Below are 56,548 nucleotides of genomic sequence, written 5' to 3' on the forward strand. Positions count from 1 at the left end.
GCACCGAAGTTCTCGAAGCCTAACCCGGTCACTCCTCCGTCTGCCGCAACCGCACCGCGTTCACGGTAGGGTCCTCCCCGGGGTCGTCCCCGTGCGGATCGGCCTTCGGGTCGAGGCGCAGGGCCTCGCATTCCGACCGCTTCGCTCGGCGGGGGCCGTCGCTCCACTGCTCCAATCCTCCCGGTGGCTGGATGGGCTTTCTGAGTATCGTCCGTACCTTTATGTCCTGTGGCGTGGTTGTTTTGAAGTGGAGGCAGTAAGGATGAGCAACCCCGAAGACACACAGAATGAGGAGGACGAATCGGCAACCGTTCGCGTCACCTATCGGCCGGTTACCCAAGATCTCGCCGACCAGTCGATGTCGTTCGGCGACCCGGAAACGCTGACACTCTCCGACCTGGAGCACGTCGAAGCCGGAGAGCACACTGGAGAACACGTTCGCGGCGTAGCCGACGACGGACGCGACGTTGTTGTGTTCACCGGGACAGGCCGCGTCCGAGCCCGCGAGAGCGACGAAGGCGCGTTCGACCAGTATCTCGGGAAGGTCGAGGACTCCGTGGAGGCGTGGCTATGAGCAGCGCACGTGACGACGTCGGGTACGTCCCCGTCGCCGTTCCCGGCTTCGTCTCTCCCGGACTAGTCGATACACTCCGGTCGGGAGTCGAGGGCACTGTAGGAGAGGGCGGTCGCATCCAGCTGGACGACCATGACCACACCCTCTGCCTCTCGGACACCGACGAGGTCGAGCCCGGAACCCGCGTGTACGTCCGGTACTTCGACCGGCGGCGCGCGACCTACTGCCGACCAAGCGAGGAACGTGAACGCGAGCAGCGCCGGAAGGAGCGCCGTCGAGAACTGAAGCAGAAAGCGCGAGAGCGCGTGAAGGACTGGCGGCGACGGCGGGCCGAGGCATTCTGGGAGGACTACGACCTCCCCTTCGAGTACGACATCGCCCAGAAGGGACAGCGGTCGCAACTCCAGCGCGGAAGCACGGGAACAGGGACGACCTCGCAGACCGTGAACCACCTCTACGTCCTCGAGTCCTTCGAGCAGGGACGGCTCAAGCGGAAGGCGAACCGCTACCTCTGTGATAATCAGGCCGAGTTCCGGTTCACGGAGGTACGAGGAACGGACTCGGACGGCGAATCGTTCGTCCCGCGAGTGACGTGCAAGACGTGCCTCAGCCGGATGGAGAGGTTCCAGACCAATGAGTGACTACACCCTTGGGGACTTCGGCGTCACGGGCCACGTCCCGCCCGAGAACCGCTGTATCGCGTTCGACGCTAACGGCGACCAGTGTCCGAACTTTACTCGCGACGACTACTGCGGCAGCTGCGAGCCCGAGAACGCCGAGTTCACAACCGAGGACTTCACGACTACGTTCGATGAAGCCCGACACGGGGTGGTTCGCGATCTTCTCCGGGACGACTACGAGTTTCCGGCGAAGGACGCGGTCGGCTTCTCGATGTGCTGTGCGGCCGCTATCGACGCCGCGTACGTGCTGGAGGGGCGTCTCACGAAATTGAATACCGAGCCGGAGTCGGAGTCGTTGTCTCTCGTGGGAGTGGAGTACACGCAAGACGAGCTCTTGGAGCTCCACGAGCAGTTCCGGTCGAACGTGACGTCCGCGACCGTTCGCGAGAAGTGGGAGGGCGCGTGCAAGCTCGTGGAGCGGGGTCGACGATGTGCGCAAATTCGAAAGACAGCGACCGCTTGTGGGTGGCACACCCGTCGAGGTGAGGACGAGGTCTTGGTGTCGGTGGACGACGCACTCAGCGTGATCGGACCGGAATTGGTAGCCGAGGTGTGACCGTCGAGTCGGCCGCCGAAGCAGTCGGTGTAGGGGCGGAACGGCCTGATGACGATACGAAGACGGCCCATGCCGTGTGAAGCTCTGTAAATTTCATTTTGAATGAATGAATTTCAAATGTGCTGTTTTGTGGGCCTCTATACCGAATAAATGGGGTTGAATATTATTTCAATACACCTGAAAGTTTAAAGTGGCGTGGTCAGAACATACGAATAGACATGACCGGCGCGAAAGACCCCTCGGAAGAATCCGACCGTCCGAGTGAACAGGGGGCCTCCGTTCTCACGGTCTCGGAACGGCTCCTCCCCGGTGACGAGGATGGTTCCTGGACCGATTACGGAGTGGACGAAATTGAAAACCGACCGTACCCCGCGCCCGAAGACTGGGGCGTCGCGACGGTCGATGCAATCGAAATCGTCTGGCAACGGCCAGCACTCCCCAACCGATTCGAGATTCCTCACGAGGTTGAGGAAGAAGCAGTCCTCCGGATCGAAGACAACGGAACCGAGGTCGCGCTGGACGTGAACCACGACGCGATTTTCGTCATGGAAGACCCCGGTGAGGACGAACTCTGGGACGCAGTCGCGGAGGCTCTCATCAAAACGGCTCGCAACCAACCATATTTCGAGATTGCCGACGTCGAGACTGGGCGGGGACTGTTCAGCGAGGATTCGAGCTCTCGAACACTCGACGACTTCGGTGGAGGAGAACCGTGACGACCAGCTGTCCGAGATGCAAGAAGCACGACAGCGAGAGTGATCGTGAATGACCCCGACGCGCCGCCTCGAACCATCGTGGGCGTCCACTTCCAACCGGTGGATTGTTGCGCTGGAGTCTATTGAAGAGTGGTTCAAATCCGATGTCTACGAGGCCCCCGACAACACGTCGTGGATCGAAGCAACAACCGACGTCCTCGCGAATGCGCCGTTCGACGAGTCGAACCGTTCAGATTACGTCTTTCTCTTCCCGAAGGGCGACCTCCCCGTCACGGCTGCTATTCAGGGCGTCTCCCTCCGCGAAGCACCCTACCCAGACCCCAAAGATAGAGTGCTCCTCATTCATCCCGACGCGATTATGGAGCGCGACGGCTCGCACAGTCCGACGACGGTCGTGATTCGGGGACTCCAACTCTCGTCAGGTAGCCTCAGCGACCACACGTTCCATCGAGGAAGTCTGAATGTCTAACTCGAACTCGAAACGGACAGATGACTGGTTTAGACCGAACCGGCGACGTGTCCGATCGGCAGATCGAGATGCTAACGAGGGCCTCGTCTGCCCCAGCTGCGGAGCAGTTCTTGAGAACCGTGACCATCGAGAACTTCCAGTCGATGCGCTGGCCGACCCCGTTGTCGCCAAGCAGGTCTACGGCGAGACCGTGACCACGCTCGGGTGGTGGTGCGATGAGTGCGATATTGTCGTCCCTGAGTCGGGCGAACGGCCGGAGTTGGGATTCGAGCCTGAGACGTGGCGGGCGGTGAGCGTCAAGTACGACGCCGGTGACGCCTCACTGTGGGTTCCCGTCCGTCGCGACGACTTCGAGACGCCACCCGAGGCTGCGGAACCGGAGGCCAGCAACCAAAACGGCGAGGCGGCGACGGTGTGTCACCTTGAGGAAGACTACGACGTATATATCGGGAGGGGAGCGGGCGAGGAGGAAACCATTATCACGGTTCCGATAGAGGAGCGGGGTTGGTTGGGAAACCCGTTCGTGTTTGAGGAGGACGGCGGGACGTGGCCACGTGACGAGGGAGTCGCGATGTTCATGCACGTCCTGTTTCAGCGGATGGACGACGACCCCGAGCTCGTCAACGCGCTCGGCCACCTGAAGGGGAAGCGGCTCGCGTGTCACTGTCGGCGGAGCGATGAAGCGAACCCGAAGTGTCACGGTGACGTTCTCGCCGCGGTCATCGACCGGATATCGCCGAAATCCGGTGAATAGCCTGATGAGTAGGTATATGCCGAGGGCGAAGTTAGTAAAAAGTGGAAGGAGGTAGCAAATATGAGCGAGAACCCATCTGACCCAGACACCGGTCAAGACGAGAACGAACAGAAGGAGGCGCATCGCGTCGGCACGATCAACCGCTGGGACGCGCCCAACGCGTCCTGGGCCGCTGAGTACGATTGGACACGATATCGTGGCCCACCAACCTACCCCGTTCCTGGTGGCTGGGTACTCGGTATCGTCGAGGGCGACGGGACCGGCTGGCGGTACTACGGCAAGGACGGCATCGGCGAGTCGAACGACCCCGAAACCTCTGCCGAACCGACCGCAGAAGCAGGTCTGCTCTTCGACGTAGCGAACCCGGACGAAACGTCCCAACGAGAGGAGCCAGATATGGAGTGGCGGTTCACGCTGGATGGTAAAGTCGTCTTCCGGCGGGTTGAACCCGACCGAGACGACGCCTACGGCGCTATCGCGAAGGCACTCTCGGCATACCACGAGGGGACACCGCCGTCGGAGATCTCGGAGACGCCGTCGAGTGGACGGAAGCCCGCGGACATCCACGAACAGGAGAAACTCGAACGAAAGCAGGAGGAGAACCAGTCCCTCGATAGGTGGTCGAAGTGAGCGAGCAGTCTACCGACAACGCGGAGCGTGCCGAGTATGATGAGGTGGCCGACGCGTTGTTCGAGACTCTCGCTGCCCTTGAGGACATCCGCGAACGACTCGATGGTGGCGCGAAACGGAGCGGCGTGCCACCAGAGCAGGTCATCAACGAGGTGTGGGACGCATACGACCTCGGAGACGCAGACGAAATCTTCTCGCGAACCGGCCACGAGCGCGTTAGCGCGAGTTCGCCCGAAGATTGGGCGTTCGACGAGCGTGTCCCTCACGGTAGAGTTCCGGACGCACCCGGGGGTGTCGACCGATGAGCCAGTCGCCTACCCGGGCGACGGGTCGTGACGTCGTCGAGTCGGTCGCGACGGTTCGCGTCGACGATCACGAGGTACGCTCGAACCTGACGATTCACGTTGAACACCCTGCGCACGACGGCGGGACGCGGTGTTTCTTCCGGTCGCGAGAGAGCGCCCCAGCCGCGATTCGTTCCCACCTCCGTCGACTTTCAGACGAGATCGTTCGCGTGGAGGTCATCGACGAGGCCGACCTCGGTCTGAGCGAGCGCGAGCTCATACCGGAGTCCTGGAGGCACGCAGAGGACGATCCCGAGGTGGTCGTCTGTGCCTGAACCGCCGCGCGGAATCGACCGAGAGACGCTGGAGCGAGCCATCGAGACGTGGGGAGAGGAGGCCCAGCTCAATCTCGCCGGTGAGGAATGCTCCGAACTGGACGTTGCACTACACCGCCTCATACGTGGCCGCGCCGACGAGAAGGACGTCATCGAGGAGATCGCGGACGTGATGGTGATGATGGAGCAGTTGACCCTTATCTTCGAGGAGGACGCCATTGAGGCGCAGGTCGAGAAGAAGATGTACCGGCTGAAACAGCGTATCGCCAAGGCGAACGGCGAGACCTTGAACGTCTCTGCGACAGCTGAAGAAATCGCAGAATGGGAGGAGAAACACGACGAGCCCCATCCAGCGTTCGAGGTCGAGTATCGTCCGGAGCGGAAGTCCTTCCCGGAGTCTGAAGGACAGGACGGCGTTGAGTAAGGCGACCGGACTCTCTATTTCTTCTGCGGCCGCAACCGCGACCGTACCGCACCACATTCACGATGGGTCCTCCCCTGGGGTCGTCCCCTGCGGATCGGCCTACGGGTCGGCCCGCGAGGGGCCGCTTCCGTCCGCTCCGCTTGGAGGTGTCCGGCGCTCCGCTGTTCCGCTCCTTGCGGTGGCCGTTTGGTCTGGTGATGGGGGTGTACGTATCTTTATATTCTAAGGCGAGGTTATTCAAAAGTGGAGGCAATAAGGATGAGTGAACCCATGTACGGCGGTGACGGAATCGAGACCGAACGCGACGACGGCAGTACCCTGGTAGAAACGTCGTCCAGTATCCGAGACGACTCGCACCTCGTCGGCCCAGCTGACCGACCGCTCTACGAACTCCTCGTGGAGATCCTCTCGGACGCCCGTGTCCCCGACCTCGTGCCCGCACGACTCGCGACCGAGTGCCGCGACCTCGTCGACGCCCGCAACACTGCTCTCGACATTGAGCGCGGCCACTGCACCGTCGCGAACGTCAGCTACGGCCTCTCGTACTGCTACGAGATCCGCGACGCCATCGACGACTACCGCGACCGCGACCCCCTCACGCTCGTCGCGGTGGGCTGTTCTGGCTCGAAGCACGACGTCGACGAACCTGTCCCGGCAGCCGACCTCTACAAGCACGCCTACTGGTCGTGCAAGCGCGACTACGGCGAGACCGTCGGCGACGACTGGATGATCATCTCCGCGAAGCACGCCGTCCTCGCTCCCGACGAGCGCATCGACTACTACGAATGCACGCCCGACCACTTGGAGGGCATCCCGGTCGATTCCGACCTGCGCCTTCCGAGTGGTGACCCGGTCATGACGCTCCTCGACCAGTGGGCGCTCCGCGTCTACAACGGACTCCAGACGTGGCTCACCGCAACCGCAGGCGGCGTCGACCCCCGCGACGCGGAACTGGAGATCCTGCTCGGGACGAAGTACCGGAACCCACTGGGGGAACGCGGCGTCTTTAATGCGCTTCGCGCAGCCGGTTCTCTCTCGATTTCGTTCCCCTTCCAGGAAGTCGAGCAGGCACGCGGCGGGAACGGGAACCAAATGGGCTGGATGACCGACGAGGTCGAGGCCGCGACAGGGACGAAGGCGTAACGAGCGCGCTCACCCCATACGTTCCTTTATACTCTCTGCGTTCTTAGAAAGAAGAGGAGGCAGTACGCATGAAAGACGATACCGACAGTACGGACGAGGTGGAGAAGTCGTGACCCGCGTCGACCGTCCCGACTATCTCCGTGAGACACCCCGGTTCGACCGCAGCGGCGTCGGGATGCGATGGACGAACCGCTGGCGACTCCAGATCGTTGACCTCTTCTGCGGACGCGGTGGGGTCGGCTACGCCATCGCGAACTGTCCAGCTCCCATCGACCCGTGGATGCACGCCGGGTTCGACGTCGAGGACTACAGCGAGACGTACCCCGGCAAGTTCGCACAGCGCGATCTCCTACACGACCCCTCACTAGATGATCTCGCCCGCGCTGTCGACGTTCCCATCGTCCCGAGTGGTCGGTCCATCCTCGTCGACGCCGGTGTCGTCGACGACCCCTACGGACTCCCCGACCTCCACGGCCTCACCGCAGACGTTGTCTGGGCGTCCTTCCCTTGCACCGCCTACTCCAGCTTGAGCGCGACCTACTACGGCTCACGAGACGCCGCCCTCGAAGCGAACCCCCGTATTACCGACGAGTTCCGCAAACTCCTCCTGAACATCGCCCCTCACTACGTGATCGAGAACGTACCGGGGGCGACCCGCGTCGGCGATCTGGACGCGAACGTTCGCGTGAACGGCCTCGCGTTCGACGGCCTGAACTTCGACTTAGAGCGGCACTTCGAGACGACGTTTCCCTGTCCAGACGCCTATCTGGATGGCGAGCCTGAGGTCACGATCGACACGCGAGACGACCAGTCGATAGCGGCACTCGCCGACGCGAAAGGCGTGCCGAGGACGTGGGGGAAGCAGGGCGTTCGGAGCGCAATCCCGTGGCAGTACGTCTACTGGGTCCTCCATCACTGCCCCGCGTTTCCAGGTCCGGCCCCGAAGCGCACCGAACAGATGCTCGTCCCGCAGATGCAGAACGCGTTGGGTGTTGACGAGCGGATCTGTAGTCGGTGAGTTGAGCGCGCCGTTCTACTGATACGTCCTTTTAATACATTGGAGTGGTTACTATATAGAGGAGGCAGTACGAAATGAGCAAGGCCGACGAAATCCAGCCGCTTCCGGAGAAAGCACTACACCTAGTCGACGACACCTACGCGATCCAGATTCAGCCACCCCGAAGCGACGGACATTACTGTCGATGGGAGGCCAACGGCGCGGCGGTCGTCTGTGGAAACGATGGCTCCGGCAAGCCGACGAGCCGAGACGACCTTATCGACCAGCTCCGAACGCTACTCGAGGACTGGAAAGACGCCCACCAGAGCGGAACTTCAAGCCGGGATGCGCCGCCGACGCCGTCGAACACGACGGTCTACGCTCACGAGGACTACCGCGAGGACTTCACGTTCCGCGAAATCTTCGGAGATGCCACCCTCGCGCAATTCGGCATCGAGAACAACTCCACGTTCGAGGACACGTCATGGGCGGAAACGAAGCCGGAGTATGACGAGTGGGTCGCTCCGCTCTACGACGTGCCGGGTGAGCGCGTACTGGTTCTCATGCACTACGACCGGGGCCACAGGACGTGGTGGGTGCGGGCGACCGAGGACTGGACGCTCGAACGGGTCGCGTACGAGGACGTTGGCCACAACTGGAGCGAACCCGAACAGCAGGACATCACGAAGCTCGTCAGGCAGTTGGGCGGCTACGGCCTCATCTACACGGAACCGCGCGAGGTCGAGTTCCGCGGCGTCAAGGACACGCCCTTCGACGAGGACTACAATCACGAGTACCTCGACAACCATCCCGAGGAAGTCGCTGGATGGCAGTTCACGACTGACGCGCCCATGCGGAGCGACTCGTGGATCACGCCGGACGGCCGAGCCGTCGTGCAGGTCTACGGGGGCGGCGGACAGGACGCACGCGTTGAAGTCGTCGACCCACGGCTCTCACTTGACCTCTCGTCGGCGCAGAAAGTCGTTCCCGACGATTCTCCTGAACCCCGCGCCGACAGCGACCTCACCCGCGATGAGGCTCGCGATACCGCAGTTGAGTGGATGAACGCACACCCAGCAGACGAGTTTGAGCATCCTCTCGCGGAAGTCGGCGACGTCTGGGACGCATTCGAGATCCCCGACGGGTACAGCGCCAGGAAGATTCGCGAGCGGAAGGGCACGATCTCTCTCAAGCTCACCGAGGAGGACCCCGACGGCGTCGAGAAGCGGTTCTTCCGCGTCGAGGGAGAGTTCGACTCCAACGGGTACAGCATCGTTCGGAAAACGCGCCCACATCGAGGGGGAACGCGGCCAGCTTCGTTCGAGGAATGCGAGTACGACCTACCCGAGGACGCGACACTCGTTGACGCGCTGGTGCGTCTCCAGCAGATTATCATCGAACGGGAAACCGCAGCGATCGGTGTCGGCGATTTCGATTCGTTCTTCGCGGAGGAGGTTGCGTAGGTAGGACGGGCGATTTCATCGGGAACCGTGCAGAGAAGGGGTTGAACAGTCTGTTCTTGGCGTTTGGTGTGAACCTTTATGCCAAGAGAGCGGTTATTGTTGAGTGGAGGCAGTACGATGAGCGAACAACACCCACGAGAGACTGAAGAAGAGCCGAGTCGTACAGATTGGGTAGCAACCGCCGAAGAACGGTGGCCGAGCGCCAACGCTGTCGGCGTCGTCGGTGGCGACGTTCACGAACCGGATGGCCGCTCGGAAGCAGCGGAGAAAGACACAGAACCATGCCCGTAATGCTGGACAGTGATCGAGAAGTCGCAGTTCACTTCGACCAGCTCGAAGCGAGCGACACTTACCGAGAGTACGTGACCCGGATTCGGAAGAACCCCGACCGCTACGGAAACCGCCAGAAGGCGCTCTCCGACTACGAGGTCCCCGCATGAGCAACGACGACTGGAACCCCGGCCCGAAGTACCAAGCGTATCTGCGGAAGATACAGGACATCCTCACCGACGAGAAACGGACGGTGCGTGACGTTTACTACGCGCTCGAAGCGCGTGGGTTCGAGGAGGAGCTTCGGCACGAATCCTATCAGGCAGCTCTCCGACGCCACGAAAACGATCCCGAGAACCACGCCCACCCCGACGCGCTCCCAGCATCGGAGTGGCAGTGGAAGTTCGAGTACCGATACGTCAAGAGAGCCGTCAAGAAGGGCCGACGGGCCGGATACATTGACCCTGCGCTCATCATCGACGCATCCCGTCGGGCGGAGACAACCGTCGACAACGGCCACTCGTCCGCCGAGAGTTTCGTTGACGCGCACATCCGCGGAGTCTGGCAAGCGTACTACGAGAACTTCTGGAACGAGCAGAACGCCTATCTCGAAATCTGGTTGGAGAAGCAGTCTCTCGCGTCCATCTTCCGCCCGATCGCCGACGAGTACAACATCAGACTCGAAGCGACTCGCGGCGACTGGTCAGACAGCAAGGTCTACGAGGCGACACAGCGCCTCGCGTCGAAACTCGAGGAAGGGAAAGACGTGACCATCCTCTACTTCGGCGACTTCAACCCGAGCGGATTCCACGCTCCAGTGAGCGTCCAAGAGACGATGCGGCACTACGGGATCAGTCTCGGCTTCCGAGACCCCGACCGCCAGCGCTCATCGTACTACTTCGATATCTGGCCGCCAGGAGACGGCGAACGCGCAGAGTTCGAGGGGATCGACGGGACGCTCCTGTTCGACAGGTGCGGAATCAGCCTCGAACACATCAAGAAGTTCGACCTGCCACAGAACCCGAATCCGTCGAGCACGGACAAAGACCGGAAACTCCGAAAGCGGTTCCAGAACCACATCTCCGAAGGTCGCGACGTGAACGTCGAGTTGAACGCCTTGAAAGAGTACCAGCGCGAGTACCTGGAGTCGCTTGTTCGAGAGAGCATCGAGGAACACATCGACGAGGACGCCCGCCAGCGTGTCGAGGAACGCATCGAAGAAGAGCAGGCGAAGATCCGGAAAGCCATCCACATCGACGATGACGTCCTCGGAGGGAAGGCATGACCGTCGCGACCGCGGACAGCACCGACCTCACGTACAGCCGATACCGTACAAACGGTGTGTACAGTACGCACGGTATGAGACGTGAGAACGGTACGCGGCGTATAGAGGTGGCCGCATGAAGCTCGTGAACACCTACGGCGACGACGACTACGAACGGGACAGCTGGGCCATCGTCGACGAGAACGGCGACGTTCTCGAAGACTGGATGAACCAGCCGACACTGGAGACGATTCGTGAGGGGAGCCGGAAGCACGGCGTCCCACTCGAACGAGTCGACCTCTGGGATAGCGACCTCCACTGCTTCGGCCACGGCGGATGCGGCGAGCCGATCAGCGGACGCTTTGGGGCCGGTCCCGAAGGCCAGCCACTCTGTTGGGACTGCGTCGAGGACCTTGCTGAAGATGGGCTCACGCTCACTGACCCGACAAAGACCATCGTCTCGGACTCCGCGCTCCACGAGAAGAGCCTCTGCGACTACGTGCTGAACGTCGCGACCGGCTGTGGCTACGGATGTCGCTTCTGCTACGTGCCGTCGACGCCGAACATCTGGGCGCGCAGCGGGATGCTCGAAGAGCGCGCCGGCGTCGAGGAACCACAGGCCGAGTGGGGGTCGTATCTCCTCTACCGCTACGACGCCCCGGAACGCCTCCGGCACGTCGCGTCGGCCCGTTCACCGTCCGGATGGGACGACTGGGAACGGACCCGTACGGGGCGTGGAATCGTCGGCATCAGTTTTCACACCGACTGCTACCAGGACAAGGCGACCGCGCAGATCACGCGCGAGTGCATAATCGAACTCGTCACCCACGGGCAGAAGGTTCGGATTCTCACTCGGTCGCCGTCCGTCGTCCGTGATATCGACGTGTTTCAGGCCGCCGACGGAGACGTCATCGTCGGGTCGAGCATCCCGACCTTGGACGACGGCGAGAACGCGGCCATCGAGCCGAACTCGCCGCCGCCGGACGCACGTCTTCGGGCGCTTCGCGAGCTCTCGGACGCCGGCGTTCCAACCTACGTCTCGATGTCGCCCACGTACCCGACGCAAGACCGTGAAGACCTCCGTACGCTCTTGGAGACCTTCGCGGAACTGGAGACGCTCCAGTGCGTCTACCACGAGCCGATCAACCCGCGCGGGCAGAACATGGACCTTCTCGTCGAGGCCGCTGAGGAGGCGGGGGAGCGGGACCTCGCCGCAGCGCTGGACAGTATCCGTGAGACTGAAGCGTGGGCGAAGTACGCCATTCGGCAACTGGAGTGGGTTCGTGATGCTGCCGACGACGTGGGCGTCCCGGTGTGCCTCTGGCCAGACAAGAAACTCATGAGCACGCTCAGTGGCGGGTACGCAGAGTTTGCGCGGCGTGAGTTCGAGCGCCCCACGCCGGAGTCCTTCGCGGGAGGTGTCGAGTACAGTCAGGCGTCGACGACGCTCTTCGATTTCGAAAGGTAGCCGAACCGCCCGATTAGAAGCGGCCGTGGTCCGTCCAGAAAGACTCAATTCGCTGCTGGAGTGAGGCGACGTCGACGACGTCGTAGCGGTCGCGCTCAAAGTCACTGAGGTACTGCCGAACCGACCCATTGTTCGCATACCGTTCGTCGACGAGGACGCGAACACCTACGTCCTCTTCCCCACGAATCACCCGTCCAAGAGCTTGTCGCGTCTTCCGTACTGCCGGGACGAACATCGAGTACGCGAACCCGAGACTCCCGTACTCTAACTCGTAGGCGAACTGGAGTGCCCGTACGCGCGGCGAGCCGACATTCGGAATCGGAACGCCGGCGACCACCACGCCGTGTAGGCGGTCGCCTTTATAATCCACACCCTCGGTCAACGTTCCACGGATGGACGTGACGAGGATCTTCCCGTCGCCCTCGAAGAATTCCTCTTTCAGCCGCTCAGTCTCGTCGTTGCTCGAACTGGAGTCGCACAGCACCTCTTTGTCGAACTGGGAGGTACGTTCGAGGATATCGGCCGCCCATTCCGCCTCCACGTAACTCGGCATGCAGACGAGGATGTTACCAGGTGTCCGGGCGACCGAGAGAATCGCCCGCGCGTACTGCTTCCGAACCTCCGTCCACTCGTCGGGATCTCCACGGTTCGTCGAAGTGAATTTCGGCGCGTCGATGATGTAGGACGCTTGGTTCTCGTCGGGGAACTTCTTAATGAAGGTGTCCGTGACGACAAGTCGGTCGTGCTGGTGTTCGAGGTAGTCGAGACCAACGACGTCCTTGTAGACGTTGAACGGTTTGAGGGTCGCACTCATCAGGAGGCCGCCACCAAACTTCGACAGTTGTGTGGCAATCAGACCGCCCGGTAGGCAATTGTGGAGTTCGAGGGAGACTCGCCAGTGCTTCTGAAACCCGTTCATGTTTTGGTTCCATCGACGTTCGAGCGTCACCTCGCGGAAGTGCTGTTCGTGGTCGCGTTCACGCCACTGGTCGAGGAGACGAGCCACCTTCGGAAATGAGAGTTCGCCGGGGACGTCGTCGAGGTCGCTTTTGGTTAGGCACTCCTGGACTGCGCCGGCGACCGCTGCGAAGGAGAGGTCAAAGGTGGGGGCGAGCCCGGAGTCTTCGATCTTTTCGGTAAGTCGGTCGGTCTCGGCTACCTCCGGGTCGCGTAGTGGTGCTTCCAGCTGGGACGGCATACTGTCTCCTCGTGACTCCCACTTCGGATACTCCCGGTTCAGGAAGTCTTTGGCGTGCTCTTCGGCCGACTTCTTAACGAACTTGAGAAGTTCGGCGACCTGCACGAGGAGCGAACCGGGAATGCCGTGTTTCCCGAGTACCTTGTTTACGAGTTCGGATTGTGGACGACCCCCGATCCGAACGGGGAAGTCGCCCCCGTGGCCGGTCGCTGCCGCAATTTGGAGGAGTTCGCGCATTGCCTGATAGAAGTCGTACATCGTGACTTCGTGGCTTAGGACGCCGCGAACGCGAGGTTCGAGCATATGTGCCTCGTCACAACAAAGCAGCGTTGTCCCGTCGATTAGGTCGTTCGTTAAGCGAAGAGTATTGAAATCAAATGCATGATAGTAATTTCCGATGATGAAGTCAGCATCGTCAAGGAGTCGAGACATAGCCGTGTGCGGGCAGACACCGTGTTCGATGGAGAGCCGGACGAGCTCGTCAGTGTCGATCACGTAGTCTTCAGCGTCTGAGAAGTCGAACGGGACGTATCCCTCTTGCTCGCGGGATTTCGCGTAGAATGGACAGACATCCTTCCCGTACTCAACAGGATGTTCAGCCGGGTACGGAGCTTCCGTGCCGTCCACCTCGAGTGCTCGCGAAGACAAGCCGAGACCCTGTTGTTCTAGCTCCCGTTCGGCACTCTGCGCGACATTGAAGAAGGAGTCGTTCCGACCGGCTTTCGAGGTGTTTCGTCGGAGAGAGTTGCATTTCCGGTTCGTGTTAGCGCCCTCAAAGTCGTTCTCGCCAGCGAGAGTGTACGGACAGATGTTGGATTTTCCCAGGAGGACGACCGTCTTGAATGGTTCGACGTCGTCAGGGAGGTTGCGGTTGATGATGCGAGCGTCTGAGACAAACTGCTTGACCTGCTGGATGACGCTCGTGAGAACCATCGCTTGCTGGTGGATGGTGTTGTGATTGCGAATCGTATCGCCAGCGACAGTTAGACCCGTCATCGTCTTTCCGGTTCCACAGCCGCTTTCGACGACGTAGAATCCGCGTTCCCGGATTACGTCGCGCGCAGTCTTGATCGCTCGTTCTTGATGGGCGTAGGGACTGGGGTGTCCGAATATATTCTGCCAAGATGTAGAGTTGAGTTTCGGGTTAGACCCCATTCAAGGTTTCACCCCAATAGCAAGCCATATCTGGCGATAGTTCTGGTCATAGGTATTACTTTTGGTGATTGAAATTTAGGAGTTGAACAGAGGTTGAATCCGCAGACACGTCTGGGAGGCATTAATTCATCGATAAAATCATTTATTCGTCAAATCTTTCTGTCGAAATGCGAGAATAGTATTATGAGTCTACACATGGTTCCGCCGGTATGACCTCCTGTTCAATGCACGTACGCCGCAAAAATCGCGAGGTACAAGTCCAGAGAGATTGTAGAAAACGACTATTCATAATCTCTAATGAGTGATCCCGATCTCCCTACCTCTATTATTCGGCAAGCGCCTTCCGGAGAATATCCAATTACAATCCCTCGCAAGCGCGTTGAAGACCTCGGAATCACCGACAAGCAGAAGCTCGGGCTCCGCCCGGATTGCGACGAGACTGGAATGGCGCTGGACTTCATTTTAGAACCGGACGATGGTGCGAACGTCGTCACTGTCAAGATGCAAGGCCCTCGCGGCCGCCAAGCCATAATTCGACCTCCGCGGAAACTCTGTGCTATCCTCGCATTGAACGGGGCAACTGCTGCATGGGCCATCGACGGAGATAGGCTTCGAGCGAAACTCAATATCGAACCAACGCTGAACGTTGGCTACCTCGGGGCGTTCGTCGAGGCCATCGAGACAAGCATCTTCCAGCGAACAGCGGGGAACTACACCGCGAACTTGCCCGCAGAGAAGGTGCGGCCCCTCAGGCTTTCAAAAGGAGATCTACTCCGCGTTAAGTTCGAGTGCCTGCGTTCGAACGATATCTTCATCCTAGAGACGAAGGACGTCGACCCGGACGCTCCGAACACCTACACTCTTCAAATGAGCGGCCCGCAGAACAACCAGCCACGCTTTACCGTAACGCGCTCGCTCGGGGACGGGCTTCAGCTCGCACAGAAGCGAGTAGGGTGGGTCGTGAACCGAGAGAACGCGCGTCTCGTCGGTCGCGTCACCCAGTAACCGATACCAACGCTTTTCTAGCTCGACATTCTTGTTTCTGAGTGGAGGCAGTACAAATGTGCGAGACGCAGGGAGCCACATCCCCTAGCCCGATCAGCGACAGCATCGACTTCACAGACCTACTCCGCATCGCAGAGACCGGAATCCATCCCGACAAGTGCGATCCGATCGATGGCGAAACCGCGAACGACGCCTACGAGCGCTACCTCGAGACTGGCATCAAGAACCCCTTCCACGCAGAGACTATCGACGAACGACTCCAGAACGGCTACGGATCGGGGGTGGAGTGAATGTCGTGCGCGACCTCGACTGAATCCCCGTCGAGCGCGTATTCGCTTCGTGAACGTGCTCGAACTGGTGACACCGGATGCGCCTGCCCGAACTGCAACTCGAACATCGCGAGCACCCACGGCGTGCACCAGCTCCCAACGACAACCATCGAGGACGCGACTGTCCAGGACGCCGTCGACGCCCTGACGGTCCTCGTGAACGGCTGGGTCTGTCACGACTGCGATATCCTCGTACCCCGCGACATGGAAGCCTCGAACAGCTGTTGGGCACGCATGACCAACGCAGACCAGGAGTTCGTCGGTATCCGCATCCGTCGAGCCAACGAAACCATCGTCGCGCCACTCCACGTTGAATATCTCCCGGCGACGGTCGTCGACGCGCTCGGAGAGTACTGTCCGGAGTGCGGTCGAGAGTACGGAGGCTGTGTCTCGAAGGCCCGTTGTCCGTGTCGGCCCTGCCGAGGCGGTCGCGACTACTGGTCCTGGACGAAGACGGACGACGATCAGCCGCGTCGCCAACCGAAGACGACGCCGCTCCAGTTTTACTTCGGGTCAGCCGACGAGACAGGGAGGAGGCTTTAGGGGTGGACGTCCAAGCGCTCGGCATGACTGACGACCCGCTCAGTGGAACGTCTGACGAGATGGAGCGGATGGAGGCAGGGTATCCTGAAGTCGACGAGCCGACCGGACGGACGCTCGCCGGCGAGAGCGGATTTCGTGACCAGCTCTATCGCGAACTCGAACGTCTCGCCGATGACGGCTACGACGTGGAGCCGTATCTCTCCGATCAGCGGCGCGTTGACGAACTCCTCCGGGAGCACGACCTCGCAGAGGAACACGACAACATCGACATCGTCGTTGAGCTCATCATCGAAAACGTCGAACAGTAACAGTAGTTAGCAGCACGAAATGCAGAGCATAAGTTGGTCGCATAACTCGATTCCCTTCTGACTAACACACGATGGACAACAGAAGCGCTGATGTGTGTTAGCGTTCTTTCGGGGACACCGGCGTGATGTACTGATAGCCCCACGAATTGTTGTCCTCTCGCCACTGCCAGTAATAGTAGCCGCGGCCGTCAATCTCCTTGATAACGACGTAGGCCCCGCCGGGGACATCCTCGTACTCTTCGGGATTGGTGGCGACCGCCCGTTCTTCGAGGGCCTTCTTGTTCTTCCGACTCTTCCGACGGCGTTCTTCGTTTTCGCGTGCGCGCGTGGACTGCTTCTCCTTGATCAGGGTCTCTGCGTAGTCGACGATCTCCTTCAACGTCTCCGGCGACTGCTTGCCGAGGCCCTCGTAGATGTACTTCGGGATTCGTTCATAGGCCATCTCTGACTAACACACATTCACCAACACAATAGTCGTTGTGTGTTAGCGAGGCGGCGCGGAAAACGTAGCGACAATTTCTACCGCGCCAACAGCAGATACCGTGAGAGCCGTGCGTGCCTTGTGTACCGTGCGTACTGTATAGACCGTGAGTACCGTTCGAGAAATGTTGAAGCAGCCGGGCTACGGGAGATCGTCGACGTCGTCCGGGTCGTGGCCGCGCGATTCGAGGATGAGACGGGTTACTTCGCGAGGGTTCTGGTGAGCCAGCCGTACCATCGCGTCGTGCGCTTCGCGCTTCTCGAAGTCGTCGTACCCGAGCGCCAGGAGATCGTTCTCCACGGCGTTACAGAGGACGGTGATGAACCGTGAGTTCGAGTTGTGAGGGTAGATCGACGTCTTGTCGCTCTCTGAGGATGTGAACCACGGGCCGTCTTCGGGCTCGTCGACGACCGCTCCCTCGTCCTCGTCAGGTTGCTCCGGTGGCTCCTCGTCGCTCTTGGACCCACCTTTCACCTCGTCCAGCTGGTTGCGAAGGTTGCTGCTGTCCATAGTTATGCACGCTCCGCGACGATCTCCGCCAGCGTGTCGAAGTGTTCGATCTGGTCGCACGAGGGGTCGAAGTGGGCAACGGGCATGTTCTCGTCAAACGAGTCCGAGAGCGCGTCCCGCTCTCGAATCCCGGGGAGAGGGATATCGCCGCGACCCTTGGAGTCGATCTGTTCCCACTGTTCTTCGGTGATGCGCGCGTAGGCCGGGACGTAGTCCGACCAGTTCTTGTTCAGATCCTCAAGGAGCCGACGGTCGGGCTTGTGGGGACGGATGGACTCACTCAGCATGTTCGGCGTGATCGCGAGGATATCCGCAGCGCCGTCAGTTGCGTCGATGATCGGAAGAATTTGGGTCTCCATGATGCGTTCGAGGCCGCTCACGCTCCCCTGTCCGGGGATTACCGGGAGGATGAAACTCTGGGCGGCAACGAGCGCGTTGTCCGCAACCTTCGAGGGGTCTCCGGGAGCGTCGAGGACGACGTAGTCGTAGCCGTCTTCACGAAGGGGCTCGATAACCTCTTTCTTGAGGATGACGTCGGCGTTCATCTGGTTCTTCATTCGGTCGTTGATGGTTGACATCTCCGACGAGCTGGCGATGACACCGAAGCCGAACTCGGTCTCGATGACGAGCTCCGAGGGATGCTTGTCCCGGAAGATGACGTCCTCAAGGTCGCCGTTGTTCTTGTACGCGTCTCCGAATCCGAGGAACTCTGTCCCGTGGCCGTTCTTGTCGATGTCAATGTAGACCGTGTCGCCGTGGTTCTCCTGGAGGCGATCTGTGAGGTTGATTGCGATTGTCGATTTACCCATTCCGCCTTTGAGGATACAGACGGCCACGACACCGTTCTGCGAAGTTTGTGCTTTCATGGAATCACCGTGTTTTCCCATACCGTGCGTACCGTGTGTACAGTAGATACCGTACCAGCAGTTTACACCGCACAGGGGATGTGAAATACTTCGATGCTGGAGACACTATAAACTATACGGTAAGAACGGTTTGAGAATCACTCACCGTCTATACGGTATAGACCGTATGTACAGTATTAAAGATAGGAGGATTCTCGCGGTATATCGGCCGATAGGAAGAGAATTCCGACCATAAGAATAGTCTATGCAGTACATACTGTCCATACGGTGTGAACTGTGTACACCGCATGCACGGCCGTTGCAGTCCTCGCAGTATTCACCGCATATGCCGTCCAAACGGTGCCCATCGCACGCGGTTCCGAAGGCCGTACCGTACGGACAGTACGTACAGCTAACACAGTCTGTACAGTAAACGCAGTGCAATCGGACGGGATTTACGGGCCGCAACGACCAGTTCGCCGCAACCGTACCGCACCGCAGTCACGATGGGTCCTCCCGTGGGTCGTCCCCTGCGGGACAGCCTACGGGTCGAGGCGCAGGGCCTCGCTTCCGTCCGCTCCGCTTGGAGGTGTCCTGCGCTCCGCTCTTCTGTCCCTTGAGGTGTTTGTGAGGCAAAGAGAGAAAGGCCGATATTCAGCCATATTGGGTGTTTCAATTCCGTTGTTTTCGCCGCCTATAACCACTCTATAGTGTCGAATCCATAATTGAATGTTCGATAGTATTAATATGCGGTAGCACGTACCAAAAGGTGGAAGAAAGGTGTTTCCAACATGACCAAGTTCCAGTTCCAATTCGGCGATTCCAGCCAGCGAGGTGCGTTATGAGCGCGCTCGTCAAAGCGATCAGCGAGATGTTCGATCCGGAGTTCACCCGGTACAACGGGCAGCAGCTCTACCCGACGAAGAAGTCCATCGACCGCCTTACCGAGAAATACGGAACCGCCGGTAAGGAAGACCACCGAACCGTCCGGTACTACCTCGTGGAGGTCGAACTCGGCGTTCTAGAGGACATTCGTGCCGACCCGTCCGTATTCCCGGCCGCACGTATGACGTACATGACAACGGGCGGGCGTCTGAATCGATGTATCACTCGTGCGGAACCTGAAGAAGACGGCCAGTTGGATCCAGTTGGTGAACTCTGGCCCACAGCTATTCGGCCGTGGATAGAGGGCTGGTCGGCAGACGAAGACGAGTGGCAGAGATACGCGCCGGTTCTCCAGCGAGCCCACGGGATTCAGTTCGACAACTCGAACAATGACGACAACGACGACAACGACATTGAGGGTGGGATCGAAATGGAGATCGGAGACGTAACCCGAACCCCGGTAGAAGCGTAGCGCGGCTGACCATCAATTCTATTCAGCAAGCACAGACACAGATGCTATTTCAGGAAGATCACATCGAGCAGATCCGGAGCGGCGAGAAGACAGCGACGCGGCGGGATTGGTCGCGGAAGTCCGCCAAAGAAGGCGGCGTTTACATGGCGACGACGAGCCTGTTCACGTCCCACGACGAGTGCGATTGCTACATTCGAGCGACCTCGGTCGAACAGCAGACGCTTGGTGATATGACCGAAGAGGATGCGCAGAAGGAGGGCGGGTACACACTCGCCGAGTTCCGCGAGACCTGGGAGGCGATTAACGGCGAGGGCAGCTGGAATCCGGGGGCGGAAGTGTGGATCGTCGAGTTCGAGTACGTCGGAGAAGATCAGCCCGACCAGTAACGTTCACTCACTTTGAAACAAATATTGGTTTGTGTTAATAATCACCCTACGTGGACGGATTTTGAAGAAAGAAAATGTTTTAACGTAGTGTAATAACGGAGTAGATGGGCGAGAAGGGAATTGGAGCGTGTGACAGGCTTCGACGGGGTCGATCCCGACCCAAGACGCCCCCACCGTGCTTGCCGGGCTCGACACCGACTGGGCCTCACCAACCAACAGTCAGAGGCACAAGAAAGAACCCGACCCGCCCTATTTCACTTCTAACGTCGTATCTGTGGCGAATAGTTAAGTTACGGTTTCTCATACTTCAATTCGGTAAGGTAATTGATGGCGACTGAAAACCACGGCGGCGACGACCGAGCGTACATCACGGTCCACGAGGTCGCCCGCATGAATCCGAACGAGGAACCGAAGCTCTCCCGAGAGCTAATGCAATCACGAACCCAAGCGTCCAGCGAGACCGGCTACATGATGCGATTCGGGGATGAACGCCACAGTCGGCTCACCCCCTTCGACGTCGTCCAACTGCCTGGGAAGAGTTATCCCGTCCCACGAGCGGCGCTCGAATCACTCCCGTCCTACGTTCGCGCCCAGCTCGATCAAGACGGGGCCGTCCAGGTCATCGCAGAATACGACTCCGAGGACGGCGTGTTCAAGAACATCTCCTTGGACTGGGACGACCGATCATTCATCGAGCGCACGGTCGAACTGATGGCGTTGAGTGACGACGTGTCGTTCCTGAAAGCCGCCGACTACGTTGTCGTTGTCGAGGAGGAGCGGTACTCGAAACAGGACTGGGGAACGGTCCGGGGTGACGTGAGTGAGGGAGCCATCGCGAACAGCATCCGGGCTGTTGAGCAGGCGTTGGAGGCGAGCTCCGAGAGTCTCGGAGAACGCCATCGACCCGACGAACCCAACGTCCAGAAAGGGGGACAGGGCGGAACACCGATCCCCAGGAACAGTAGTGAGACGTAGCGAGCCGTCGGCCTTCACACCGTGTTTCCGATGTAGCTCGTCCGCTACAACCCCACCATTTCCGCTGCAATTCTCCGCGTAGAACCCGTTACGGCGTCGGATGCTGATGTTAGGCTTTATACTCCCAAGAGTGGTTAGTATTACTTGGAGGCATACAGGATGAGCAAGACCGAAGCCACCACCGACGACGAACAGACCACGACCGAGCTCACATTCACCGTTCGCGGCAGCGACCTTCCCACCGACCGGGACGACCCACTCGTCGAGGACCTCACCGCCGAGATCGCGGCGCTCGTCGAGAACCAGACCACGGTCGCGACCGAGGACGTGGACGTGAACGCGCACGCCGGCCCCTTCTACGTTCGCGTCCGAGACAGCTGCCCGATGTGCGGTAGCGCAGTCGAAATGACCGACACCGCCGCCCACACGGACGGGTTCGCGAGCGCGTCTTCATCATGCACTGACGACGAGTGCCGCTGGCACGGGAACGCACAGTTCGCACTTATCGACTTCGCGGGCTACGATGGTGAGGGGGATGTAGTCGAGGCCGTCAACAACGGACAGAAGCGCCCGCTAAAGAGGTCCTACTGAACGGTTCCCACGACTTTTCGACGTGTTTTCACCGCCGAAATCGGAACCCTGAAACGCACGTTTAAGGCGTTTACAAGCGTCCTATCGCCCGTTCTCGTGTCCGTACCTTTATACTGATACACGCTCTTATTTCTGAGTGGAGGCAGTAAGGATGAGCAAAGCACAAGCTTCCAACAACGAACAGACCAACGACCAGCTAACTCTCACCGACGACCAGACGTGGGAGTACGACACGACGGGGAACCTCCCCGAAGACATCGTACGCGAGTTCGAGATCCCCGAGAACGCCAACCTCTACACGCTCTTCATGGACATCGACGAACTCCGCGAAGCGATGAAGACCCCGGTTGAGGAGGCCATCGACCTGATCGAGACCACGGACGGCCGTCCGCCCGCGTTCGAGGGCCGCGTCTGCCAAGATCTCCTAGACCTCGTACACCGCCACCTCTACGGCGTCATCAACGAGTCTCGAATCGCCATTCACGACGACGGGTGGCTTATTCGCGTCGTGGACTCTGCGAACGTAATGATGTACCACATCTGGATCGATGCCGGCGACTTCGAGCACTACACGTGCAAGCGACCCGGCGTCATCGGCGTGAGCTGGAAAGATGGCGTCTCCGACGCACTCGCCGACTTCCGGAAGGGAACTACCATCGACGTCGCTGTGCGGAACGAACTCCCGGGTTCGCCAGCTAACCCGCCCGAAGTCGAGTGGACCGACGGCTTCCAGCTCCTGGACGTCTCTCTGAAAACGCTGGAACGCTCAGTCGAGAAAACAATCGAAGCACTGGAACGGCGGGACACGACGCTCGTGTTCGACGACGGCATTGAGGCGTCGGTTGGACTCATCGAACCCGGTCACGTCCGCACCACGCCCGACCTCCCGGAGATCGACCAAACCTCCCGTGTCGAACTTCCCGGTGTAGATCTTAACGAAATCTGCAAACGTGCAGACCGGAACGCGGCACACCTCTCGGTCGAGGCCGATGAGGCGAACCTGACGTTCACGGCCGATGGAGGCCGAACTACAGTGTCGAAGACCTACGCGGGCGTCGAGGACCTCTTCGAGTACGACCCGGACGACACGAACGACCGGCTACAGTTCGAGGCCGACACGAATGACGGCGACCACTCGATTTACAGCGGCGACTACTTCGCGAACTTCTGGAAGAAGGTACGGAAAACGTCGCTCCGGGAAACGTACACGATGCGGTTCGGCGACGAGCTTCCCGTGACCGTGCAGCGAGATCTTGGTGAAAGTGGAACCATCCAAGTGATGCTGGCTCCACGAATCCAGTCGGACTGAGCCTCACCCCCCGGGGTCGTCCGGAACTTTTGATCACGGAGACGAGGAATGTCGAAAGAGACCGTGACGACACCCACCCCCGGGGGCGTCCGGAATTATTTTGCGAATAAGAGAGGGTGTCCGAGATGGAAGAGGACACCCACCCCCCCGGGGGCGTCCGGAATTATTCTGTGAAGGAAGGGGAGGGGTCGAGTGGACTCGACCCCTCAATGAATCCCGGTAACGCTGGGATTCAGGCGGTTGCAGCATTGACTCTGATGATAGACTCTCTACCCACTACCTAGCTAACTAGTTCTAGTAAGTATAGTATTATATGTTACGGTTAGTTGGAGTTAGTTTCCTGTTTCTACCGCTCTACCTTATGTTTTCACTTCATTGATCCGCTTTATTCTATCGCTTTATAACTAAACGTGTGTTCTCAGTGATTCCTTCGAGACTCTTTTTGGCGATAGTTCCGGACGTACCCGGGGGGGAGGGGTATATAATGAAAGGGAGTTCCGGACGTAACGGACGTAACGGACGCAGGGGGTTTTATATAGTGCGGGTCGTGTGGGATTGAATATGGAAACGCGGTATGGGAACCCGTCCCCCATCTTCGAAGATGAACGCTACCTCTTGGAGGACTATACTCCCGAAACACTCCCCGAACGCACTGAACAACTGGATGAATTATACAACGCCCTCGAGCCCGCCTCTCGCGGGATTGGCGCTCAGAACGTCTTTCTGTATGGGAAAGCAGGGCAGGGAAAGTCGGCGACTGCAAAGGTCGAACTGGGTCAGCTCCAGCACTACGCGGAACATGAGGCCAACGATCTGGACTTAACAGTCGTTGAACTCTCCTGTGAAGACCTTGCGGGCTCCTACCAAGTCACCTGCCGAATCGTCAAGGAACTCACGGGCGAACATCCGAACGGCCACCCCACGGACGTCGTCTTCGAGAAACTGTGGGACGCCCTAAACGAAGTCGGTGGATCAATCATCCTAGTTCTCGACGAGATTGACAACATCGGGACGAACGACCAACTCCTCTACGCACTCCCCCGCGCTCGCGATAAAGAGTACGTCAACGACAACGTCTTTCCGAGCATTCTCGGTATCTCTAACGACCTCCAGTGGCGCGACCACCTCTCACCCAAGGTGAAGGACAGCCTCTACGACGAGTCCGTGTTTTTCCCACCCTACGACGCCAACCAACTTCGAAAAATTCTGTCTCGCCGCGCGGTGAAGGCGTTTAACGACACAGAAGCCATCACCGAGACCGTCGACGACGAGGAGGTCGTGGTTGGTGTTGAGAGCGACGTACTCACGGAAGACGTCATCCCTCTCGCAGCTGCGTTCGCTGCACAGGATACCGGCTCTGCGCGACAAGCGATTCGCTACCTCCGGAAAGCAGGTCGGCTTGCATCGAGTGCTGGAGACGAAGCCGTCACCGAAGAGCATCTTCGCGAGGCTCAGAACCAAGCCGAGCGAGAACGTGTTGTTGAGGGGATGGAGGCACTAACGACACAGGGCCACCTTACATTAGCCGCGGTGACTGCCCTCGAGTTTGCTGGCGAAGCACCCGCAACGACTCGTGAGGTCTATCAAGTTTACCGGCAGATCGCCGAGGACATCGACGCCGATCCATTAGTCATGCGTCGGATGCGAGAACACCTCCAAGAACTGGATATGCTCGGCATCATTCAACTCGACTCGAAAGCAGCGGGATCACCAGGCGGACCGACGTACCACGCACAACTCCGCGTTGATAAGGAGACAGCGAGAGAGGTACTCAGCAGGCAGAGCCGTGTTGCAGACGCGGGCGACCTTGATACCTACGTGAGTCCCCGTCAGCAGAAGCTCTAAGCGAAACTCCGAGAAGACACAGACGCTCACATCCAGAAGAATTGGAACTAATTCCGGACGCCCCCGGGGGGTCAACAGTGAATATCACGCTCTCAATCCTACTCTCCACAATATTCGTTCGACCTCTACTCTCTTGGTGTTTTGAGGATTTTTCCGGACGCCCCCGGGGGTGGCCCTTCTGGAGAAAACCGTGAACTCGGTTTGTCCTATCCGAGACCTCTGCTTTGGTGATCTGAGGGCTCTTTGGGACGTGCTCCGAGAGTTGGACACGTTCGAAGGGTGAACTTCAAACAAAGTTCAAATTTATTCTATTCAGTAGAATTGAAGACTTTTCCGGACGACCCCGGGGGCCAACGGATGAATATTGGCATTAGAAGGCTGTAATTTGATGTATAGAGAAGGTAGCGACAGTTTGGAGTGTTGGGGATTTTTCCGGACGTACCCGGGGGGTGAGGCCGCCTTAGAATCGTTCAATCCCTCATATCTCGATCTTGAACCGGATTTTAGGCGTTGGGGGGCTTTTCCGGACGTTTCCGGTGGTTGATGACGGCCAACTCTTTTATACTATCTGTAAGTTACTTTCGAGTGGAAGCAAAACTGGATGACCACGGCCTCATCTGGAATACTCCCTACCAGGAAACACCGGACACCGTGTGAGTCCTCTCCGCGACTCGAATATACAGCATGACCCAGGAAATCGAAATCAGATCCGATATCGAACCAGCACGCCCGTTGGAGTGGGACCTCCGCGGCGGTCGTCTGTTCATTAGGACGACCGACGGCGAGCTCGAAAACGTGTTCGTCGACAAGAGCCAGCGCGTAACGAAAGAACAGGCCCGTGAGATTCTTCGAGAGGAGTTTGGATACGACCCGGAAGCCATCATCACACCGGAACTCTTTGAGGAACTTCCCACTAACCTTGAGAGCAACGACGACTACGAGTCGTTCGTCGAATCTCTCGTCGACGCCCTCCACAGCGTCGACGTGATCGAAGCGAAGCACACCACTATCGGAGGTGACGGTCGCGTCTGGACGTCTACGGACAACATCGGCCGAAAGGGACTCGTCCTCGTCGTCCTCACGAACATCGACGAGGAACGCAACCGTCCGCGCAGCGACAACGTTCTCAGCCAGCTCACCTCGACGATACCCGATGCCGTCAAGAATGTTCACACTCAACTCGAAGCTGGAGACACCGCTGCCTTTGACGCACTCGGCGACCTCGTTCGAGCAATCGGGGATGCGGATTCGCACGCGCTCCTCGCCATTCGCGCACCGCAGGCGGGTGCAGGTATCCCGACTGGATCGCACTACTACGAGGGCATCGACGCCGAGTTCATCTATATCCCGGAATCCCTGTTTGACGAGCCGTTGGATGAACCACAGGCGATTAGTCCGATACGAGATGCCCTTTTTCGAGAACGTGTTGGCGATGAGAACGGTGTGCGAGTGAAGCCCCGCGTTCCAGTTGAACTCCTGGATGCCGCAAGCAACCTTGCGGGCTCCCTCAACGAACATCTCCAAGACGTTGCACCGAAGGTCTCGCAGAACATGCTCATCCAGCTCGCAATTTGCGTCGTCATGGACGCCCCCAACGCCGTCCGACTTGACTCTGATGTTGACAAGGCACTCCAAGAGGCGACCGACGAATCGTTGACGTTAACGACTGCGTACGTCCCTGACGACCTCTACGGTCGGTTCTACAACTACGTTGAGGACGCTGGGCTTCGAGAACCCGAGTTGATACGTCTCGGTCTCGCTGCGGTCGTGCGTGTGCTGGCAGACGAACTCGGGGCTGAAACGTGGGAACCGACCAAGGACGCCCCTGCGGACGTCAACGCGGTACGGGTCGCTATTGAGAACACGGGGATGCTTCACGATCTCGAAGCGTAGACGAGACCACTCTTCGTGCGGTGTATTGAGAAGGGCGAGCGCCAACTTCATCAGATGGGCTATGACGCGAACCAAGAGCTTCTCGAGGAAAATGATGTATGAATGTGGCTTCCGGGAGTTCCGCGTTCTGATTGGAGGCAGTACACGGATGAGCGAGTTCTAAGAACTCGTCCCGGAAGCCGTGTTGGAATATGGCCGGGTGAACACTTAAACTCTCGGCATCGCTGTAATGGGGGCACTTGATTCTGCGAGGGGGTGGAGTGAAGATCTGTCTTGTAGGTAATAGTTCTCACATGAGTGAGAATCTATACAGTACTATTCGCGGTCAGACAATAGGAGCCGTGCTCTATGAGGTAATCAACACAAGAACACAAAACGAACTCTTCGTCAACCGGTACACCTCTGATCAACGACGTCACCCCAGAACGCTCTGGAGGTCTTGGGAACGAGAACTAATCGTGTTCACTGCGACGTCGGCGACCTCAGCAACATCTTTTTGAGTAATCGGTTGGTCGACGAACTTCGCCGCAACATAGACAGCTGCGCCCGCAACGCCAGTCGGGGCGCAGCCGGAGAGAAGGTCTTCGTTTCTGGCCGTGTTGATAATCTCCCGGGCAGTTCGCTCAATTTCTACGTCGACGGCGAGCTCGGAGCAGAACCGGGGGAGGTAGTCGCGGGGGTCGGTTAGAGGGAGTTCGAGGCCGAGTTCCGTAGCAAGGTGTCGGTAGCCACGGCCGATTTTCACCCGCGGGACACGGGCAACGGTGACGAAGTCGTCCAAACTCCGCGGAACATCCTCTTGTCGGCAGGCGAGGTACGTCGCGGCGGTTGCTATGGTCTCGATGGACCAACCGACGATAAGGTCTTCGTCGAACGCACGCCGGTAGATTACGCTGGCGGTCTCACGAGTCACGTCAGGGAGACCGAGTGAGGACGCGATTCGGTTAATCTCGTTGAGGGCGGTCGAGAGACTCCGTTCTTTTGTGGTGTTCTCTCGGATTCGCGCTTGCCACTGTTGGAGCCGCTTCCCGAACGACTCGTAGCTTTGCAGCTGTTTCGTTTCTTGGTAGTGTCGACCGTGCCACTCGATGTAGGTTGTTAGCCCTCGCTCTGTGAGTGTTGGATCGGTCGGCGTCGTCGGGTCATTCGTACTGCTGGATGCGTCTTGTTGAGGACGTTCGTCAAGGACGAGACCACAGTTGTCGCAGAGAAGTTCTGAGCCGGTGTAGATGATGTCACCACTACACTCCGGGCAGCCTTCGATAGAGTGTGGGTCCTCCGAGACGCGACTCATCGTTGCCTGTATTTTCAGAGGAATGTAATTAATCCTTCTTTTGGAAAGAGTGGTTTCGGAATATTGCGGAATATATGTATTTAGGGGCGTCTGAAGTCGTTATAGGATTCTTTTCGTATGCTCTAAAACAGTTTAGAGTATTGGAACAAAACTTTATACTCGCTTGTGAGTTAGTAAGAAGTGGAGGCAATAGACGCTCAGAAATGTCCACTTTCACCATATTTCCCGACCCGAAGGAGACGATCAAAGCCGCTCTGGAGGTGGGTGTCGAGAGTACCCCGCAAATCGTCGCCCAACTCCAAGCGTCCGATGACTCGGAGAAGACGCTCGAAGACTGGATCGAGATGGTTGAGGCGGTCAAAAACGACTATTCGACAACAATGATTCCCGAGGCGTCTCACCAGACTGACGGTGACGAAGAGGAGACTGACGACCAGAATATCTCAGAACGAGAGAACGAGGCTCCCGTGACGAACGCGGAACTTCGAGAAGCCTTGAAAGCCGCAGATGTGACGGGTGAAAAAGCCGGAGAACTCCCAACATAGGCTGGCTTTGTTCCGATTAGATCTACGAAGGATAGACTGCTATTAGAATATTGGATAGATAAAAACGCAAGACAGCAGTTCTCCATTACAGTTAAGTTCACTGATTCGGAAAGAAGCAGTATGTCACAAAAGGTGGCACTCACCCTACTGGTGGCAGTCCTCGTCGCGCTCGCTGGCTGCGGCGGGAGCGCCAACCAGACGACAACGGCAGTACCTAACGACACGACGTCGAACCTTGGAAGTGGGATGTCGACGTCGACCGAAACACCCACGACCACAAAGACGCTCTCGAGTATCACCCTCCCGAAGGGGGTTACTCAAGATTCCGTCGAGGAAACAACACTTTTGAAGACCCATACGCAGACGCTCGGCAATACAACGTTCACCGAGAAAATCCGGGTCGGTATCGCGACGGCGGTCAACCTGGATGACCCGAAAGTCATGGCGTCTACACACACGGCCTACGCGAACCCGAGTTCCGGCGAGGCGTACGTCATGCAACAGGCCGATAACGGCCCGGGAAAATCGATGTACTCGGACGGTTCGACAGCTTACATCAAGACTACCAACGAGGGAGGTTCGCAGTACGCGGTTTCGTCACGTCGACTCTCCGCTAACGAGATCGTCGCTCCCTTCATGGTCGAATCGTATCTGAATGCAGCCGGGTTCACCCCGCAGGAAGTCGTGACCAAGGACGGCCAGACGTTTATTAAGCTCAGCGTCACTGGCGTCGAGAAGCCGGGACTTCTCCGTGACGAGATGAAAGCCCAATCGGTTGGGAACGCGACAGGGACCGCACTCGTTGACACGACTGGACGGATTCACAATCTTAACCTTTCGATTCAGTACGTTCCCAAGCAGGCCGATGTTACGAACGAGATTCGTGTCTCGATGAACCTCGAGAACGTCGGTTCGACGAGCGTCGAGAAGCCGTCGTGGGTCTCGCAGGCGAAGGAGAAGGCTCTCGCAACGGATATTTCGTTGGTAGACCAGCAGTATGTCGAAGTCACTCCCACGAACGGACAGATCAAGGGGGGAACGTCCTTCTTTGTCTTCCTGAAGGGTCATGGGGACTCTAAGGTGACTGTTTCGCAGGAGGTTGCGAGTGGAGAGAGTGTCTTCCTCTATGCGCAGGGCGGTGAGATTAAGCTCTCTACCACGAAGCCCAGTAACGCACAGAAGACCGACGGATACTCGCTAGTGGCGGTCGGACCGAACGGTAACGAGCTGTTCCGGTCGAGCGCGTAATCGGTCGTTCTGACTCTGTTTCTTCTCCGGAGGTCGCGACGACGAGAGGTATCCGTAGATTTATACTTGATGAGTGGTTATTGTAGAGTGGAGGCAGTACATATGAGCGAAAGTATGCGAGCGCAGACGCGCACCGCCATCACGACGAGCACGAAGATCCAGACCAATACTCCACAGTCCACGTCAACTCGAGAGACGGTCTGCCCCGAGTGCAACGGCGACCTAATTGCAGACGAGGCCCACGGTGAGACCAGCTGTGCAGAGTGTGGTCTCATCATCCGGGAAAACGAGATCGACCACGGCCCCGAGTGGCGATCGTACAGCGACGACGACATCAACCGGAAGCGGACGGGCGCAGCCCGGACGCACCTCCGTCACGACCACGGGCTCTCTACCGAAATTGGCTTCGGGAAAGACGGTGCAGGCCGCACGCTCTCGGGCCGCCAACGCTCAAAGATGCGACGGCTCCGGAAGTGGAACCACCGGTTCCAGAACGACAGCAGCGACCGCACGCTCCGACACGCCATCGGAGAGATCCGTCGGATGGGTTCAGCGCTCGGACTCCCGAAGACTGTCCAGGAGACCGCAGCGGTGACGTTCCGCCGCGCACACGGGGATGGCTTGCTCCCGGGCCGGTCGGTTGAGGCCGTCGCGAGCGCCTCGCTCTACGTTGGCGTGCGGATGGCCCAGCTCCCAAACACGCTTACCGGCGTCGCCGGCGTCAGTCGCGTCGACGAAGACCGGATCATCTCGGCGTACAAGTACATCCAGCGTGAACTTAGTCTGGAGGTTCCCCCGGCGAGCCCTCAGCAGTTCGTATCTTCGATTGGAAGTGAGGTCGGTGCAGCGAGCGCCACCGAACAGACTGCCCTCAAGGTTCTTCATCTGGCTGCGGACTCGTGCTACATGTCGGGAAAGAACCCTGAATGTCTTGCTGCGGCGGCGATCTACGCGGGAAGCCTTCTCGAAGACGACAACGTCACGCAAGCGGCGCTCGCGAATACTGCGGACGTCACGCCCGTCACGATCCGGAACCGCTACCAGGATCTCATTGACCTCTACCAGGGCTCGGAATAACGTGCGGCAGTTGCGGTCGACCTCGACGACTATTCTTCCGGTTCGTATCTATGTTACAGTTCTGTAGAACGCTCTCATTAGCGAAATGAAATAATAGCTGGAGTTTAGATTTCTGAAATTAAAAAAATGGCATACGAAACGGGGATTTGGGATGATAGGTCGACACCTCACCAACGCAGTAGACCTGTACATTTAATTGAGTCCTCGTGATATACACCCGTATGGCTGAACAGACAGAAGGTGACTCCCCCACAGAATTCAGAGTGGACTTCTCGAAATTCGACGTACCTAAAGACCTCTCTGGCTTCCAGCGTGACCTTCTCTGTGTTCTTCGAACTTTGGACACGCCGATTGGATTGGAGGTAGATAATGCGATGAAATCGCTGTATCGCAAAGAAATCAACCACGGCCGTCTCTATCCGAATTTAGACGAACTCGCAGACAAAGGCCTAATTGATAAACTTCAGAAAGACAAGCGGACGAACGAGTACGTCATCACCCGACGCGGAGAATACGTTCTAGACGAGTACCGACGATTCGTCGATGGAACCGTTACTGAAGAAATCGATGCTGAGCAGGGTCTGGAAGATATTGACTACACGGACTACGACGTACCCAAAGACCTCATTGAGTTCCAGCGTGACCTGATCTGTATTCTTAACTCGATGGATCGCCCGGCGGGGAAAGATGTCAAAACAGCGATGGAGGACCTCTATCGCGAGGAGATTAACCACGGCCGTCTCTATCCGAATTTAGACGAACTCGCAGACAAAGGCCTGATTGACAAGCGCCAGAAGGACAAGCGGACGAACGAGTACGTCGTCACCCGACGTGGTTCGTACGTGTTGGCCGAGCTCCGTCGGTTCGTCGACACTACGATTCCGCTGAACTGACGCTGGATTCTTTTGAGTGTCGAAACCGCTTGAGAGCGGTTGCTATGTCACCCCTCGTCAGTAGCATTCTGCCATTTTGAAGGGTTTGGATGACTCGAACGACTTTCCCGAAATCGACCGATATTAGCTACATTTGAGCCTATTTCTGGCATAGCCAAACGTTTAAGGAGATTTGATACAAACGAATTCCTTAGCGAACTGGATAATAATTCTATGGCGACCTCAACAAACACCGAATCAGCGCTCACTCGGCCAGAGGACTTCGACCCGGGCGAGTTCTTCCGTCACGACGGTGAGCAGGCACTCGTTGGTCCGGAGGACCTTGAACGAATCATCCCCAAAGACGAAAAACCGTTCCTTGATGAGATTGAACGCTACTGGCTGAACAAGCCGTACTCGTTCGCGGTCGTGTACCACTCTCGTCGTGAGAACGAACTGGTCTACTACGCGATTGAACCATACCTCGATGAAGACGAGTCCAAACTCCTCCAACTGCTTGACGAGCAGGTCCGCATCGAGATTGAGTACGACGCAATCAGCGTGGACACGCCACTCGAAAAGCGAATCGAGCTCATACAGGATCAAGCCCGTGAACTCCTCCGGCGCTGGAAACTCATCAGTCGCGTCGACCTTGATCCGGAGGAAGCCTCTTGGAAAGACCAGCTCGTCTACCGTGCTGCGTCGTTCCTGGAGAATCACGCAGAGAAGCGGCGCGAAGATCGAGAGGGGACGGAGTCAGACAACGAGACCGTCCGAACCGCGCCCGTCATCCGCGACGAAGAGGGTGAGCGTACCACACTCACCCCTGCACAGATTGACAAGCTCACGTACTACCTCGTCCGGAACTTCGTCGGGTTCCAGCGCATCGACCCACTCAAACACGACGTTGCCATCGAGGACATTACCTGCAACGGCCCGGACGAGGAAATCTTCGTCGACCACCAGAGCTACGAGACAATCCGGGTCGCGAACATCCAGTTCTCGAAGGACGAACTGGACGGCTACGTGAAGCGGCTCGCAAACTCCTCTGGGAAGGGTATTTCACGACGCCAGCCGTCCGTGGACACAACTCTTCGAGACGGTTCCCGTGCCCAGCTAACTCTCTCCGAGGAGATCTCTACGAAGGGATCAAATTTCACCATCAGGCAGTTCCTTGACATCCCGTTCACCCCCATCGACCTCGTAAACTGGGGGACTTATTCACTGGATCAGATGGTCTATATCTGGTTCGCCATTGAGCACGGACGTTCGGTCATATTTGCGGGCGGCACGGCGTCCGGGAAGACCACGACGCTGAACGCGGCAAACCTGTTCGCCCCCTCGAACGCGAAGTTCGTCACCATCGAGGACACGCCAGAGTTGGAGCTCCCCCAGAAAAACTGGACAGCCAGCATCACTCGGCAGGCAGTCACGCAGGAGGGGATGGACGCTATTGAGGAATACGATCTACTCGAAAACGCACTCCGGCAGCGCCCGACCTACATCATCATGGGGGAGGTTCGTGGTGAGGAAGGCCAGACCCTTTTCCAAGCGATGGGTTCCGGTCACACCAGCTACACGACCTTCCACGCGACCAACCCAGACCAGCTCATCAAGCGGTTCTCCTCCGAGAAGATTGGCGTCCCGAAGTCCTACCTAGACATGCTGGACCTCGTCGTCATGCAGAAGGAGACCCGTGTAAACGGTAACAAAGTCCGGCGGTCGCCCGAAATCACGGAATTTGGGGACTACGACGACGAACGCGACGCCATCGACATGGAGACGCTCTACAAGTGGGAGCCGACAACGGACGAATACCAGCAAGTTGCCGAGAGTGACGTTCTTGAGGATATCCGCATTCAGCTCGGGTGGTCGGAAGACCGCCTGATCCGTGAGATTCAGAAGCGGAAGTCCGTCCTCGCGTACCTCATCAAGCACAACTACAATACCTATGGGCAGGTGGCTGGGACGATTCAGGCGTTCATGCGAGACGAGGAGGCCATCCTCACGCTCATGGCGAACGAGGAGTTGGGCGACTACCTCCAGAATTTCCAGAACTCGTCGACGCTCGAAATCGACGTCGACCCCGAACGCGAGGCACTTGTCCCACGCCCCGATCCGTCCGACAAATCGCTCAGGCAGTCTGAATCTGCTCTCAGTGAGGCGGCCCCACTGCTCGAAGAGTACGAAGGCCGGGATATCGGAGCGTCCTTCACGATGTTCGAGGACGTTGAGAACGTCGAGACGGACGAGGAGTCGCCGGAACCGGATGCCGTGGAAGAGCTGCCGGAACTGGAGGCCGCTGACGAAGGGCCGCTGGGACTGGATGCTGCGGAGGAGCCACTAGAACTGGAGGCCGCTGACGCCGACTCCCTACACGACGTGGGAGAGGACAGCGAAGTCTCCGTATTAGAACCCGCCGAGGACGGCGAGGAAGCCGACCCTGCGCTGGAATCGGAAACCGACGACGAACCCGTCACGGTGGGAACCGAGAATGATGAGGTGGACGCCGAAGACACGATGGAAAATATTGAGGAAACGGAATACCCCGAGCGCTGTGTCGCACTTACGCAAACCGGTCGCCGCTGCAAGAACAGCGCGGAAGAGGACGCCCACTTCTGCTACCTCCCGGCGCACAACGTTGACGACGTTGACGAGACTGCCGAGGGGTGGGACCTCTCTGAAAGTGGCGAATCGGACGAGTCGGAAAACAACGATGAACCAGACGCTGAATCCCTCGCCGACGAGGATGCCGAGGACGGGGCTGACGAAGCCCACGCGGACGAGGACAGCGATGATGCTGCGGAGGGGATCATCGAGGACGGCGAAGAAGTCGATGAGGGGCCAGCCCCAGTCGCGACCAATGACGAGGAAGAGAACACGGAACCCGTCGAGATTGACGGCGAGGAACACGGTGAGTTGGAGACGGTCTCCAACGATGACTCGGACGAAGCGGCCGCCGCCGTCGACGAGAATGACGGTGAAGAACCGGAAGCTGACAAAGACGATGAGGAAGACGGATTGTTCGAGGTTGACGACGAGGAATTGAACGAGCTCTTCGCAGACGGGAGTGGCCGAGGTGAAGACGAGTGAGCTACCAGTTCGAGTCGTTCGCCGACCGGGATGAAGACGGGGTTGGAGAGTCCACGGACAGGTCCGCATTCCGAACGGGGATCGTCTCTCTCGCAGAGTTCTTCTATCCGCTCTACCGCTTTGTCTTCGCAAACCAGAAGGACTTCGTGGACAAGTTCGACCAGAAGATGCGCGAGGCGAACATCGACACCACGACCGAGGTTTACCTCAGTGGTGCGTTCGCTGTCGGGTCGATTATCGGGACGGTCTTCGCTATTGCAATGCTCGCTGTCGCGTACTCCGTCATCGTCGCCGGAGGTATGACCCTCCCTACGGTCCGGTACGACTGGTTCCCGCCCGCCATCCGCAACGTCATCATGATGGTTCCCCCGTCGGTTATTGGGGCTCTCTCGATGCTGAAGGTCCCGGCCGTTCTTCTATTCGCCGGGGCGATGGGTGCACTTCTCGGACTCGCCTTCGGTGGAGGGACTGGGGTTCTCATCCCGTACCTCCGAGCCCGCGACCGCGACCGCCAAATCGGACTCGTCTTCCCGGACGCGGTTGGAATGATGTACTCTCTCGCGGAGGGGGGAAGTGACCAACTCACTGTTTTCGAGAAAGTTGCGAATTCCGAGGACGCCTACGGAGAACTCTCGGTCGAGTTCCAGCGAATCGTTCGCGAGACCGAACTCTATCAGGAGGACTACGAGACTGCGATGCGGCGCGTTGCTCAGGACACTCCGAACGAAGAACTCGAGAAGTTTCTCACTGATATGCTCGGCATTCTGAACTCAGGGGGGAGCTTCAAGCAATACCTCTTGGAGGCAAAGGAGCGCCAAAAGCGTGAACGGAAACGGAAGCAGGAAAGCCGTCTCCGGATGCTCGAAGCACTCGGTCAGACCTACATCACGCTCCAGATCGCGCCGATGCTCGGCGTCATCATGCTCGTCGTTATGGCGATGGTTGGATCACCTCACATCGGTCTCCTCATCGCCATCGTCTACTTTGGCATCCCGACACTGAACGGCATGTACGGACTGCTCATTGCCGGGATAAAAATCGACGAGCCCGGCGACGGCTACATGGAAATCAACGGGGAGGTTCCGAACACTGCCACGAATCAGCTCTCTGTCGGCCCTGCGGCGAACTATCGGGGTGGCGGCGACCTCTTCGATCAGATTTGGCGGAATCAAGCGAAACACCGTATCAAAGAAATCCTCCGTGACCCGTTCGCGTTCTTCCGTGAGGAGCCGGACTATACGCTCTTGTTCAGCGTCCCGCTCGCTATCCTCACGGTCTTCGTGCTTCTCGGGTCAGGGCAGATTGAGCCTAGTATGTCGGCGTTCGTCGACCGACCTGTGCAGCAGACAATCGGGTTCTTCTTCGCACCGTTCTACGTCATCGTCCTCCCGTATCTCATCATGTACGAGTGGGGGTCGCGAATCCGTGGCGGCATCACAGACACGCTTGCCGGCGACCTTCGAAAGCTCGCGAACACGAACCAGACAGGACAGCCGTTCCACGAAAGCCTCCGAATGACCGCACAGGACAGCGATACGCGATTCGGGGAGGAACTCGGCATCATCTACAAGAAGCTCACCAGCGCTGGTGTCCCGATTGACCGCGGTCTCGTTGAATTCAACAACAAGTACCACATCCCCCAGCTGGCCCGAACGGTCAAGATTATCGAAAAGGCCCAAGAGGTCTCCAGTGAGATTACCGAAGTCCTCCAGACCGCAGCAGAAGCTGCCGAGATTCAGGAGGAACTGAAGAAGGAACAGAAGTCGCGGACGATGATGCAGGTCGTCGTCGTCATCATGTCATTCTTGGTGTTCCTCGCAATCCTCGCAGGGATGAAGGTGAAACTCATTGACATGGTCGTCAACATCATCGGGAGCGACCCCGCGTGGCCGAACTTTCAGTCGGTTAACCCACGGATGCTGGGGGTCTTGTTCTTCCACGCCGCGCTCATTCAAGGCGTCACGTCCGGCATCATCGCGGGATACGTGCAGAGTAACGATCCCCGAGCGGGGCTGAAGTTTGCCGCGTTGAACGGAACACTCGCACTTATCGTCTGGATTATGGTATCCTAATGATGGCCAAGCAACCACCGAAACCGGAACACGACCGCATGAACACTTCGGAGTCCGGGCTTCGCCGACACCTCCACGAACTCAAGAAGAATGACCGAGGACAGGCGTCTCAGCTTGACTTCCTATTCTCGATGACGATCCGGATGGTCGCGATCACGATGTTCCTCGCCGTGTCAGCTGCACTCGTCTACGGGATGATTGGACCGAACTATACTGACAAGATGGTCGCTGACCGCGCCGCCGACCGCCTTGCCGACGACTACCTCGTGGACACGCCGAACGATGCACTCCTCGAGCGAGAGTGTACCAAGGCGTTCTTCGCGAAGACGACACCCGGTGAATGTGGGTTCAAGGACAGTTGGACGAACGTCGACCAACCAGAGGAGTATCTGAATGCAGCACTCTTCGTCGACGAGAAACGCCAGATCAACGTCACCATCGAGAACACCGCTGGGAGCATCGCCTCATTGGACGAGACGAAACTCGCACTCGGCGAGACGCCGCCACGGGACCATAGCACTGTCTACAACTTCCATCGGCAGGTTGGGCTCGATGGGAATAACGATGGAGCGTACGAGTGGTACACGCTCCGGGTACAGGTCTGGTGAGACTCATGAAGGACAAACTTCACGAACGTCTGAAGTCGTTCCGAGGCGACGAACGGGGGAGCTTCTGGACGCTGGACGCAATCGTGTTCGCGGCTATGCTGATTGCGGGCCTCATCATCGCCGCACAAGCCGCGCCGACACAGCAGCCACAACGTCTCGCCGCCGACATGGCGGAAACGCAACTGCAAGCGGACGCTGCGGATCTCCTCGCGGTTGCGAACTCTACAGGTGATCTCCGAGATGCGACGGTCTACTGGAACGACGACATGAGCCAGTTCGTCGATTCCGGCGGTGACGGATACTATCTGAAACCGCCGGACGGGCATCCCCTCGAAGTTCCACTGGAAGAGGTTCTTCAACGGAGCAACATCGTGTACAATGTTGATGTCGTCTACCAGACGCCGAGCGGGACGACTGAGACGGAACGGATGTTCTATCAGGGGACTCCTGGAGCGCATGCTGTGACGGCCTCCTATACGGTCGTGTTGTACGACGACACATCTCTCGTTGGGCCGAACAGTGGCAAAACCCTTAGTGAGGCAGATAATTTCTATGCTCCTGACGCATTCCCCGGAGGTCGCAAGTACAACATTGTTCGAGTCCGGATGATTCTCTGGAAGATCTAACTCTATCAGTGGTTCTGAAGTCTTCATTTTCCACGACCGTTCCCAACGTTATATTCTCGGAGTGTTTTAGAGGAAATGATATGCGGGGAAAAATTCGCTGGCCGGGTTCTCAGTCCACCAGCGACGACCGCGCGATGAGCACCGGGGGAACACTCGGGATGCTCGCCGCCGTCGTTGTTGTCGTCTCGGTCGTCACGGCCGGGGTCTCGGTTCCGTCCGGGTCAAGTGACGCTGGGAGCCCTCAGTCAGAAGTGCAAGTAGTAGCGAACGGAGTTGAAAGCTCCCTTGAAGACACAAACCAACAGGTCGTCAATAAGGACGCGGCCTCAGATAACGACCCTCGAAAGAGGTTCGTGGCGAAGGTCATGCAGGCGATTCCTGACCACGCCTGGAAGAATATGCCGCCGGAGACCCGTAACCGCCTCCGACAGCACCTTGGTAGCTTCATCGGTCAGGTCGAAGCACAGGCCGCAGTCGATGGTGAGCTCACTCGCGTCCAGCCCGCCGGAGAAGGTGTGGTGCAAGGCGTGACGCTCAAGCAGCACGGGACCGGACAGCACACTATCACCGACACCGTCGAGGAGCAGTACACCGTCCAGGAGACCGTATTCGACCACTGGGAACGGTATCTCGATGGGTACAACAAGGTCTTCGACGGCTGGAAGACCGTCGTCTCCCACTACAAGAAAGTCAAAGTCGGGACGCGACTGAAGCCTGAATATTACACAGTTCGGCATAAGGTTCTAGAGTATTCGACCCGCACGGTCGTTGACTGGGAGAAGGAGTGGTACACCTACCGCGAGCGCCATACGCGACGAGTACAAGAGTGCGGTTGGGAAGGTGGGTGGTCGTGGGGTCCCGGTAGCTATGAATGCAGCTGGGAAACGGAGGTCTACTACACGACCGAGCGTGACTACCGCTGGCAGAAGACCTACAAGAAGGAGACTTACGTCTCCGGCCACCACTACGAAACCGAAGTCAAACACCGGTTGGTGAGCGTGCCAGTCTACGAGGAGAAGCCCGTCTACGAGCAGATACCGACCTATGACTATGTCCCGGACTACGACAAGCGCGCCGTCTACAAGACGGTCGATGTCCAGAAGACTCGGACGAAGCAGGTCGACCGAGAAGTTCAGACCGCACCGTTCGTCGTCGAGGAGGGCGAAGGTGACTGGACGCTCGCGAAGGACGTGACGAAGTACCGTGACGCCACCATGCGCATCGAGAAGACGATGCTCTCGGAGAAACCCTCTGAGGCGATGGTGTTTCGGGCCGATAGCCAGCCGAACGGTGACACCTGGACGCTCACCGCCTACCGCGACGGCGACCAGATCGTCCTCCAGACCAGCGACGGCGTGACTAAGCGAGTCAGCTCGGAGTTCGCGAAGATTGACTTCGATTCCGGGACCGTGAACGGAGACAACGTTGACATCCACCTTGCAGAAGACGTGGAGGGGCCGTACACCCTCAAATTCCGCAACGGCGACAAGGCCCGCGGAACCTACAAGATGAATATCGTCGGCAATGCCAGCATCGACGCGCAGACTGCTGACATTGCGAACGACGAGGCTGGCGTGACCGTCGTCGACGGTGTCATCTACTCCGCCACCTTCGACGTCACCTACGAGACCGCCGACACGACCTACACCGACCGCATCACCATCGAGCCCGACGTCGTCATCGGGGATCAGACCTCGAGTGAGGACGAGAACGGCAACGGTAACGGCCACGGGCGGTCGTAGAATAACCCCGCACTTCCTCTTCGGAGCACAACAACTCAAATAGTCACTACTATTGAAATCACTTCTAAGAACTAATTCTAGATTCCCCTATAACGGCTTACAAATGCCTCAAAACGTCGTTCATTGAATCACCCGTCTCATTTAAGTGGATTGAATGATTCATTTGAGCCAGTCAACTATGGACTGGTCAGAATACCCCGATCGCATCCGTCAGTTTACGACGGATCTTCGAGACGATAACCGAGGTGTCGTTGAGGGCGTGAGCATCGTCGCGTCTATCGCGATCCTCTTGCTGTTCTCGGGAGCAATCATCGGGTCCCTCCAAGTCACGTCCCAAGGCTCTGAAATTGCCCAACGGAACCAGATCACGTTCGAAGGACAGAAGGTCGCGGGTGAGCTCGCAAAAGTAGACCGCCTCGTCCGGAGTAGTAACAGCAATGGACAGATCGGCCGCCATATCAGCCTTAGTGACCGAATCGGGAACCGCCAATACCAAATCACGACCGTCACCGAAGGCGATGGCGACCAGAAACTCATCCTCCAGACCGTCGACGAGGAACTGAAAGTGACTATCCCGTATGGAACCCGAACCACGGTTGAGGAGACGACCGTTCAGGGCGGCGATATCTATATCGTCAGAAACGCGGGAACGAACACCATCACCATCGTCTCGGAGGAATAATGAGGACGAAAACCACCACCTCGTCGACGACGCGTCGCGACAGAGCTCAGTCCAACGTCCTCGCGTTCATTCTCTTTTTTGGCCTCATCACGACTTTCGTCGGTGCAGGTGCGTTCTTCGGAATCTCGTCTCTTGATCAGGTTTCGGGGAGTAATGGACAGGCAGCCGCGCAGTCCTCTATGATGCAGATCCGGGGGGATATGTACGATCTCTCCAGCGGTGCACCTCTCCGGACAACTGAACTCGAACTCCTGGACAGCACCGTCAAGTACGAAGACCCCATCACTATCAGCATTTCCGCGACCTCAAGTAACGGCACGATGGAGACTCAGGTTGTTAAGCCCCGCCCGATCGTCTACCATATCAACGACGTCCAGTACGTCTACGTTTCTGGGGCAGTCTTTCTCCAGCAGGACGACGGCGCAGTGATGAAGGAGGGGCCATCATTCCGTGTCGATCAGGAGCAGGCGATTATTCCGCTCATCAACACGACGCACCATGACGGTCCGCCGACTCTCAGCTACGCCGGCGACGGCACAGGGTACGTTGTCAGTCACAAATGGGAGTCGAATGTCACCCGATATGAGCCCCAGGAAGACGGCGATCCCATCACGGCGACCGCGACAATGACGGTGAAAACACCGCGGACGAAAATGTGGTCGAAGTGGTTCGAGAACAACCCCCGGTTCTCGAACGTCCAGGTCGATAACGCGCAGAACACCGTCTCGGCCGACTTCCAGACGAAGCGGCTCTTTATCAAGATAGTCGACGTCCGAGTCAAGTTCGACATCTAACCTCGACTCTTCTACTTCCGTCTGTCGACCAGCAGAGAGGAGCAAACGACTATTACATCCGCCTCCCGCTTCGATTGATAGACATGGACGACGTAAGCCGGGAAGAGTTTGACCGAATAGCTGCGGCGGACGGCGAGCGAGAGCGGTTCGAGTTCTATGACGGGGATGTTCTTCTTCTTGCCCGGTTCGCAACTCTGGACGACCGATGCAACCCACATAGGATCTACGTCAGCGGCGAAGACAACGTGACGGAGGCATCGACGTACATCGGCCTCCCCGACTACAGCAAAGTGTTTGACGGAATCGTCTTCCACCATCTTGATGTAACGATACAGACCGCGGAGCAGGGTGGATTGGCAGTCGAAGACCGAATCGCCCTCCAAGAAATCCACGAACTCTGCCACTGGGCGCTCTCCGATGAAGAGAACAGCGCGCTCGATCCTGACGGCCACAGCCGTCCCTGGAACATGAGAATCGTCGCGGAACTGGAGTTCGTCACCGGCGAGGAACTGCCGCATCCGACTCCAACTCCGACGGACGAAGTTCCCTTTTAGAGCGGAACTTCGCGTTCCCTTACTGGACGGGACTCGTTCGTTAAAAGAGTGAGCGGCCTCGTTAGTTCTCGTCGACCGTGACCTGGTACTCGGTTACGTGCAGGTAGGCTTCCGTTCCTTCCCCGTACGTGACGGTCACGGTTTGAGTCTCTGGCGTGGTCGTGACGTCGCTCTCGGGGATGTTGAGGTTGTCTGTGAAGTACCGCGCCCACGCTTCGTAGTACCGACTCTGAATCGTAATCGTCGCCGTCTCGTCTGTCGCAACCTTGAGTTGGGAATACTTTGAGGACTCGGACCCGGCCATCACCGTCGCACCGGAGTTGAGGGTCGCATTTCCGTTGACAGAGATTATCGGTATTGTCAGTGTGGGCGTCGAGTAATCGTTGTTCGAGAACTCGGGAGCGTCGACCATCGACGCCCCGTTCACTCCCTTCCGCCAGACGCCGCCGCCCTGGTAAGCGACGTAGGTCTGCTCGTTCTCGTATTCAACTGCCCCGAAGTACCCTTGGTGGATTGTCGTTCCTCCCACAGCGATCTCGATGCGACCCGTCTGTGGTCTCACGAGAGTAGAACCTTCGTTATCTGCCGTCTGGAGGTTCAAACCGACCGTTCGAACATTCGCGTTCCCGAAGGCGACGTCGTACACCGCTCCCGAGAGCCGATTCATGTCCTGTTCGACCATCTGGATGTCAATACCGGTCTTCGCGCTCTGGAATCCTCCGAACCCGCCGAACGCAGCGGCGGAAATCGTGAGGAGGACAATCGCGATGAGGAGGACAGCTCCGATGATTTCGGATTGTCCTCTCTGATCTGAAAAGTCTGTACGAGGCATCTTTGCATATTAGCTTGACGCACGATTACTTAAGTATGCGGCTGAGTATGTTGATTATACCATTCACTGGAATTAGAATGAACTGGAACTGTACTTCGATTCTCGTTGTCGTTCTAATCCTCTTACTCGTTGGAGTTGGGTCATGGGGGTACGGCGAACACTACCGCGCCTCCCAACTCGCAGCAGAGAACGAGAACCTCGAAAAGGAGATACAGGGGCTCGCAGTAAACTCAAGTGCACCAGACGAAGCACTCGCCACTAAATATGGCGCTCAGGTAAGCGTCCTCGCTTACTCGGCGACAGAGCGAACCGCAACGACGATACCCGTCCATGTCGGGTTCGTACCGGGTCGAGGAACCTATCTGAACGTACAGGATGTGGTACACACCGTTTCAGCACAGCAATCCGCTCAGCATGCGCACACAGTGCTCGGAACGACGAACGCGACACCGCCCTTCGACGCCGCAGTCGTTTCGATCAACGCGCCCGAGGACTGGGACTACGTCTCCGGGCCGAGCGCGGGTCTCCCGCTCGCCGTCGGGATGTACGTCGCGAGCGATCCTTCCCTCCAGCTGAACGAGAGCATCGCGATGACCGGCGGTATCACGGCAACCGGCGAAGTGACCACAGTCGACGAGATCCGGCCGAAGGCTATCGCTGCCCGAGAAGAAGGCAAATCTATCCTTCTGGTTCCCCCGAAGCAGGACCGGCCCGTTCCGGGAATTAGAGTCATTCCGGTTACGAACCTCACGGAGGCGTTAGACTACGCAGTTAGCGACGCTCAGGCAGTAGTTCCGAATGCTGGTCTCTGTGCATTGGATTGCCTTCTCGTAGGATATTTGATGATCCATTGAGATTATATGGAGAGGTAAGAGAATGCAATTTCAGTTTGAATGTGGCTGTGGTGATCAACTCTCAGATTATACACGAGGAGTGGGTGATGAGGTCACAACTCAGGTTCAGTGTCAGAGTTGCGGCACGGTGTACGCGTTAACCATCACATCAATTGTGACACGGTACGATTGACTGGTTAGAAACTCAGGCAGAAGGTGTACTCAGTGAGGAATTTGTTGTCTGTGAAGCCTTTCCACATCTCCGCGTTGACGGTAGCGCGATTAGCCACGCTTCGTCTCGCAGCTACTGAATAGGCACCATTCGTATGACGACATCATTGATATGATCGACGGAACGAGGATCTGAGCCGTACTATCGATGTCATGTCAGTAGGCGCCTTTCGGTATGTGCGAACATACGCTTCGATGGGTACAAAAACGAACCGTCATTTGCTTGTTGCGGCTGTATCCTAGAGGTCGTTCAGTCGCTGCTCAAAAAGGCGCTCATCAGTCTCGTCACAGGAAACCGTAACGACATCGTGTGACGAACAACAGGACTCTACGGTCTCCTGACTCATGCTCACCGACTCATCGGTTCCCGGACACTGATTGAGGAATAGGCGGAGACCGTTGAGAACCTGTCCTTTCTGTGCCGGTTTGAGGTCGCCCCAGTAATCCGACCACTCGTCCAGCACACGAGCAGCTCCAACGTCGGCGACAAGTGCCTTCTCCGACGGCCACTGTCCAATCGTTTGGGAGCCAGCGACTACTGTCCACGCGTCTCCGTACTGTTGAATTTCGAATGATTCAGCGTCAGTCTCGATACCGAGGATAGAAACTGCCTCACTCGCGTCAAGATCTTTCTCGATCAACTCAGCCATCTCGTCGTTCCACGCTGTTCTGAATTCGTCGACAAGGCATAGATCGTCCTGATCGTCACACGGTTCAAGAATTCCCTCAGTAAGGTAGTAGTCGTGAATGTTGACTTTTTCAGCTGTGTCAATCGGCGCTTCGTCCGATCCCTCCGTGATAGGTTCGCTCGAAACGGTCGTCGAGGCAGCGCCAGCTGAGCTGAGACCGCTTCGGGTGTCCAGCTCTGGTTCTTTACCGAACCACCGAAGCACCGCTGACGGAAGATAGCGCTTTGTCAGCGTTGGAGTTCCGGGGACGAGATATCCACGGAGATAAATCAAACCGAGTGATACGACGAAGAAGGCGTAGCCAGCGACACGGGATCTTCGCAACAACCCGAAGCTAAAAAACATTGCTATGACAAGGTTAAGTGCGGTGCATGGCTCGCATCGATTTTCTCCAGTATATTCGGGTTGGCCGAGTTTCTCCACCAAGTTCACATTCATCGGTTCGACATTGGTACAAATCAATATATGTTTTGTGATAATATTTTGTACATTTGAAACGGATATGTGTTTGGCTACCTCTCGTCCGAATTCGGACATCTTGTAAGGAAAACTGTCTAGTTTCCCTCCTGAGCTGGCGTTCGACCATTGAGCGATTGATGCGGTCGCTGAAAATTATAGTAATGAACGAACACTGCAAGTCACTGGCGGACGCTCAGCCGACTGCCCACCATGAGTTGTAGAACGGCCAACCCTCATTTTGAACGTGTGGAGCCACTTTTCAATCAGTCCTCTCTCTCTCTGTAATCAACCCGGCAGTTCACACTTCTCGCACACGCTGTGGAGAAACGCAGCCGCCGGATCAGTCCCATGACTCTTGAGCAGTGCAACGTCAAGAACTACCTTTGTGTAGAGGTCTATTGCAGCGTATAACCAAGAGCCCTTGCCGTTGATTTTGATAGCGGTCTCGTCAATCGCGACCCGCCTCGGCTGCGCCGTCGGCGGATCTGCAACGCTGTCAGCCAGCCGATGTACCCACTAGAAGATTGCTTGAAACGAGCGCTCTACGCCGAGAAGACGAAGAATCGATTCTGTCACTCTAATTCAAAGTCCCGCTGCCAACATTCAAGCGTAGCGGTGTATAAACCTTGCTTGAGCAGGTCTCTGAGTAACATGAACCCTAGCTCTTCGACCTGCTCGTTCCTTATCTAGACAGTGCCATCCGCACCATTCTCACTAAAATTCTGTCCCACTGAATTGAATTCGAGACGAGCATTTATTTGGAGAAAGTAATAATAGCCTCAAGAACAAATATCAACTGATGAAAACCGAGTCAAAAACGGATATAGTGAATATGGTAATTGGAGCGGCGTTGGTGATCGGTTCTGCGATACTTATCGTAATCAACGGAATGCTTGTCACTCCATTATTATTTCTTTTGGGCGGGGTGTATTTAATACTTCGAGAAATTAAAAAATTGAAAAGAAACAGCTAGATTAGACTGCGCAATTTTTCCGCTGACACCCTCGCCATAGATAGAGTGCCGCGCTCTGCCCTGGGACATATGCCCAGATCCGAGCATACAGGCAGAGTGCACCGTTAGGGTCCGAGCATCTGCCTAAGCAGCAGGCACCGGTGAGTGAACAGGCGACGCATCCAAGACAAGTGAGAACTATCGGAGTACGGAGGCACGACCCGCAACCGAGAACACACAGCGCACCGGTAGCGGTTCCTGCACACTGAGTCACACAGTCTACACTTGCAGATGCCTGCACATCGCTCGTAACGACGTCACCGGTTTCCAGATTAACCATCACCGGTTCGTCGTAATCGTATTCGGATTCAACAACGCCAGCCTCTGTAAGCGACAAGTAGTGAGCGTCCGGTGCGATTAACTCAAGCGAATCAATACCTTCGAAGAATGACGGACTCACTTTCTCTCCAAATTCGTCTGGTGTTATTTTCCCAACTTTCTTATCTGTAGAGTGGGCAATTGTGCCAGCACCACCTACTCCGCCGCTAATCCATGAAATAAATGCAGCTGTTGACGGGTCACCAGTCTCAAACGGAATCAGAACGCTTACTGGAGAAGGATCTTCAGAGTTTCCTTGTATTTCCCGGACTAACGACTCTGCAATACGCGGCTGGTACCCTTTCTTAACAAGTCTCTTTTTAATGTCACGCACATCCTGACTACGCAGAGCCTTGGCAATGAATTGATTGCGGTCTGTTTCAGTGACCGGAACCGTTGTAAATTCCGGAGAAGAGCTCTCTGTCTCATTCTGTTCAGACGCTGTCGCGACTCCACTTAGGCTCCCAAGTGCGATACTAGTTGAAGCCATCTTTTTTAAAATTTGTCTTCTATTGTTCATCTATTAAATCTGTTCTGTTCAAAGCCATATATAGGTTTTCATAATAATTATTATATAATTCATTGCACGGCACTGTCTAGTTAACCTCCTGAGCTGGCGTTCGACCGTCGAGCGACTGATGTGGTCGTTGAAAATTATAGTAATGAACGAACATTGCAAGCCATTGGCGGACGCTCAGCCGACTGCCCACCCATGAGTTGTGGAAACGGTCAACTCTCATTTTGAATGTGTGAAACCACTTTTCGATCTGGTTTCGCTCTGTGTAGTTGACTCGACCGTTCACTCCTAATCGAGAGAAGGCAGTCCGATAGCCGAAAGCATCGGCCAGAAACACCGTGTCTGAACAGTCGTGTTTCTCGCAGACTCCGTGAAGAAACGCAGCCGCCGGATCAGTCCCGTGACGTTCGAACAACGCAACGTCAAGAATTACTTTTGTGTCGAGGTCTATTGCAGTGTACAACCAAGACTGCTTGCCGTTGATTTTGACAGCGGTCTCGTCAACCGCGACCCGCCTCGGCTGCGCCGTCGGCGGGTCTGAGACGCTGTCAGCTAGCCGATGTACCCACTGGAAAATCGCTTGAAACGAGCGTTCTACGCCGAGTAGCCGAAGAATCGTTTCTGTCTCTCTAAGAGAAAGACCGGCAGCATGGAGTCGGACGGCGAACGCCCTGACGGGCGTCGCCGTCCGCTCCCGCTGCCAACATTCAAGCGTCGCAGTGTCTAAACTCTCTTTGAGCAGGTCTCTGAGCAGCATTGAACACTAGCTCTTCGACCTGCTCGTTCCTTATCTAGACAGTGCCCATTGCACTGTCTAGTTAGCCTCCTCAGCTCGCGTTCGTCCGTCAAGGGCTTGATGTGGTCGTTGAAAATTATAGTAATGAACGAACAGCATAAGCCACTCACGGACGCTCAGCCGACTACCCATCATGAGTTGGAGAAACGGTCAACTCTCATCCTCAACATCTGAAATTACATCTTATTACAGTTCGCTAAATAGTCACGAGTAGATAATACTACGAAGAATTTCTATTTTGAATAAGGCAAATCCTATCGATAACAAAATGTCTTTTCAGAGGTCCAGAAGAACAGAATGCTTAGACGTCAGACTCTTCCAGAGATAGTCCTCCATAGATTGAAACTCGAATTGCAGTATCGAATATTCTATGAAGAAATCGCGTGTGTAGATGTGCGGCATATCGATGCACAATACCTCATCTCACGATGTTTCAATTCTGGAGAATATACTATTCCGATGAGTCGAACAGTCCGAAAGGCTCAAACGAGTATCGAAAAGCAGGCGTTCGATCTCCTCGAAGCTGTCAACGATACAACCACGCTCGTGAGCCAGTTCAAGTTCGGCTCATTGAATATCTACGAGGATCGACGAGCTGGCTGGCATCACAAATACTCTCTCGAAGCACTCGTCCGCGTGATGTACGTTCGAGAGTTCACTGGCTATACCTGGCAGAAGCTCCACGACCACATATCGGAAGACGACCGAGCAGTCGAACTCGGGTTTGACCCACAGAAGTTCGCTGACGGCCAATCAGCACCCGCTCGCACGACTCTCTCGCGTGCGTGGAATGACTACTTTGGCCCGGAACTCAAGCGCTACATCTCGAACACAGCCAAGTGGATACTCGAAATCGCTCACGAACAGGGGAACCCGCTTGGAATGCGCTCGTTAGAACCCGAAGACAAGAGCAACGTCTCAGAGGTAGGGGAGAAGCAGTACACTCGCAAGAAGATTCACGAGGTCACCAAGGAGATGAAGAAACTCGCCTACCCTGCAATCGAACTGGGGCGACCCGACGAAGGGACGAAATATCACGACAACGCGTTCCTTGACCTCTGCGTACTGATGAGCCTCCAGAACCTCGCAGCCGAAGATGGAACCACAATCTACGGTGACCAGACGACTCGTGAGAACGGTTCTCCTGATGGCGATACAGTACTGCACTGGTTCAAACAGCTCAAGCACAAGAAAATCGCTAGCTCTGTCGACGACTGTATTGGCCGGATGATCAAGCCCGCAAAGCGCCATCTTGAGTTTACTCGACCGGCCGACGTAGCTATTGACATCACCTATCTGGCGTACTACCCAGACAAGGATGAAGTCGTCCTCTTCACCGAAGACGACGAGGAGATGGTCCAAGGGACGCCGGACTCGAAAGAGTACGAGCTGTGCTATAAGATTGCGACGTGCTGCATCGTCGGTGAGAACGTCAAATTCACCTTGGGAGTGGAACCAGTACCGCTCGGTCGCTCGAAGGGTAAAATCGTTCGGTCGCTCGTTTGGAAAGCCAAGAAGCACGTCAGCATCGACACGGTGTATGCAGATCGAGGATTCGACGCTGCTGATGTAATCCGGTCGCTAAACGAGGCTGGCGTGGATTACGTGATTCCTCGACGGAAGACGAGTCGAGTCAAGAACTTCATCCGGCGGATGGAGCACGAGGTTGAAGTCGAACAGAACTACGCGATTTACGGAGATATCGACGGTGAGGCGACGAATGCGCGGGCAGAGACGAATTTTGTGGCAGTGCCGAAGAGGAACGCGAATGAGGATGACGACAAAGTCGAGAAGACGATTGGATTCGTCACGAACAAAGACGTCGACGATGAGATCCGCCTTGACCGCGCAGAAGCGAAAGGGATCGTAGACCGGTATCGGCGACGCTGGGGCATCGAAAACTCCTACAGGTCAATCAAGCAGTTCCTCGCATGGACGACCTCCAAGGAATACTCAGTGCGGTTGTTCTACTTCGCGTTCGCCGTGCTGCTGTACAATATGTGGCTGCTGGTCGATTTCTTGATTCAGGTGAGCCTGGACAACCCTGAGGAGTATCGTCGAAAGCCACGAGTGACTGCGAAGCGCTTCCTGAACGTAGCGATAGAGGAGGTCGGCGTCGACTAGGCGGCCTCACACCGGCGCGTTCGCCCGGTCGATAGCCGCAGCACTAACCAAACGTCCGATTTTTCAGGTCGATTTGATACCTATCCTTCACTTGCCGGACGTAGAGCGACAGCGAGCGGTTCTGCATAATGTACTCACTCACTGAGTACATTGAAGAAAGTCGAGCTTGACCCAGTCTCGTGCACGTTCGGAACTCCACCTCAGGCGGAACATATAGCAGAATAGTATTCATGTCCGACTCTTTCTCTGAGGAACGTACTCCCCCTCCACCGTTTTGGTGGAGGGTTTTCGGTACTTCTTGAGTAGGTGTTCCGGTGGCCGCGGTCGTCGCCCCAGGTGTTCGCCCCGTCGGGCGGCCCGAAACCGTTGACTGGGTCCGACGTGAACGGTGCAGCCCCCGATTCAGCCCACGACGGGTCTGGTCGGTTTCGCACCTCCACTCTGCCGGTATCCCCGAAAGTCCGCATTCTTGGATTTGTCCCCCTCAGCGGTGGGTAAGGTTGGATAGGCCAGCTACTCAGAGAGGATGGTTACACCATCCGAGCACATGTAAATACGCCTTCGACTTACAGTTGTTTGTTCGAGACAGAGCTCAAAGATACTCGTCGAAGATATCCGCGAACTCGTTCTGCACGAGGTCACGCATTGCGTTGGCACGCGCCTGCCGACGCGTTCGTTCGTCGAGGTAGTTTCGTTCGGATACCGATGCGTCTCGGCTCCCCTGTGAGGCTGCAACAGCCGCTGTCCCTGCTTCAATGCGCGGGCGCTGCTGGCGATAGAGCCGATACCACGTTCGACGACCCATTTTCGGGAGGGGGTGGCTGCCGGCGATCTGGACGTCGGCGCGTTCGCCGAGGTCGCGGAACCACCGCCGTGCCGTATCTGTCGACATCGGACGCTCAATCGACTGCCCGGGGAGCAGGTAGCCCGTCCAGTCGTCGTGGTCGCCGAGAACGTCGATACGCCTCTGGATGGCGTCGATACCGACGAGAAGTTCAACTGTATTCCGTGTACGGCGCGCGTTTTTACGCTCTCCGGCGGCGAACTCGATATAGGGGACGTCACCGTCGTCGGGGTCGAGTACCAATTGGGAAACGTGGAGTTCGCACGCCTCCACGGGCCGGAGGCCCCACCCGGCGAGCGCGAGCAAGAGAAAGCGCTCGTCGTCGTCGCCGGTGGCGAGCAGCTGGTCGAGATCGTCGCGACCGAGGGCGGGATGGTCGTACTGCGGATCTTCATCCCATCCGAATCGGTTCAACAGGTTTTCTGCTGGGTTGTAGAGCCCGCGGCCCATCTCTTCGATGAACGTGTACCAGCTCTTGACTGCTGAGACGTACTTCTTCTTCGAGGCAAGCGTCCCCAGCTCCTCGTCGAGGACGCGGAACGTATCGCGGACGCGCTCGATTTCGTCTGGTTTCGTGGTCTCATCCAGTAGCGGTGATAGGAGGTCGCCTGTACCGTTGACTCTTCGGTAGGTAGTAACGTAGGTTTTCAATCGCGAGCGTCGGGGGTCGACCGTGGTCTGGGCGCGCCCGCGGTCGCGCTTGAGTTCTTCGAGGTAGTCTTCGAGCCCACGGACAGTTGGTTCGTGGCAGATTCCCCATGCATCGTCTGTCTCATCGGGATTCGGTGGGAGGCCGACGGCGTCGTAGAACTCTCCGGGGGAGAGGTCATAGTCGCGACGGAGGCGTTCAACGAACCCCGAGAAGTTGCCCTTCAACCACGCATAGGGAGGGGTGTCGTGGTCAGGATCAGTGTCGGCGTCTGGGTCGGCCCGGAGCGCCGGAGCGATTTCCTCGCGGTAGAAGTGCTCGAAGTCGTCGAGACCGTCGAAACGTGCGTAGTTCGGCATCGTTAGTCAGAGGAGGCGCAGAGGGCTTCCATGTCGGCGACGAGCTGTTGGGTTCGTGAATGGAGCGCGTCGACGTTCTCATCGAGTTCGTTGTAGCCGTAGTCCGCTTGCTGGCGTAGTTCGGAGAGTTGGCTGAAGAAGCGACCGTCACGACGTGGGGCGTCCCCGGTAGCGATGATTTCGGAACCGAACAGGGATCGCACGCCGCCGTGAGTCGTGGGCTCGAATCCGCGGTCGTAGAGAGCCGCTTGGACAGCGTGGAACGCGGCGTAGTAGAGGCGGTTTATGACCGCGGCGTCGGAGAGGCCAGCTTCTCGCGCTTTTGTGGCGTCGTCGAGTGCTTGCCGTGCCTGTTGGAGCTCCTGTTTGACGGGCGGTTTCGAGTCGTCGTCAGGCATACGATCGCCCCTCAGTGACGACACTTCGAATGAATGGGTTCCCCTCTTGCCGGTAGCGGTTAAACGTGGATTCAGAGAGGATGTGGAGTTCGACGGCGGGGCCGTACTCGATTGTCGCGTCGAGGGCGATATCACGGAGCGAATCGGAGGTGGCATCGCGATCGGTGTCGTCGTCGAGGACGATGAGAACGTCGACGTCGCTTGACCGCCCGCTCGCTTCGCCGCGGACGGTGGAGCCGAAGACGTACAGTTTGATGAGGTCCTCCCCGTGTCTGGACCGCGCGCGTTCGACGAACGCTGCCGCTGCATCGGCGTGGGCGTTTGCCGGGAGCGACTCGTGCGCGGTCTCGTTGCTCATGTGAGAGGGTACGTGCTTCGGTGACATTTATATTTCCCCGGAGTGGTGCTGGAGCGGCGAAAACGTGTGGAGAAGGCCGCTTGCTTGGTGAGATGGTGATTCTGAAGACATGGTTTTGGGTGGTTAGAGCGATACAGTCAGTTTCCTTAGTATTTGTGGTGTACGGTTGTCTCGTCTGGACAACCGGGCAACACGGCAAATCGGACAATACTACCGGTATAGTGGTACACCATATAACGCTATACAAAAATCCAGAATATTTTGTCCTATTTGGACCAACAGAATGGGGTCAATTGGAACGGTAAACGAATCTGTGAGAAAGGTCTTTTAGGCGGCAACACCGCAGATGGCTCATGAATACTCAAACGAGGGAGTCACGATGAGGACGATAACTCAAGCCAAGCGGATCGTCTCAAATATCGATCCCTCTGAACACGGGACCATCTACACCGGGTTAGCCCAGTGGGACACAACCCTCTCGGATGCCCTTGAACAAAGTGAGTCTCTCTTCCGCGACGTCTACTGGGAGACGGTCGAAGAGATGAGCACTGCCGTCAAGCAACCGATGCTCGGTGACAACCCGGACTGGGAATATGCTCAATCGCTCACCGATGCCTACAATCCCGCAGACCGAAGCAACGCCCACCTCCCGATTGTAACTGTTGTCGGCACAGGTATCCTCGAAGAACGCTTCCATGGCAACCTCCACAATATCCCCAAACCTGTCTACGAGTATCTCCTCGGCGTCGGCCGTGAGCATCCGAGTGACCCCGCGTGGGAAGATGCATCGGTTGTCGGCTGGCTAATCGACCATCCTGAGTGGGATGTCGCTGGCGACTTCGCGAGTCTCACTGGGTCGCCCCATCTGTTCCTCATGATGACGCTGAAGAAGTCCTGGCGGGCAGACCAAGATGCCGCCTTCACCGTGATGACCGAAGCCATCGAATCGGACGATAATATAGAGGACATCAAGTGGTTCGAGGGACCTGACTTGATCACGACGGACTCCTCTACACGCTCCATTCGCTACCACGACCCAAGAAAACACTACCCCATCGAAACGACGCTTAACGAGGACGTCGCCGAGAAACTCAGAGACTACATCAAAGAACGCGGGTTCAAAAACGCACTCCAGCATCACGGCCTTCTTCAGTCACTCTGGTAACCCGCAGCGGTTCATACTCTGCGGCTTCTCCGTTGATTCCGTTCTCTCTCAGGTCAAAGGACACTTCCAACACTCTTGTGTAGCACATTATTGATGGCGAACAGCTTTGCAGTTCTGTAGTACGAATAATAAAACGAGAATCGAGTAGTTGGGAACTCAACCAGCCAATCTTTGTTTCGATTTGACTGGGGAAATAGTATAAACACCCATCTGCGTAAGTGAAACAAACAAATGAACAGTAAAAGACGAATAAAAGAAAAGAGATGGTGATTATCTATGCGTACGAAAGGCCTTGTTGTGCCTTCAAGCGGTAAGCACCAAAGCCAAATGCATTATCATTTAGTGGGTCAAACCCTGCATTCATCGATAATGCGCCGACATTGCTACCGTTATCGATGAATGCAACTGAACCACTGTCTCCACGCTCGATATCCCACTCCCCTTTCACCTGATATCCTCTATTTGGACATCCCTTATCAACCGCACCGATGTAACCATTCGCTGTATATATCTCTCCAGAGGTCTCACAAGATGAGATTCCTCGTTTCGTACCATGCGCTCCCTGTCCGATCTGGTCGTTGATTCCAGATTTCGTGTACTGGAACGTGACATCTTCTCCTCCTGCGACGATCTTCTGCTGTGGAGTATGATTGTCCGGATCGCCTAGCGCGTAATCAAGTTGACAGTTTGCTTCGATGATATCAGCGACCTTTTCGTTTGAAGAGTTGTGATTCATATCGTACGACGTAGTAGGGTTACTCGCCCCAGCCCAAAGATGAGCATTCGTGGCAAAGTAGGGTCCATTATTATTCTTGAACATCGCTGATGAAAATGTTCCCGAAGACCCAACTCCACTTCGACAGACAGCACCTCCAGGAATCGTACTACCGTAATCACCTGTATAGCAGGCCATTTTCCCGACTCCTACTTCTTTTAGTTTAATTTCCACGCCACTGTGTGATTCAGGGATCGCACTCTTAGCCGTTTCTGGAACTAACCCGTTGCCACGAGCTAATTCAGGCGAAACGCCAACTTCGATGTACGAGCTTCGTCCCCCATATTTTGCGGGTCGTACGTCGACTTCGTTTACACCTGCATTCTTATGGAGGTCTAAGGCGTCCCGAACCTTCTCTGCGTGCTGCACATCGTTGTACCAGTCTGCTGGCACATTCTTTTTCATCGGAACCAAATCCGTCTTGGGGTTCCCTAGTTCTTCACGCTTCAGACCGTACACGATCGGTACCTCATCGCTACTCGCAGCCTTGACATCTTCGGAAGTCAAGTAGGCAGTAGAAAGCCCACCAACTCCTGCGACGCTAAGAGCTTTGAGGACTTGTCGCCGGCCCATAGATGAGAACCGGTTGTTGTGTATCTTTTCGGCCTTCTGCCGGGAGATGTTATCTTGAGCCATCCACGAACAAAATTATGTCGGCTATAATTAAAACTATCATGAGCTGCAATTTTCACCTCCTTGACTAGTACTATATAGTTAGAATACATACATTTTAGATTCTATCTGTCAGCAATTCTACTGGGATTCGAACAAATGTCCCTACACTGGGCGACTTATGTGTATTATTAAATGTGTAGGATATTGTTGATGGCGAGCTATCTTTCGATTCCGTAACTACTCGGTGAAGTGAGAACCCTCTCGTTGAGAAGTTAGACAGTCGACCTTTGTCCCGATACTATCAGAGATAGCCGTCTCAACAACCTCCTGCAAAAGAGTGACCATGGTTATATTATCCTTGCTGATGACAATTCAAAATAGAATACAAAACCCATGTCCTTGCTTCCGTCCTCAAAATCCGACGCCAATTCTCGTCAAGATGGGAATATTCAGGTCGTTGGAGTCAATGACGACCGAACGAACGAGATATTGAGTGCAATATCGTCTACCACAGCCCGTGAGATTCTATCAGAGGTTTACACTGAACCTGCTACACCTTCTGAGATAGCGGAGAAAACCGATGGGTCAGTTCAGAATGTCTCATATCACCTTGAGAAGCTCAAGGGAGCAGGAGCCATCGATGTTGTGGATATTCTCTATTCCGAGAAAGGTCAGGAGATGAAGGTCTACGCACCTGCTGACGACCCAATAGTTCTGTTTGTGGGGACGGAAGAGCGTCAAACTGGTCTAGTGTCTCGTCTAAAACGTCTTGTCTCTACAGTTGGTGGTTTAATAGTGACAAGTTTCGTTATCGGGTATGTAGTCGATGATTCAATGCTGTTAGGAATATCTATGACCGCAGCTGGTGGTGAATCAACCGGCTACCCACTCGCAATTGGGTTCCTTGTTGGAGGTTTGTTCACGCTTTTATTAATTGCTCTGTGGGCTGGATGGGACTGGTATTTGAGAGAAAAGAGCAGTTGAGATAAGTGGCTCGCCGCCAAATAAGAATGTCCACATTTATGAAATGGTTGTCATGAACGCGTTCCATACGCTGCCTCTTCTATAGTAGCGTTTGAAATTCTTCGCAACTGATTGTATCATTTCTGTGCATCTAGTAGGTGTACAATGATCTTCACAGACCGAATGAGCTTCTGGAACAAGACGTTGCCAACTCTTTCGAGCGTCTCCAAATCGAACTTAGTGCGGAGGTGGTAAAGTATCGTATTCGAGGGAAGAGCGTCTTCACTCGTCTCGCAGAGCGTGGAGACTGATGTCCTCAGCGTCAAATTGGGTGTTTGCTGCGAAATCAAGCTCAACACTCTCATCAAATGAGTTGACGAGAACTAACCGGCTTTGTAGTGTACTGAATCTAAATCGCCAGACGTGGACGCTCTTAATTGATTTTGAGCCTACCAAGTGCTCAAGTAATCATACGACAATATTGATTCATGGTATCCCACCAAGTTCGCTCTGCGTTAATTGGCCCGAAGCAGGATAGCCTAAGCCGAATACTCCTCTTTGCAGTGGCATTGTTTGTTTCCTCAGCTACTGTGTTGGCGATAGTTCCCCAGTTTGAACCTCCCTTTGCATCACCAGTCCACCAGATA

Annotated in this window: 59 protein-coding genes and 4 pseudogenes (2 of these 63 running past the window's edge); 47 read left to right on the plus strand and 16 right to left on the minus strand. The window is 56.7% G+C overall.

Annotated features, from left to right (window positions below; all coding sequences use genetic code 11):
- The 16 genes from NDI65_RS17550 to NDI65_RS17625 all read left to right on the plus strand — a co-directional run.
- On the plus strand, positions 1-23 hold the end of the coding sequence (locus NDI65_RS17550; RefSeq protein WP_310893945.1) for a DNA cytosine methyltransferase. 1,207 nt of this gene lie to the left of the window's left edge; only the last 23 of its 1,230 coding nucleotides appear in the window; the start codon falls outside the window, past its left edge; the stop codon is at positions 21-23.
- A 239-nt stretch (positions 24-262) separates the two neighbouring features.
- Positions 263-574, plus strand: coding sequence for a hypothetical protein (locus tag NDI65_RS17555; RefSeq protein WP_310893946.1), 312 nt, complete (start codon positions 263-265; stop codon positions 572-574).
- Positions 571-1,215 carry a hypothetical protein gene (locus tag NDI65_RS17560; protein WP_310893947.1) on the plus strand — a complete coding sequence of 215 codons (645 nt, stop codon included), beginning with the start codon at positions 571-573 and terminating at the stop codon, positions 1,213-1,215. The genes NDI65_RS17555 and NDI65_RS17560 overlap by 4 nt, the downstream gene beginning before the upstream one ends.
- Positions 1,208-1,810 carry a hypothetical protein gene (locus NDI65_RS17565; protein WP_310893948.1) on the plus strand — a complete coding sequence of 201 codons (603 nt, stop codon included), beginning with the start codon at positions 1,208-1,210 and terminating at the stop codon, positions 1,808-1,810. The genes NDI65_RS17560 and NDI65_RS17565 overlap by 8 nt, the downstream gene beginning before the upstream one ends.
- A gap of 218 nt (positions 1,811-2,028) precedes the next feature.
- Positions 2,029-2,526, plus strand: coding sequence for a hypothetical protein (locus tag NDI65_RS17570; RefSeq protein WP_310893949.1), 498 nt, complete (start codon positions 2,029-2,031; stop codon positions 2,524-2,526).
- Between the two features lie 49 nt (positions 2,527-2,575).
- Complete coding sequence (locus NDI65_RS17575) at positions 2,576-2,995, plus strand: hypothetical protein (protein ID WP_310893950.1); 420 nt, start codon at positions 2,576-2,578, stop codon at positions 2,993-2,995.
- On the plus strand, positions 2,988-3,749 hold the full coding sequence (locus NDI65_RS17580) for a DUF4326 domain-containing protein (protein ID WP_310893951.1): 762 nt from the start codon (positions 2,988-2,990) through the stop codon (positions 3,747-3,749). Before NDI65_RS17575 ends, NDI65_RS17580 begins: the two co-directional genes overlap by 8 nt.
- A gap of 60 nt (positions 3,750-3,809) precedes the next feature.
- Entirely contained in the window at positions 3,810-4,379 is a 570-nt protein-coding gene (locus tag NDI65_RS17585) for a hypothetical protein (protein ID WP_310893952.1), read from the plus strand.
- Positions 4,367-4,684, plus strand: coding sequence for a hypothetical protein (locus NDI65_RS17590; RefSeq protein WP_310893953.1), 318 nt, complete (start codon positions 4,367-4,369; stop codon positions 4,682-4,684). Before NDI65_RS17585 ends, NDI65_RS17590 begins: the two co-directional genes overlap by 13 nt.
- A gap of 306 nt (positions 4,685-4,990) precedes the next feature.
- Positions 4,991-5,422 (plus strand): hypothetical protein, encoded by a 432-nt coding sequence (locus NDI65_RS17595; RefSeq protein WP_310893954.1) that lies wholly within the window; start codon positions 4,991-4,993, stop codon positions 5,420-5,422.
- Positions 5,423-5,680: 258 nt separating this feature from the next.
- Positions 5,681-6,565 carry a DUF6884 domain-containing protein gene (locus NDI65_RS17600; protein WP_310893955.1) on the plus strand — a complete coding sequence of 295 codons (885 nt, stop codon included), beginning with the start codon at positions 5,681-5,683 and terminating at the stop codon, positions 6,563-6,565.
- Positions 6,566-6,674: 109 nt separating this feature from the next.
- Positions 6,675-7,583, plus strand: coding sequence for a hypothetical protein (locus NDI65_RS17605; RefSeq protein ID WP_310893956.1), 909 nt, complete (start codon positions 6,675-6,677; stop codon positions 7,581-7,583).
- 74 nt (positions 7,584-7,657) lie between these two features.
- The gene (locus NDI65_RS17610) at positions 7,658-9,025 is read left to right on the plus strand and encodes a hypothetical protein (protein WP_310893957.1); all 1,368 of its coding nucleotides are present in this window, start codon (positions 7,658-7,660) and stop codon (positions 9,023-9,025) included.
- Between the two features lie 281 nt (positions 9,026-9,306).
- Positions 9,307-9,465 carry a hypothetical protein gene (locus tag NDI65_RS17615; RefSeq protein ID WP_310893958.1) on the plus strand — a complete coding sequence of 53 codons (159 nt, stop codon included), beginning with the start codon at positions 9,307-9,309 and terminating at the stop codon, positions 9,463-9,465.
- A complete protein-coding gene (locus NDI65_RS17620; RefSeq protein ID WP_310893959.1) occupies positions 9,462-10,580 on the plus strand; it encodes a hypothetical protein in 1,119 nt (372 codons plus the stop codon). The genes NDI65_RS17615 and NDI65_RS17620 overlap by 4 nt, the downstream gene beginning before the upstream one ends.
- Before the next feature lie 115 nt (positions 10,581-10,695).
- Complete coding sequence (locus NDI65_RS17625) at positions 10,696-12,027, plus strand: radical SAM protein (protein WP_310893960.1); 1,332 nt, start codon at positions 10,696-10,698, stop codon at positions 12,025-12,027.
- Positions 12,028-12,040: 13 nt separating this feature from the next.
- Here the strand turns inward: NDI65_RS17625 and NDI65_RS17630 are convergent, their stop codons facing one another.
- Entirely contained in the window at positions 12,041-14,380 is a 2,340-nt protein-coding gene (locus NDI65_RS17630) for an ATP-dependent DNA helicase (protein WP_310893961.1), read from the minus strand.
- A 297-nt stretch (positions 14,381-14,677) separates the two neighbouring features.
- Between NDI65_RS17630 and NDI65_RS17635 the strand changes: the two genes are divergently transcribed.
- From NDI65_RS17635 to NDI65_RS17650, 4 genes are all read left to right on the plus strand, one after another.
- Positions 14,678-15,385: a hypothetical protein gene (locus NDI65_RS17635; RefSeq protein ID WP_310893962.1), complete on the plus strand. Its 708-nt coding sequence runs from the start codon at positions 14,678-14,680 to the stop codon at positions 15,383-15,385.
- Positions 15,386-15,426: 41 nt separating this feature from the next.
- Positions 15,427-15,675, plus strand: coding sequence for a hypothetical protein (locus NDI65_RS17640; RefSeq protein WP_310893963.1), 249 nt, complete (start codon positions 15,427-15,429; stop codon positions 15,673-15,675).
- Between the two features lie 273 nt (positions 15,676-15,948).
- A complete protein-coding gene (locus tag NDI65_RS17645; RefSeq protein WP_310893964.1) occupies positions 15,949-16,257 on the plus strand; it encodes a hypothetical protein in 309 nt (102 codons plus the stop codon).
- Between the two features lie 23 nt (positions 16,258-16,280).
- Positions 16,281-16,565, plus strand: coding sequence for a hypothetical protein (locus NDI65_RS17650; RefSeq protein ID WP_310893965.1), 285 nt, complete (start codon positions 16,281-16,283; stop codon positions 16,563-16,565).
- Between the two features lie 97 nt (positions 16,566-16,662).
- Here the strand turns inward: NDI65_RS17650 and NDI65_RS17655 are convergent, their stop codons facing one another.
- From NDI65_RS17655 to NDI65_RS17665, 3 genes are all read right to left on the minus strand, one after another.
- A complete protein-coding gene (locus NDI65_RS17655; RefSeq protein ID WP_310893966.1) occupies positions 16,663-17,007 on the minus strand; it encodes a hypothetical protein in 345 nt (114 codons plus the stop codon).
- 180 nt (positions 17,008-17,187) lie between these two features.
- A complete protein-coding gene (locus NDI65_RS17660; RefSeq protein WP_310893967.1) occupies positions 17,188-17,556 on the minus strand; it encodes a hypothetical protein in 369 nt (122 codons plus the stop codon).
- A 2-nt stretch (positions 17,557-17,558) separates the two neighbouring features.
- Positions 17,559-18,443, minus strand: a complete 885-nt coding sequence (locus NDI65_RS17665; RefSeq protein WP_310893968.1) for a ParA family protein — start codon at positions 18,441-18,443, stop codon at positions 17,559-17,561.
- Between the two features lie 799 nt (positions 18,444-19,242).
- Here NDI65_RS17665 and NDI65_RS17670 point away from each other — a divergent pair.
- The 8 genes from NDI65_RS17670 (at position 19,243) to NDI65_RS17705 (ending at position 26,757) form a co-directional block, all read left to right on the plus strand.
- Positions 19,243-19,758 (plus strand): hypothetical protein, encoded by a 516-nt coding sequence (locus NDI65_RS17670; RefSeq protein WP_310893969.1) that lies wholly within the window; start codon positions 19,243-19,245, stop codon positions 19,756-19,758.
- Positions 19,759-19,799: 41 nt separating this feature from the next.
- Positions 19,800-20,144 carry an ASCH domain-containing protein gene (locus NDI65_RS17675; protein WP_310893970.1) on the plus strand — a complete coding sequence of 115 codons (345 nt, stop codon included), beginning with the start codon at positions 19,800-19,802 and terminating at the stop codon, positions 20,142-20,144.
- A gap of 327 nt (positions 20,145-20,471) precedes the next feature.
- Complete coding sequence (locus NDI65_RS17680; RefSeq protein ID WP_310893971.1) at positions 20,472-21,119, plus strand: hypothetical protein; 648 nt, start codon at positions 20,472-20,474, stop codon at positions 21,117-21,119.
- A gap of 144 nt (positions 21,120-21,263) precedes the next feature.
- Positions 21,264-21,710: a hypothetical protein gene (locus tag NDI65_RS17685; protein WP_310893972.1), complete on the plus strand. Its 447-nt coding sequence runs from the start codon at positions 21,264-21,266 to the stop codon at positions 21,708-21,710.
- 151 nt (positions 21,711-21,861) lie between these two features.
- Positions 21,862-23,019, plus strand: a complete 1,158-nt coding sequence (locus NDI65_RS17690) for a hypothetical protein (protein WP_310893973.1) — start codon at positions 21,862-21,864, stop codon at positions 23,017-23,019.
- A 125-nt stretch (positions 23,020-23,144) separates the two neighbouring features.
- A complete protein-coding gene (locus NDI65_RS17695; protein ID WP_310893974.1) occupies positions 23,145-23,303 on the plus strand; it encodes a hypothetical protein in 159 nt (52 codons plus the stop codon).
- 277 nt (positions 23,304-23,580) lie between these two features.
- A complete protein-coding gene (locus tag NDI65_RS17700; protein ID WP_310893975.1) occupies positions 23,581-24,864 on the plus strand; it encodes an orc1/cdc6 family replication initiation protein in 1,284 nt (427 codons plus the stop codon).
- 684 nt (positions 24,865-25,548) lie between these two features.
- Positions 25,549-26,757, plus strand: a complete 1,209-nt coding sequence (locus tag NDI65_RS17705) for a hypothetical protein (RefSeq protein ID WP_310893976.1) — start codon at positions 25,549-25,551, stop codon at positions 26,755-26,757.
- Between the two features lie 415 nt (positions 26,758-27,172).
- Here NDI65_RS17705 and NDI65_RS17710 read toward each other — a convergent pair whose 3' ends face one another.
- Positions 27,173-28,051, minus strand: a complete 879-nt coding sequence (locus tag NDI65_RS17710) for a transcription initiation factor IIB 3 (protein WP_310893977.1) — start codon at positions 28,049-28,051, stop codon at positions 27,173-27,175.
- A gap of 203 nt (positions 28,052-28,254) precedes the next feature.
- Here NDI65_RS17710 and NDI65_RS17715 point away from each other — a divergent pair, with 203 nt between their 5' ends.
- The 13 genes and pseudogenes from NDI65_RS17715 (at position 28,255) to NDI65_RS17775 (ending at position 41,964) form a co-directional block, all read left to right on the plus strand.
- Positions 28,255-28,596, plus strand: coding sequence for a hypothetical protein (locus NDI65_RS17715; protein ID WP_310893978.1), 342 nt, complete (start codon positions 28,255-28,257; stop codon positions 28,594-28,596).
- A gap of 120 nt (positions 28,597-28,716) precedes the next feature.
- The gene (locus NDI65_RS17720) at positions 28,717-29,844 is read left to right on the plus strand and encodes a hypothetical protein (RefSeq protein WP_310893979.1); all 1,128 of its coding nucleotides are present in this window, start codon (positions 28,717-28,719) and stop codon (positions 29,842-29,844) included.
- A gap of 102 nt (positions 29,845-29,946) precedes the next feature.
- Positions 29,947-30,921: a TFIIB-type zinc ribbon-containing protein gene (locus NDI65_RS17725; RefSeq protein WP_310893980.1), complete on the plus strand. Its 975-nt coding sequence runs from the start codon at positions 29,947-29,949 to the stop codon at positions 30,919-30,921.
- A 221-nt stretch (positions 30,922-31,142) separates the two neighbouring features.
- Positions 31,143-31,433: pseudogene (locus NDI65_RS17730) on the plus strand (helix-turn-helix transcriptional regulator); the annotation flags it as partial.
- 153 nt (positions 31,434-31,586) lie between these two features.
- Positions 31,587-31,814 carry a helix-turn-helix transcriptional regulator gene (locus NDI65_RS17735; RefSeq protein ID WP_310894018.1) on the plus strand — a complete coding sequence of 76 codons (228 nt, stop codon included), beginning with the start codon at positions 31,587-31,589 and terminating at the stop codon, positions 31,812-31,814.
- 213 nt (positions 31,815-32,027) lie between these two features.
- On the plus strand, positions 32,028-34,886 hold the full coding sequence (locus NDI65_RS17740) for an ATPase, T2SS/T4P/T4SS family (RefSeq protein WP_310893981.1): 2,859 nt from the start codon (positions 32,028-32,030) through the stop codon (positions 34,884-34,886).
- The gene (locus tag NDI65_RS17745) at positions 34,883-36,958 is read left to right on the plus strand and encodes a type II secretion system F family protein (RefSeq protein WP_310893982.1); all 2,076 of its coding nucleotides are present in this window, start codon (positions 34,883-34,885) and stop codon (positions 36,956-36,958) included. Before NDI65_RS17740 ends, NDI65_RS17745 begins: the two co-directional genes overlap by 4 nt.
- Positions 36,959-36,960: 2 nt before the next feature.
- The gene (locus NDI65_RS17750) at positions 36,961-37,566 is read left to right on the plus strand and encodes a hypothetical protein (RefSeq protein WP_310893983.1); all 606 of its coding nucleotides are present in this window, start codon (positions 36,961-36,963) and stop codon (positions 37,564-37,566) included.
- A gap of 5 nt (positions 37,567-37,571) precedes the next feature.
- Positions 37,572-38,192, plus strand: coding sequence for a hypothetical protein (locus tag NDI65_RS17755; RefSeq protein ID WP_310893984.1), 621 nt, complete (start codon positions 37,572-37,574; stop codon positions 38,190-38,192).
- 134 nt (positions 38,193-38,326) lie between these two features.
- Positions 38,327-39,934, plus strand: coding sequence for a hypothetical protein (locus NDI65_RS17760; RefSeq protein WP_310893985.1), 1,608 nt, complete (start codon positions 38,327-38,329; stop codon positions 39,932-39,934).
- A gap of 259 nt (positions 39,935-40,193) precedes the next feature.
- On the plus strand, positions 40,194-40,616 hold the full coding sequence (locus NDI65_RS17765) for a hypothetical protein (protein WP_310893986.1): 423 nt from the start codon (positions 40,194-40,196) through the stop codon (positions 40,614-40,616).
- A complete protein-coding gene (locus tag NDI65_RS17770) occupies positions 40,616-41,410 on the plus strand; it encodes a hypothetical protein (RefSeq protein ID WP_310893987.1) in 795 nt (264 codons plus the stop codon). The genes NDI65_RS17765 and NDI65_RS17770 overlap by 1 nt, the downstream gene beginning before the upstream one ends.
- 83 nt (positions 41,411-41,493) lie before the next feature.
- Positions 41,494-41,964: a hypothetical protein gene (locus NDI65_RS17775; RefSeq protein ID WP_310893988.1), complete on the plus strand. Its 471-nt coding sequence runs from the start codon at positions 41,494-41,496 to the stop codon at positions 41,962-41,964.
- Positions 41,965-42,025: 61 nt separating this feature from the next.
- Here NDI65_RS17775 and NDI65_RS17780 read toward each other — a convergent pair whose 3' ends face one another.
- Positions 42,026-42,796 (minus strand): archaellin/type IV pilin N-terminal domain-containing protein, encoded by a 771-nt coding sequence (locus NDI65_RS17780; RefSeq protein WP_310893989.1) that lies wholly within the window; start codon positions 42,794-42,796, stop codon positions 42,026-42,028.
- Positions 42,797-42,831: 35 nt separating this feature from the next.
- On the opposite strand from NDI65_RS17780, the gene NDI65_RS17785 reads away from it, so the two are divergent.
- Entirely contained in the window at positions 42,832-43,650 is an 819-nt protein-coding gene (locus NDI65_RS17785) for a S16 family serine protease (protein WP_310893990.1), read from the plus strand.
- Positions 43,651-44,099: 449 nt separating this feature from the next.
- Here NDI65_RS17785 and NDI65_RS17790 read toward each other — a convergent pair whose 3' ends face one another.
- Positions 44,100-44,987: a hypothetical protein gene (locus NDI65_RS17790; protein ID WP_310893991.1), complete on the minus strand. Its 888-nt coding sequence runs from the start codon at positions 44,985-44,987 to the stop codon at positions 44,100-44,102.
- Positions 44,988-45,103: 116 nt separating this feature from the next.
- Positions 45,104-45,661 (minus strand): annotated as a pseudogene (locus NDI65_RS17795) (DDE-type integrase/transposase/recombinase).
- Positions 45,662-45,807: 146 nt separating this feature from the next.
- Here NDI65_RS17795 and NDI65_RS17800 point away from each other — a divergent pair.
- Positions 45,808-45,981, plus strand: coding sequence for a hypothetical protein (locus tag NDI65_RS17800; RefSeq protein ID WP_310893992.1), 174 nt, complete (start codon positions 45,808-45,810; stop codon positions 45,979-45,981).
- A gap of 1 nt (position 45,982) precedes the next feature.
- On the opposite strand, the gene NDI65_RS17805 is transcribed toward NDI65_RS17800, so the two are convergent.
- The 3 genes and pseudogenes from NDI65_RS17805 to NDI65_RS17815 all read right to left on the minus strand — a co-directional run.
- Complete coding sequence (locus NDI65_RS17805; protein WP_310893993.1) at positions 45,983-46,858, minus strand: hypothetical protein; 876 nt, start codon at positions 46,856-46,858, stop codon at positions 45,983-45,985.
- A gap of 76 nt (positions 46,859-46,934) precedes the next feature.
- Complete coding sequence (locus NDI65_RS17810; RefSeq protein WP_310893994.1) at positions 46,935-47,612, minus strand: IS6 family transposase; 678 nt, start codon at positions 47,610-47,612, stop codon at positions 46,935-46,937.
- Between the two features lie 57 nt (positions 47,613-47,669).
- A pseudogene (locus NDI65_RS17815) lies at positions 47,670-47,818 on the minus strand (IS6 family transposase); the annotation flags it as partial.
- A 292-nt stretch (positions 47,819-48,110) separates the two neighbouring features.
- On the opposite strand from NDI65_RS17815, the gene NDI65_RS17820 reads away from it, so the two are divergent.
- Positions 48,111-49,775: a transposase gene (locus NDI65_RS17820; protein WP_310893995.1), complete on the plus strand. Its 1,665-nt coding sequence runs from the start codon at positions 48,111-48,113 to the stop codon at positions 49,773-49,775.
- A gap of 592 nt (positions 49,776-50,367) precedes the next feature.
- On the opposite strand, the gene NDI65_RS17825 is transcribed toward NDI65_RS17820, so the two are convergent.
- The 3 genes from NDI65_RS17825 to NDI65_RS17835 are packed head-to-tail and all read right to left on the minus strand — an operon-like array spanning position 50,368 to position 52,383.
- A complete protein-coding gene (locus tag NDI65_RS17825; RefSeq protein WP_310893996.1) occupies positions 50,368-51,627 on the minus strand; it encodes a tyrosine-type recombinase/integrase in 1,260 nt (419 codons plus the stop codon).
- A gap of 2 nt (positions 51,628-51,629) precedes the next feature.
- Positions 51,630-52,025, minus strand: coding sequence for a HEPN domain-containing protein (locus NDI65_RS17830; protein ID WP_310893997.1), 396 nt, complete (start codon positions 52,023-52,025; stop codon positions 51,630-51,632).
- A complete protein-coding gene (locus NDI65_RS17835) occupies positions 52,018-52,383 on the minus strand; it encodes a nucleotidyltransferase domain-containing protein (RefSeq protein WP_310893998.1) in 366 nt (121 codons plus the stop codon). Before NDI65_RS17835 ends, NDI65_RS17830 begins: the two co-directional genes overlap by 8 nt.
- Positions 52,384-52,762: 379 nt before the next feature.
- Here NDI65_RS17835 and NDI65_RS17840 point away from each other — a divergent pair, with 379 nt between their 5' ends.
- Complete coding sequence (locus tag NDI65_RS17840; protein ID WP_310893999.1) at positions 52,763-53,548, plus strand: hypothetical protein; 786 nt, start codon at positions 52,763-52,765, stop codon at positions 53,546-53,548.
- Positions 53,549-53,822: 274 nt separating this feature from the next.
- On the opposite strand, the gene NDI65_RS17845 is transcribed toward NDI65_RS17840, so the two are convergent.
- On the minus strand, positions 53,823-54,959 hold the full coding sequence (locus NDI65_RS17845) for a hypothetical protein (RefSeq protein WP_310894000.1): 1,137 nt from the start codon (positions 54,957-54,959) through the stop codon (positions 53,823-53,825).
- Between the two features lie 372 nt (positions 54,960-55,331).
- On the opposite strand from NDI65_RS17845, the gene NDI65_RS17850 reads away from it, so the two are divergent.
- On the plus strand, positions 55,332-55,922 hold the full coding sequence (locus NDI65_RS17850; protein WP_310894001.1) for a helix-turn-helix domain-containing protein: 591 nt from the start codon (positions 55,332-55,334) through the stop codon (positions 55,920-55,922).
- 167 nt (positions 55,923-56,089) lie between these two features.
- Here NDI65_RS17850 and NDI65_RS17855 read toward each other — a convergent pair.
- Positions 56,090-56,339, minus strand: a pseudogene (locus NDI65_RS17855) (hypothetical protein); the annotation flags it as partial.
- 50 nt (positions 56,340-56,389) lie between these two features.
- On the opposite strand from NDI65_RS17855, the gene NDI65_RS17860 reads away from it, so the two are divergent.
- Positions 56,390-56,548: the start of a hypothetical protein gene (locus NDI65_RS17860; protein ID WP_310894002.1), read on the plus strand. 297 nt of this gene lie beyond the right edge of the window; the window shows 159 of its 456 coding nt (coding positions 1-159); it begins with the start codon at positions 56,390-56,392; its stop codon lies off the right edge, out of view.

The organism is Haloferax sp. S2CR25, from assembly GCF_031624535.1.
Taxonomy (GTDB): domain Archaea; phylum Halobacteriota; class Halobacteria; order Halobacteriales; family Haloferacaceae; genus Haloferax; species Haloferax massiliensis.

Bases quoted from the DNA above. Each gene is read 5' to 3' on its own strand.
- NDI65_RS17655 (WP_310893966.1), bottom strand. From the start codon at position 17,007: ATGGCCTATGAACGAATCCCGAAGTACATCTACGAGGGCCTCGGCAAG.
- NDI65_RS17770 (WP_310893987.1), top strand. From the start codon at position 40,616: ATGAGGACGAAAACCACCACCTCGTCGACGACGCGTCGCGACAGAGCT.
- NDI65_RS17710 (WP_310893977.1), bottom strand. From the start codon at position 28,051: ATGAGTCGCGTCTCGGAGGACCCACACTCTATCGAAGGCTGCCCGGAG.
- NDI65_RS17845 (WP_310894000.1), bottom strand. From the start codon at position 54,959: ATGGCTCAAGATAACATCTCCCGGCAGAAGGCCGAAAAGATACACAAC.
- NDI65_RS17670 (WP_310893969.1), top strand. From the start codon at position 19,243: ATGAGCGCGCTCGTCAAAGCGATCAGCGAGATGTTCGATCCGGAGTTC.
- NDI65_RS17720 (WP_310893979.1), top strand. From the start codon at position 28,717: ATGTCACAAAAGGTGGCACTCACCCTACTGGTGGCAGTCCTCGTCGCG.
- NDI65_RS17725 (WP_310893980.1), top strand. From the start codon at position 29,947: ATGAGCGAAAGTATGCGAGCGCAGACGCGCACCGCCATCACGACGAGC.
- NDI65_RS17680 (WP_310893971.1), top strand. From the start codon at position 20,472: ATGGCGACTGAAAACCACGGCGGCGACGACCGAGCGTACATCACGGTC.
- NDI65_RS17835 (WP_310893998.1), bottom strand. From the start codon at position 52,383: ATGAGCAACGAGACCGCGCACGAGTCGCTCCCGGCAAACGCCCACGCC.
- NDI65_RS17790 (WP_310893991.1), bottom strand. From the start codon at position 44,987: ATGAATGTGAACTTGGTGGAGAAACTCGGCCAACCCGAATATACTGGA.
- NDI65_RS17810 (WP_310893994.1), bottom strand. From the start codon at position 47,612: ATGCTGCTCAGAGACCTGCTCAAAGAGAGTTTAGACACTGCGACGCTT.
- NDI65_RS17715 (WP_310893978.1), top strand. From the start codon at position 28,255: ATGTCCACTTTCACCATATTTCCCGACCCGAAGGAGACGATCAAAGCC.
- NDI65_RS17600 (WP_310893955.1), top strand. From the start codon at position 5,681: ATGAGTGAACCCATGTACGGCGGTGACGGAATCGAGACCGAACGCGAC.
- NDI65_RS17560 (WP_310893947.1), top strand. From the start codon at position 571: ATGAGCAGCGCACGTGACGACGTCGGGTACGTCCCCGTCGCCGTTCCC.
- NDI65_RS17820 (WP_310893995.1), top strand. From the start codon at position 48,111: ATGAGTCGAACAGTCCGAAAGGCTCAAACGAGTATCGAAAAGCAGGCG.
- NDI65_RS17610 (WP_310893957.1), top strand. From the start codon at position 7,658: ATGAGCAAGGCCGACGAAATCCAGCCGCTTCCGGAGAAAGCACTACAC.
- NDI65_RS17805 (WP_310893993.1), bottom strand. From the start codon at position 46,858: ATGAACAATAGAAGACAAATTTTAAAAAAGATGGCTTCAACTAGTATC.
- NDI65_RS17615 (WP_310893958.1), top strand. From the start codon at position 9,307: ATGCCCGTAATGCTGGACAGTGATCGAGAAGTCGCAGTTCACTTCGAC.
- NDI65_RS17580 (WP_310893951.1), top strand. From the start codon at position 2,988: ATGTCTAACTCGAACTCGAAACGGACAGATGACTGGTTTAGACCGAAC.
- NDI65_RS17645 (WP_310893964.1), top strand. From the start codon at position 15,949: ATGACCAACGCAGACCAGGAGTTCGTCGGTATCCGCATCCGTCGAGCC.
- NDI65_RS17660 (WP_310893967.1), bottom strand. From the start codon at position 17,556: ATGGACAGCAGCAACCTTCGCAACCAGCTGGACGAGGTGAAAGGTGGG.
- NDI65_RS17755 (WP_310893984.1), top strand. From the start codon at position 37,572: ATGAAGGACAAACTTCACGAACGTCTGAAGTCGTTCCGAGGCGACGAA.
- NDI65_RS17740 (WP_310893981.1), top strand. From the start codon at position 32,028: ATGGCGACCTCAACAAACACCGAATCAGCGCTCACTCGGCCAGAGGAC.
- NDI65_RS17575 (WP_310893950.1), top strand. From the start codon at position 2,576: ATGACCCCGACGCGCCGCCTCGAACCATCGTGGGCGTCCACTTCCAAC.
- NDI65_RS17700 (WP_310893975.1), top strand. From the start codon at position 23,581: ATGGAAACGCGGTATGGGAACCCGTCCCCCATCTTCGAAGATGAACGC.
- NDI65_RS17850 (WP_310894001.1), top strand. From the start codon at position 55,332: ATGTCCTTGCTTCCGTCCTCAAAATCCGACGCCAATTCTCGTCAAGAT.
- NDI65_RS17830 (WP_310893997.1), bottom strand. From the start codon at position 52,025: ATGCCTGACGACGACTCGAAACCGCCCGTCAAACAGGAGCTCCAACAG.
- NDI65_RS17775 (WP_310893988.1), top strand. From the start codon at position 41,494: ATGGACGACGTAAGCCGGGAAGAGTTTGACCGAATAGCTGCGGCGGAC.
- NDI65_RS17735 (WP_310894018.1), top strand. From the start codon at position 31,587: ATGGATCGCCCGGCGGGGAAAGATGTCAAAACAGCGATGGAGGACCTC.
- NDI65_RS17650 (WP_310893965.1), top strand. From the start codon at position 16,281: ATGACTGACGACCCGCTCAGTGGAACGTCTGACGAGATGGAGCGGATG.
- NDI65_RS17690 (WP_310893973.1), top strand. From the start codon at position 21,862: ATGAGCAAAGCACAAGCTTCCAACAACGAACAGACCAACGACCAGCTA.
- NDI65_RS17780 (WP_310893989.1), bottom strand. From the start codon at position 42,796: ATGCCTCGTACAGACTTTTCAGATCAGAGAGGACAATCCGAAATCATC.
- NDI65_RS17635 (WP_310893962.1), top strand. From the start codon at position 14,678: ATGAGTGATCCCGATCTCCCTACCTCTATTATTCGGCAAGCGCCTTCC.
- NDI65_RS17625 (WP_310893960.1), top strand. From the start codon at position 10,696: ATGAAGCTCGTGAACACCTACGGCGACGACGACTACGAACGGGACAGC.
- NDI65_RS17785 (WP_310893990.1), top strand. From the start codon at position 42,832: ATGCGGCTGAGTATGTTGATTATACCATTCACTGGAATTAGAATGAAC.
- NDI65_RS17695 (WP_310893974.1), top strand. From the start codon at position 23,145: ATGGAAGAGGACACCCACCCCCCCGGGGGCGTCCGGAATTATTCTGTG.
- NDI65_RS17620 (WP_310893959.1), top strand. From the start codon at position 9,462: ATGAGCAACGACGACTGGAACCCCGGCCCGAAGTACCAAGCGTATCTG.
- NDI65_RS17585 (WP_310893952.1), top strand. From the start codon at position 3,810: ATGAGCGAGAACCCATCTGACCCAGACACCGGTCAAGACGAGAACGAA.
- NDI65_RS17750 (WP_310893983.1), top strand. From the start codon at position 36,961: ATGGCCAAGCAACCACCGAAACCGGAACACGACCGCATGAACACTTCG.
- NDI65_RS17665 (WP_310893968.1), bottom strand. From the start codon at position 18,443: ATGGGAAAACACGGTGATTCCATGAAAGCACAAACTTCGCAGAACGGT.
- NDI65_RS17630 (WP_310893961.1), bottom strand. From the start codon at position 14,380: ATGGGGTCTAACCCGAAACTCAACTCTACATCTTGGCAGAATATATTC.
- NDI65_RS17705 (WP_310893976.1), top strand. From the start codon at position 25,549: ATGACCCAGGAAATCGAAATCAGATCCGATATCGAACCAGCACGCCCG.
- NDI65_RS17825 (WP_310893996.1), bottom strand. From the start codon at position 51,627: ATGCCGAACTACGCACGTTTCGACGGTCTCGACGACTTCGAGCACTTC.
- NDI65_RS17800 (WP_310893992.1), top strand. From the start codon at position 45,808: ATGAAAACCGAGTCAAAAACGGATATAGTGAATATGGTAATTGGAGCG.
- NDI65_RS17565 (WP_310893948.1), top strand. From the start codon at position 1,208: ATGAGTGACTACACCCTTGGGGACTTCGGCGTCACGGGCCACGTCCCG.
- NDI65_RS17675 (WP_310893970.1), top strand. From the start codon at position 19,800: ATGCTATTTCAGGAAGATCACATCGAGCAGATCCGGAGCGGCGAGAAG.
- NDI65_RS17840 (WP_310893999.1), top strand. From the start codon at position 52,763: ATGAGGACGATAACTCAAGCCAAGCGGATCGTCTCAAATATCGATCCC.
- NDI65_RS17760 (WP_310893985.1), top strand. From the start codon at position 38,327: ATGAGCACCGGGGGAACACTCGGGATGCTCGCCGCCGTCGTTGTTGTC.
- NDI65_RS17555 (WP_310893946.1), top strand. From the start codon at position 263: ATGAGCAACCCCGAAGACACACAGAATGAGGAGGACGAATCGGCAACC.
- NDI65_RS17570 (WP_310893949.1), top strand. From the start codon at position 2,029: ATGACCGGCGCGAAAGACCCCTCGGAAGAATCCGACCGTCCGAGTGAA.